The 57,671-nt window shown below is 46.3% G+C and carries 50 protein-coding genes and 1 other RNA gene (1 of these 51 running past the window's edge); 33 read left to right on the top strand and 18 right to left on the bottom strand.

The annotated features are described in order from the left end of the window. Positions 1-241: 241 nt before the first annotated feature. On the bottom strand, positions 242-1,969 hold the full coding sequence (locus QUA78_RS06115; protein ID WP_333301888.1) for a pseudouridine synthase: 1,728 nt from the start codon (positions 1,967-1,969) through the stop codon (positions 242-244). Positions 1,970-2,343: 374 nt separating this feature from the next. Here QUA78_RS06115 and QUA78_RS06120 point away from each other — a divergent pair, with 374 nt between their 5' ends. From QUA78_RS06120 to QUA78_RS06130, 3 genes are all read left to right on the top strand, one after another. Further along, positions 2,344-4,026, top strand: a complete 1,683-nt coding sequence (locus QUA78_RS06120) for a tetratricopeptide repeat protein (protein ID WP_333301889.1) — start codon at positions 2,344-2,346, stop codon at positions 4,024-4,026. A gap of 755 nt (positions 4,027-4,781) precedes the next feature. After that, a complete protein-coding gene (locus QUA78_RS06125) occupies positions 4,782-5,096 on the top strand; it encodes an RNA-binding protein (RefSeq protein WP_333301890.1) in 315 nt (104 codons plus the stop codon). A 412-nt stretch (positions 5,097-5,508) separates the two neighbouring features. Further along, complete coding sequence (locus QUA78_RS06130; RefSeq protein WP_333301891.1) at positions 5,509-6,120, top strand: hypothetical protein; 612 nt, start codon at positions 5,509-5,511, stop codon at positions 6,118-6,120. A gap of 192 nt (positions 6,121-6,312) precedes the next feature. Here the strand turns inward: QUA78_RS06130 and egtD are convergent, their stop codons facing one another. From egtD to egtC, 3 genes are all read right to left on the bottom strand, one after another. Then, positions 6,313-7,359, bottom strand: coding sequence for an L-histidine N(alpha)-methyltransferase (gene egtD / locus QUA78_RS06135; protein ID WP_333301892.1), 1,047 nt, complete (start codon positions 7,357-7,359; stop codon positions 6,313-6,315). Positions 7,360-7,755: 396 nt separating this feature from the next. After that, positions 7,756-9,072: an ergothioneine biosynthesis protein EgtB gene (locus tag QUA78_RS06140; RefSeq protein WP_333301893.1), complete on the bottom strand. Its 1,317-nt coding sequence runs from the start codon at positions 9,070-9,072 to the stop codon at positions 7,756-7,758. Continuing rightward, complete coding sequence (gene egtC, locus QUA78_RS06145; RefSeq protein ID WP_333301894.1) at positions 9,044-9,832, bottom strand: ergothioneine biosynthesis protein EgtC; 789 nt, start codon at positions 9,830-9,832, stop codon at positions 9,044-9,046. Before egtC ends, QUA78_RS06140 begins: the two co-directional genes overlap by 29 nt. A 164-nt stretch (positions 9,833-9,996) precedes the next feature. Between egtC and QUA78_RS06150 the strand changes: the two genes are divergently transcribed. Further along, complete coding sequence (locus tag QUA78_RS06150; RefSeq protein ID WP_333301895.1) at positions 9,997-10,215, top strand: hypothetical protein; 219 nt, start codon at positions 9,997-9,999, stop codon at positions 10,213-10,215. A gap of 144 nt (positions 10,216-10,359) precedes the next feature. Here the strand turns inward: QUA78_RS06150 and QUA78_RS06155 are convergent, their stop codons facing one another. The 3 genes from QUA78_RS06155 to QUA78_RS06165 form a co-directional block, all read right to left on the bottom strand. Beyond that, positions 10,360-10,617: a transposase gene (locus QUA78_RS06155; protein ID WP_333301896.1), complete on the bottom strand. Its 258-nt coding sequence runs from the start codon at positions 10,615-10,617 to the stop codon at positions 10,360-10,362. A gap of 84 nt (positions 10,618-10,701) precedes the next feature. After that, on the bottom strand, positions 10,702-10,824 hold the full coding sequence (locus tag QUA78_RS06160; protein WP_333301897.1) for a hypothetical protein: 123 nt from the start codon (positions 10,822-10,824) through the stop codon (positions 10,702-10,704). Between the two features lie 218 nt (positions 10,825-11,042). Further along, positions 11,043-11,366 carry a hypothetical protein gene (locus QUA78_RS06165; protein ID WP_333301898.1) on the bottom strand — a complete coding sequence of 108 codons (324 nt, stop codon included), beginning with the start codon at positions 11,364-11,366 and terminating at the stop codon, positions 11,043-11,045. Positions 11,367-11,730: 364 nt separating this feature from the next. Between QUA78_RS06165 and QUA78_RS06170 the strand changes: the two genes are divergently transcribed. Together QUA78_RS06170 and QUA78_RS06175 are read left to right on the top strand one after the other, a co-directional pair. Continuing rightward, a complete protein-coding gene (locus QUA78_RS06170; protein ID WP_333301899.1) occupies positions 11,731-13,296 on the top strand; it encodes a methyl-accepting chemotaxis protein in 1,566 nt (521 codons plus the stop codon). A 635-nt stretch (positions 13,297-13,931) separates the two neighbouring features. Continuing rightward, the gene (locus QUA78_RS06175; protein ID WP_172191775.1) at positions 13,932-14,219 is read left to right on the top strand and encodes an RNA recognition motif domain-containing protein; all 288 of its coding nucleotides are present in this window, start codon (positions 13,932-13,934) and stop codon (positions 14,217-14,219) included. Between the two features lie 269 nt (positions 14,220-14,488). Here the strand turns inward: QUA78_RS06175 and QUA78_RS06180 are convergent, their stop codons facing one another. Beyond that, positions 14,489-14,935 (bottom strand): hypothetical protein, encoded by a 447-nt coding sequence (locus QUA78_RS06180; RefSeq protein WP_333301900.1) that lies wholly within the window; start codon positions 14,933-14,935, stop codon positions 14,489-14,491. Positions 14,936-15,310: 375 nt separating this feature from the next. Next, positions 15,311-17,785, bottom strand: a complete 2,475-nt coding sequence (locus QUA78_RS06185) for a putative PEP-binding protein (RefSeq protein WP_333301901.1) — start codon at positions 17,783-17,785, stop codon at positions 15,311-15,313. A 72-nt stretch (positions 17,786-17,857) separates the two neighbouring features. Between QUA78_RS06185 and QUA78_RS06190 the strand changes: the two genes are divergently transcribed. After that, the gene (locus QUA78_RS06190) at positions 17,858-18,544 is read left to right on the top strand and encodes a ComF family protein (protein WP_333301902.1); all 687 of its coding nucleotides are present in this window, start codon (positions 17,858-17,860) and stop codon (positions 18,542-18,544) included. A gap of 132 nt (positions 18,545-18,676) precedes the next feature. Here QUA78_RS06190 and QUA78_RS06195 read toward each other — a convergent pair whose 3' ends face one another. Further along, positions 18,677-19,231: a 2'-5' RNA ligase family protein gene (locus tag QUA78_RS06195; protein WP_333301903.1), complete on the bottom strand. Its 555-nt coding sequence runs from the start codon at positions 19,229-19,231 to the stop codon at positions 18,677-18,679. Positions 19,232-19,351: 120 nt separating this feature from the next. Here QUA78_RS06195 and QUA78_RS06200 point away from each other — a divergent pair, with 120 nt between their 5' ends. The 15 genes from QUA78_RS06200 to QUA78_RS06270 all read left to right on the top strand — a co-directional run bounded on the left by QUA78_RS06200 (position 19,352) and on the right by QUA78_RS06270 (position 31,525). Beyond that, on the top strand, positions 19,352-19,618 hold the full coding sequence (locus QUA78_RS06200) for a YciI family protein (RefSeq protein ID WP_265234333.1): 267 nt from the start codon (positions 19,352-19,354) through the stop codon (positions 19,616-19,618). A 23-nt stretch (positions 19,619-19,641) separates the two neighbouring features. After that, positions 19,642-19,738: signal recognition particle sRNA small type (gene ffs, locus QUA78_RS06205), an RNA gene on the top strand. 23 nt (positions 19,739-19,761) lie between these two features. Then, positions 19,762-20,142, top strand: a complete 381-nt coding sequence (locus QUA78_RS06210) for a phasin-related domain-containing protein (protein WP_333301904.1) — start codon at positions 19,762-19,764, stop codon at positions 20,140-20,142. Positions 20,143-20,340: 198 nt separating this feature from the next. Beyond that, positions 20,341-20,784, top strand: coding sequence for a hypothetical protein (locus QUA78_RS06215; RefSeq protein WP_333293517.1), 444 nt, complete (start codon positions 20,341-20,343; stop codon positions 20,782-20,784). A gap of 34 nt (positions 20,785-20,818) precedes the next feature. After that, positions 20,819-21,394 (top strand): Uma2 family endonuclease, encoded by a 576-nt coding sequence (locus tag QUA78_RS06220; protein ID WP_333301905.1) that lies wholly within the window; start codon positions 20,819-20,821, stop codon positions 21,392-21,394. A 90-nt stretch (positions 21,395-21,484) separates the two neighbouring features. Beyond that, complete coding sequence (locus QUA78_RS06225; protein WP_333301923.1) at positions 21,485-22,855, top strand: DNA phosphorothioation system restriction enzyme; 1,371 nt, start codon at positions 21,485-21,487, stop codon at positions 22,853-22,855. A gap of 202 nt (positions 22,856-23,057) precedes the next feature. Beyond that, positions 23,058-23,333: a hypothetical protein gene (locus QUA78_RS06230; RefSeq protein WP_333213104.1), complete on the top strand. Its 276-nt coding sequence runs from the start codon at positions 23,058-23,060 to the stop codon at positions 23,331-23,333. Further along, positions 23,330-25,393, top strand: a complete 2,064-nt coding sequence (locus tag QUA78_RS06235) for an AAA family ATPase (protein ID WP_333301906.1) — start codon at positions 23,330-23,332, stop codon at positions 25,391-25,393. The genes QUA78_RS06230 and QUA78_RS06235 overlap by 4 nt, the downstream gene beginning before the upstream one ends. Next, positions 25,383-26,039 carry a Uma2 family endonuclease gene (locus tag QUA78_RS06240; protein ID WP_333301907.1) on the top strand — a complete coding sequence of 219 codons (657 nt, stop codon included), beginning with the start codon at positions 25,383-25,385 and terminating at the stop codon, positions 26,037-26,039. The genes QUA78_RS06235 and QUA78_RS06240 overlap by 11 nt, the downstream gene beginning before the upstream one ends. 49 nt (positions 26,040-26,088) lie before the next feature. Beyond that, the gene (locus QUA78_RS06245) at positions 26,089-26,742 is read left to right on the top strand and encodes a Uma2 family endonuclease (protein WP_333301908.1); all 654 of its coding nucleotides are present in this window, start codon (positions 26,089-26,091) and stop codon (positions 26,740-26,742) included. A gap of 12 nt (positions 26,743-26,754) precedes the next feature. Beyond that, complete coding sequence (locus QUA78_RS06250) at positions 26,755-27,075, top strand: nucleoside triphosphate pyrophosphohydrolase (protein WP_333301909.1); 321 nt, start codon at positions 26,755-26,757, stop codon at positions 27,073-27,075. Between the two features lie 92 nt (positions 27,076-27,167). Continuing rightward, complete coding sequence (locus QUA78_RS06255; protein ID WP_333301910.1) at positions 27,168-27,638, top strand: DNA phosphorothioation-associated protein 4; 471 nt, start codon at positions 27,168-27,170, stop codon at positions 27,636-27,638. Between the two features lie 10 nt (positions 27,639-27,648). Further along, on the top strand, positions 27,649-28,695 hold the full coding sequence (locus QUA78_RS06260) for an endonuclease/exonuclease/phosphatase family protein (RefSeq protein WP_333301911.1): 1,047 nt from the start codon (positions 27,649-27,651) through the stop codon (positions 28,693-28,695). Positions 28,696-29,157: 462 nt separating this feature from the next. Then, complete coding sequence (locus tag QUA78_RS06265; RefSeq protein WP_333398665.1) at positions 29,158-29,370, top strand: hypothetical protein; 213 nt, start codon at positions 29,158-29,160, stop codon at positions 29,368-29,370. 214 nt (positions 29,371-29,584) lie between these two features. Continuing rightward, positions 29,585-31,525 carry an alpha-amylase family glycosyl hydrolase gene (locus QUA78_RS06270; RefSeq protein ID WP_333301913.1) on the top strand — a complete coding sequence of 647 codons (1,941 nt, stop codon included), beginning with the start codon at positions 29,585-29,587 and terminating at the stop codon, positions 31,523-31,525. A 2-nt stretch (positions 31,526-31,527) separates the two neighbouring features. Here QUA78_RS06270 and QUA78_RS06275 read toward each other — a convergent pair whose 3' ends face one another. Beyond that, a complete protein-coding gene (locus QUA78_RS06275; RefSeq protein ID WP_333301914.1) occupies positions 31,528-31,821 on the bottom strand; it encodes a hypothetical protein in 294 nt (97 codons plus the stop codon). Between the two features lies 1 nt (position 31,822). Beyond that, positions 31,823-33,415: a DGQHR domain-containing protein gene (locus QUA78_RS06280; RefSeq protein WP_333301915.1), complete on the bottom strand. Its 1,593-nt coding sequence runs from the start codon at positions 33,413-33,415 to the stop codon at positions 31,823-31,825. A gap of 279 nt (positions 33,416-33,694) precedes the next feature. Here QUA78_RS06280 and dndB point away from each other — a divergent pair, with 279 nt between their 5' ends. Further along, complete coding sequence (gene dndB, locus QUA78_RS06285; RefSeq protein WP_333301916.1) at positions 33,695-34,831, top strand: DNA sulfur modification protein DndB; 1,137 nt, start codon at positions 33,695-33,697, stop codon at positions 34,829-34,831. An 8-nt stretch (positions 34,832-34,839) separates the two neighbouring features. On the opposite strand, the gene QUA78_RS06290 is transcribed toward dndB, so the two are convergent. Then, the gene (locus QUA78_RS06290) at positions 34,840-35,451 is read right to left on the bottom strand and encodes a hypothetical protein (protein WP_333301917.1); all 612 of its coding nucleotides are present in this window, start codon (positions 35,449-35,451) and stop codon (positions 34,840-34,842) included. Positions 35,452-35,672: 221 nt separating this feature from the next. Here QUA78_RS06290 and QUA78_RS06295 point away from each other — a divergent pair, with 221 nt between their 5' ends. The 3 genes from QUA78_RS06295 to QUA78_RS06305 all read left to right on the top strand — a co-directional run bounded on the left by QUA78_RS06295 (position 35,673) and on the right by QUA78_RS06305 (position 39,047). Continuing rightward, positions 35,673-36,551, top strand: coding sequence for an HNH endonuclease (locus tag QUA78_RS06295; protein ID WP_333301918.1), 879 nt, complete (start codon positions 35,673-35,675; stop codon positions 36,549-36,551). Between the two features lie 116 nt (positions 36,552-36,667). Beyond that, positions 36,668-38,353, top strand: coding sequence for a DNA phosphorothioation system sulfurtransferase DndC (gene dndC / locus QUA78_RS06300; protein ID WP_333301919.1), 1,686 nt, complete (start codon positions 36,668-36,670; stop codon positions 38,351-38,353). Between the two features lie 130 nt (positions 38,354-38,483). Continuing rightward, positions 38,484-39,047, top strand: coding sequence for a GxxExxY protein (locus QUA78_RS06305; RefSeq protein WP_333301920.1), 564 nt, complete (start codon positions 38,484-38,486; stop codon positions 39,045-39,047). A 49-nt stretch (positions 39,048-39,096) separates the two neighbouring features. On the opposite strand, the gene QUA78_RS06310 is transcribed toward QUA78_RS06305, so the two are convergent. Next, positions 39,097-39,288: a hypothetical protein gene (locus QUA78_RS06310; protein WP_333301921.1), complete on the bottom strand. Its 192-nt coding sequence runs from the start codon at positions 39,286-39,288 to the stop codon at positions 39,097-39,099. 11 nt (positions 39,289-39,299) lie between these two features. On the opposite strand from QUA78_RS06310, the gene dndD reads away from it, so the two are divergent. Beyond that, the gene (dndD, locus tag QUA78_RS06315; protein ID WP_333398667.1) at positions 39,300-41,297 is read left to right on the top strand and encodes a DNA sulfur modification protein DndD; all 1,998 of its coding nucleotides are present in this window, start codon (positions 39,300-39,302) and stop codon (positions 41,295-41,297) included. A 266-nt stretch (positions 41,298-41,563) separates the two neighbouring features. Then, on the top strand, positions 41,564-41,965 hold the full coding sequence (gene dndE / locus QUA78_RS06320) for a DNA sulfur modification protein DndE (protein ID WP_190660605.1): 402 nt from the start codon (positions 41,564-41,566) through the stop codon (positions 41,963-41,965). A 126-nt stretch (positions 41,966-42,091) separates the two neighbouring features. Here the strand turns inward: dndE and thiD are convergent, their stop codons facing one another. Continuing rightward, complete coding sequence (gene thiD / locus QUA78_RS06325) at positions 42,092-42,901, bottom strand: bifunctional hydroxymethylpyrimidine kinase/phosphomethylpyrimidine kinase (RefSeq protein WP_333398669.1); 810 nt, start codon at positions 42,899-42,901, stop codon at positions 42,092-42,094. Positions 42,902-43,053: 152 nt separating this feature from the next. On the opposite strand from thiD, the gene QUA78_RS06330 reads away from it, so the two are divergent. Beyond that, complete coding sequence (locus tag QUA78_RS06330) at positions 43,054-43,833, top strand: MBL fold metallo-hydrolase (protein ID WP_333304926.1); 780 nt, start codon at positions 43,054-43,056, stop codon at positions 43,831-43,833. Positions 43,834-43,969: 136 nt separating this feature from the next. Here the strand turns inward: QUA78_RS06330 and ftsZ are convergent, their stop codons facing one another. From ftsZ to QUA78_RS06345, 3 genes are all read right to left on the bottom strand, one after another. Continuing rightward, positions 43,970-45,244, bottom strand: coding sequence for a cell division protein FtsZ (gene ftsZ / locus QUA78_RS06335; RefSeq protein WP_333304928.1), 1,275 nt, complete (start codon positions 45,242-45,244; stop codon positions 43,970-43,972). Between the two features lie 120 nt (positions 45,245-45,364). Next, on the bottom strand, positions 45,365-46,561 hold the full coding sequence (locus QUA78_RS06340; protein WP_333304930.1) for a transposase: 1,197 nt from the start codon (positions 46,559-46,561) through the stop codon (positions 45,365-45,367). A gap of 522 nt (positions 46,562-47,083) precedes the next feature. Further along, the gene (locus tag QUA78_RS06345; protein WP_333304932.1) at positions 47,084-47,986 is read right to left on the bottom strand and encodes an FtsQ-type POTRA domain-containing protein; all 903 of its coding nucleotides are present in this window, start codon (positions 47,984-47,986) and stop codon (positions 47,084-47,086) included. 337 nt (positions 47,987-48,323) lie between these two features. On the opposite strand from QUA78_RS06345, the gene QUA78_RS06350 reads away from it, so the two are divergent. From QUA78_RS06350 to QUA78_RS06365, 4 genes are all read left to right on the top strand, one after another. Continuing rightward, on the top strand, positions 48,324-49,655 hold the full coding sequence (locus QUA78_RS06350) for an ATP-binding protein (RefSeq protein WP_333304934.1): 1,332 nt from the start codon (positions 48,324-48,326) through the stop codon (positions 49,653-49,655). A gap of 680 nt (positions 49,656-50,335) precedes the next feature. Then, the gene (locus tag QUA78_RS06355) at positions 50,336-55,807 is read left to right on the top strand and encodes a WD40 domain-containing protein (RefSeq protein WP_333304936.1); all 5,472 of its coding nucleotides are present in this window, start codon (positions 50,336-50,338) and stop codon (positions 55,805-55,807) included. 305 nt (positions 55,808-56,112) lie between these two features. Beyond that, positions 56,113-56,919, top strand: coding sequence for a TPM domain-containing protein (locus tag QUA78_RS06360; protein WP_333398671.1), 807 nt, complete (start codon positions 56,113-56,115; stop codon positions 56,917-56,919). 185 nt (positions 56,920-57,104) lie between these two features. Continuing rightward, positions 57,105-57,671: the 5' portion of a precorrin-8X methylmutase gene (locus tag QUA78_RS06365; RefSeq protein ID WP_172191877.1), read on the top strand. 57 nt of this gene lie beyond the right edge of the window; only the first 567 of its 624 coding nucleotides appear in the window; it begins with the start codon at positions 57,105-57,107; the stop codon falls past the right edge of the window.

Consider the following 57,671-nt stretch of genomic DNA (forward strand, 5'->3'; position numbering starts at 1 on the left):
ATAATTATGAGTTAGCTCTAGGGGGATTAAATTGAAAACCTTCTATTATAGCATAGATTTTTTTTGCAAGAGGTCTAATGTATTCGCTGGCGGGTTCCGTCTCCTGCAGCTTCAGAAACTCTTTTAGGGTAAGGGTTTTAGTGGGAGTCTGTACCATTTTAAGGTTTCCTGAAGAGAAGCGAGTTGAGATTCCTATACTGATTATTCTACAGATATCGATCGTTGCCCGATCGCCCTGAGTTCAAAATGGTGTTTCTGCCTTTAGGTATAGCGTTTCTCCCAACTGCGGATGCTCAAAGGAAAGTTCCCGCGCGTGCAAGTGTAGCCGGTTCGCAGCAGCCCGACATCCGTAAAGTCGATCGCCCAAAATCGGTATCCCCAACCCTCGGATATCCGCTGCATGAACTCTCAATTGATGGGTGCGTCCCGTCAGCGGCAAAAACTCGACGCGATCCCAATTTCCCTGTTTCGCCATTACCTGAAAGCGAGTAACGCTGGGCTTTCCGCACTCCCAATTGACTTGCTGGTAAGGGCGATTGTCTGGATCGCCCCAAAGTGGGAGATCGATCGTCCCCGCCTCAATTTTTACAGTACCCGAAAGCACCGCTTCATAAACTTTGTGAACCTGCTTTTGTGCAAATTGCTGCCTGAGTTGACTGCTAGTTTCTTTGTCCCGCGACAATAGCAAAATACCCGATGTTTCCCAATCTAAACGATGCAACGCCGTCAAATCCCAACTATCGGGCAACAAGTTACGCAAACGACTAAAAACACTATCTTGATGATCTAAATAACGACCTGGAACTGACAGCAACCCAGAAGGTTTATTGACGGCAATTAACCATTTGTCTTCATAGATAATCGGTAGCATTTGCGTAACGGGCAAGATGCCCGTTCCACAAGCAATAATATTGCTTGTGGGGTGGGCTTCTAGCCCGCCCGTCACACCCTCATTTATATTAAAAACAGTCCGATTGTGAGCCAATCCTGACAGCAAAAAACCCATCAACGGCTGACACCGATCGCCACAAGCGCCATAAAATTCTCCCTGTATCTTATCCCCCGATGGCGGCCCCCACCAAAACTCAGCCATTGCCAGCGGTTTCAGATTGTTTGCGGCCGCGCAGTGGAGCAATTTTGGCGCGCAGCAGTCGCCGGTGCCAGTGGGAATAGAATTAGTTGGCATCAATGAGGAGAGCGATCGCGATTTCCCCAAAAAATTCACCAGAGTGTAAGCCGCGTGCATTTGCGTCTGAAGTTCGCGGGAAAGTTCTTTTCGCCGCTGTTTCAGCGCCCGCATCCGCCGATCCGCAGCTTCAATTAATTGTTTTAGCGGCTGCAAAGTTTCATCCCGCTGCCGTTTCAATTGTCTGCGTTCAATTTTCTCCAAACGGCTTTCTTGATTCAGTTGTTGGAGGGCAATTTCTAGTGTTTCTGGGGCGAGAGTTTGACACAGTAACTGGCGTTTTTCGTCTCGCTGCTGCTTGCAATTGCGGTGCCGATCGCTCAAAACTTGCAATTGCAATTCAAACTCCCGAAATAAGGCTTCATACTCTTGTCGCTGCGGGAGTTGATTCAGTGCAATCAGTTCCTGTTTCATCGCCTCCAATTGAGTTAAGGTGCGGGCTTCCTCGAAAGCAACTCGATCTCGTCCCGGAATCGGTGGCACCCAGCCTTCAACAATGCTGCAACCGTTCAGCAGCCCGGAAAATGCTTTGAGCATCCGCTGTTCCCCCGAAGGCATCTCCACCAGCAATATGCCGTACATCTTGCCCTCGCGATCGTAGGCACCGTCAGCAGCAAGGTACTGCATCAAACCCCGGGCGAGATCCTCGGACATTCGAGTGCGCGGCAGTCTCACCAGCTCGCCGCTTTGAGGACAACGACCTTCGTACCAATAATTGGGGTGTGAGTCGATCGACTCCCGATCGCAGTCCGTGAAATCTAAAAGCGCGTCCAACTCTAGCATCTTAAATTTGGTTTTAAACCTGAATGAGGAAATTATGTGCTTGTGTCCTGACCCCGCCCAAAAACGGATACAAGTTTCCGACACTCGTTGTGGAGAGATCAAAATTTTAGACTCTGGTTCAAGCTCCCAGATTCATCTGTCGAGTCAATCGAAAATCGAAAATCGAAAATCGACTGACCGTATGTTACAGCGGTGTACGGAAAGTGGGAAGGGTGCATAATTTTATACCTACTCGAATTAAGTAAAAATGATTTGTCGCACCAAGCCTGATATGCTAAATTTGTTTCAAAACAGCAGCGAGATTAAGAAAAGCATAAGTTAATATATAAGACCGCAAGCTTGTTATCCCACTAAATTTTTTATGTGCAAGGCGTATGCCAGACCTCTCGACTTCGGCTACAGAAAACTCCTCCAACCCCCAACCCGCCCTGCTGCCGCCGATTTTTAGAACTTTTGCAGCATTTCCCGATTACGATCGGGGCAATAGATTGTACGCATCGGGAAGGTACGAAGCGGCAATCATTTGCTACGCAAAAGCGGTTCAAATTAACCCGGACGGGGCGCGGGCGTGGCTAAATCTGGGCAAAGCTTACAAGCAACTGCACTCCTACGCAGAAACCGTAGTCTGCTGCGATCGAGTTATTGCAATTAATCCCGAAGAATATTGGGCTTGGATGCTGCGCGGGACAGCGCTGTTAAGTTTGCAGAATCACTCAGAAGCGATCGTAGCTTTAGACACAGCAATTCAAATCAATCCAGAAAAGCACGAAGCTTGGTATCAGCGGGGCAGAGTATTAGAAGAATTGCAGCAGTGGGATACAGCAGCAAGCTGTTACAAAAGAGCGACCCAAATTCATCCGAATTTGCCCGCGATGTGGTGCCGGCAAGGCAACGCGTTGCTGCAAGCGGAGCGCTACCCTGATGCGGTGGCGGCTTACGAGCGCGCCCTGAAACTCGTCTCGACCAATGGGGAAGCTTGGCTGAACCGAGGTTTGGCTTTGATGAAGGCGGAACGCTACGCTGAAGCTGTAACTTCTTACGATCGCGCCATTCAACTGAAACCGCAAAATAGTCTGGCTTGGTTCAATCGGGGTATTGCTTCAGCAAAATTGCACAAATATGCAGAAGCGGTGACAGCTTACGATCGCGTACTGCAAATGCAGCCCAACGACTGCGAAGCTTGGTTCTATAAAGGAATGGCCCTCCAATACCAGTGGCCCGATGCAGCAATTGCTTGTTTCGATCGGGCAATTCAAATTAATCCTTTTTATCCCGAAGCATGGATCGGGCGCGGTCAAACACTGTCAGAATCGAGAGATTTTGAAGGGGCGATCGCTGCTTTTGACAAAGCCATTCAAATTAATCCGAATTTCCCCGAAGCTTGGCTGGGTAGAGGCATCGCCCTGGCAGGATTGGAACGCTACAAAGAGGCTATTATCGCTTACAGCAATGCCTTACAAATTGAAGGTAATTTTCTAGAAGCTTGGAATTTGCGAGGCGAAGCTCTGGAAAAATTGCAGCAATACGAAGAGGCGATCGCCTGTTTTGATAAAGTAATCTCTCTGAGTTCGGAAGCAGAAATTACATCAAAAGTAGGTTTGCAGCAAGGCGCGGCGCTGGAAAAATTGCAGCGTTACGAAGAAGCCGTCGCAGCTTACAACCGCGTAATTAAAATTGTGCCCGACAATTTTGAAGCGTGGTTGAAACGCGGCAACGTTTTCTCAAATTTGCAGCAGTACGAACAAGCTCTAGCATCATACGATCGAGCAATTACTATCTGGCCCGACAGCTATCAAGGCTGGGTGCAGCGAGGTTTAATCCTGGAGAAAATGCAGCGCTATTCCGAAGCACTCGTCGCTTTTGACCAAGTGATTCAACTCAAGCCCGACAACTGGGAAGCTTGGGCGCAGCGCGGCGACGTTTTGCAAAAATTGCAGCGGACTCAAGATGCCATTACCTCTTACGGAGTCGCCCTGGAAATCAAACCAGATTACTACGAAGCTCTAGTCAATCGAGAAGAATTGAGACTGAAGGGCGCGATGTCAGGAAAGTGGTAATGGCAGCATCCCAATGATAGCTTTCTTTCGTAGTGTTCGCTGTCAGAGCACGAAGCGAGATATATCTTGTTCGCTAGCGGGACACTCGCTGTGAGATATAAGCTGTGCTGTTCTCTGACAGCGAACACTCATAAAACTTTCCCTCTTTTCTCTTCCTCTGCGTACTCTGCGCCCTCTGCGGTGCATAAAAAAATCTAATTGACAAATTAAATAGTATTGTTATATCCAGATGAAATTCGATCGACGAAGTAATAATATCGTGTCCGGTAAAATAACCCTGATATTTGTAGTGAGGTTTTTCGATAGGAAATAATATGAATTATCGGTAAACATTAACTAATCAGAAGATGAATCTGCGACTAAAAATATTGATATCTGGTGGAACAGGCAGGATACCTGCCTGTTCCAGAAAAATGCGTGATGTCAGTTATAACTGAGATCGCGCACTGTTCTCAATAATACCGAATCAACCGGGTAACAGCGACAAAAAATCTTTGCTCTGCGATCGATCCTGCAGCAAGAAACCAAGCTGATGATACCAAAAGTGTCAGATGTCAATTATCACGAATACTTTCTGTTGCCGATTGCCCGACGGCACCCCAAATTGAAAATTCTGACAGCCAATTGCTGATTCTGCTGGCTTCATGTTATAGTGGTTTTCCAAGAATTAAATTCGGTTGCGTAGTTTGTTGGTGTTTATTTACAAGCGTCTCTCCGAATCTAAATCTCTGCACCCTAATGATTCTGGAGATTTTATGTCGATTTACGTGGGTAATCTTTCATATGATGTAACACAAGAGGACCTCAGCGAAGTATTTGCCGAATACGGTACTGTAAGCCGCGTCCAAGTGCCAATGGACCGGGAAACAGGCAAGATGCGGGGTTTTGCTTTTGTGGAAATGGCAAGCGAGGCTGAAGAAGCAGCAGCCATCGCAGCTTTAGACGGTGCTGAGTGGATGGGCCGCGACTTGAAAGTCAACAAAGCCAAACCTCGCGAAGACAACAAACGCTCCTCGGGCGGCGGCGGTGGCTGGGGCGACAAAGATCGCTCTTCACGCGGACGCTACTAAGCTTTGAGACTGAAAATTTTTTGAGTTTTGGTAGTTGATGGCAGTTGCGAATGCTGCTTTTTTTTGGGGTTGTTCTCTCGACTCGCCAAATAAAACTCGCAAACCTCTAAGTCAGTTTTGCCCCCTCAAAGGAGGGGGCTTTGTTTTTGGCAAAAAATCGCGCGAGGTACGTCTGCGGTGGAGTTTTTAGTCTAGTTCGCGATTCGGTATCCTCTTAACTTCTGTTTTTAAGAGGCTGTCGGGATTTCTGCGATCGACTCCTGTAAATTATCAAACTAGAATTAAGCACAAAGAAAAGTTAGAATAACGGCAAAACTGAATATTGTCCCGAACAACCAAACTATCTTTACCGAAGATTAGTTGAGAAAACCAGCCGAATATCAGCAAATATCTTGATTTTGCCTGAATAAAGATGTCCAAGGTCTACAGCACGGCGGAACTCATTAAAATCCTCGAAGAAGAGCGCCAAGCCTGCTTGCATGGGCGGCGCCTCAACTTGACTCAAACCCCTGCTACAGGCAACCCCGTGATTGACCGCTTTCTCAAATCTGAGGGCGTTCAGAAGTTCACTGCCTATCAAAATTTTAAGGCTGCCGTGCACGAATACCAGCGGGAACATCAAGTTTCTGGGATTGTCTGGCGGGAAATGGCGGTTAAAGGCAATACTCTACGCTATCCGGCAGTGGATGACGAATTAATAGCTCTACCGGTTGATTTGATAACGCTGAAGGCAGCTAAGATTTCTATGTTGGAATTCTGGCAGGATGTAACGGCGGGGATGGATTTGTATTTAAGCATTAACAGCGGGAAGGATTTTCGATCGATAGAGCCGGTTGATGTAGAGGCTCTAGCCCAGCGCACAGAATGGGCCAGTCTCTCGAACTGGGAAAAGTTGGATTTTCTGGAAATTTTGTTGCAGTTGGGCTGGGGGAAGCCGGAAGAAGCCTATTACAAGCGGGGATGGCCGACCTCGGGCAGCGAGTACATTCACGCCGTAAAACCCGGACAGCGGCCGATTTGTTAATTGGTAATGAGGAATTGGTAATTGCTAAGAGGATAGGCTGAATTCAGAACCATCGACAACACAGAAATAGAGGACACGGCAGTGCCGTGTCCCTACCCCAAAACCTCCTAGCTTGCGCGGTTCGCCCGCCATCGCCCGATTTGTAGGGACACCGCACTGCCGTGTCCTGACTGTGGGTAATATCTGAAGAACTCATTTATTACCATCTGACATCTGACAAAGCATCAAGCCAAACCACTGATTTGGATCTGTCCAAACTTGCACCGGCATTAAACCGCGCTGCGAAAGTTCTTGCTTTACAATACTCAAATTAAACTTGCGCGATATTTCGCTGCGGATAGTTTCTCCCGCTGCAAATTCAACGGTTAAATTGAGAGCACGCAACTGCACTGTTTGCGCTTTTTTACTTTTTAAGTGCATTTCAATTTGACATTCCTCTTGATTGTAAAAAGCCCAATGCTCGAACTGTGATAAATCAAAATTCCCCTCATACCTCCGATTTAAATGCCGCAGCATATTCAAGTTAAATGCCGCCGTTACTCCTTGGCTGTCATCGTAGGCAGGCTCTAAAATATCCTTAGATTTGTCCAAGTCAATTCCCAGCAAAAAATACTCTCCCGGCTGCAATGCACCGACAATTTGCGAGAAGAATACATCGCATTCTCGAGCGTTGAGATTGCCGAGGGTACTGCCTAGAAAGCAAATCATTCGGGTTGGCAACGGCGAGGGTGCCATTTTAGCTAAGGCTAATTCGTAAGTGCTGACAAGTCCGTGAATCTGGAGCGACGGATAATCTGCCAACAGTTGACAAGCGCTGCTTTCTAGGATACTAGGACTGATGTCGATCGGCAAATAGTGCAGGGGATATTCCAGTTGACTGTAAGCATCAAGGAGAATCCGAGTTTTGGTGGAACTGCCGCTGCCGAGTTCCACAATTTGGCAGGAACCCGTTAAATTGGCGATCGCCCCCGCGCACCCCTGCAAAATCGCCGTCTCAGTGCGTGTCAGGTAGTATTCTGGCAACTGGCAAATCAACTCGAACAGGTTTGAGCCGCGATCGTCGTAGAAATACTTTGGAGGCAGGGATTTGGGGTTTTGAGTCAACCCGCTAACTGCATCGCTGCCAGCATTAATTTCTGCGGGTGTCGGTGCCGCAGCGCTCACCAATCGATCTAAGTGCAGCCGCTTTTCTTTCGTTGAGGCTGAGTTTTTCGTGTCGGGCAGTCTTGGGGATTTCATAAAGTAATTTTTAGATGCACATATGGGTATAGCACGCAGTCGCGTTGCCAAATATCGCGCTCAAGTCGGATTTTTCATGAGGCTCTGCGTTCTGTATTGTCTCACCGGATGGCGATCGCATCCACAATTACAACTTAAAAATTATCAACTCAAATTCTCAAATAATTTACAAAACTTTTTTTATTTAATGTTTTTACCTGGTAAAAACTTTTGTATTTAGCAAACAATCTCGTCCCTGATTGCCCATCAATTATTTTATATGCTATGCGTAAAAAAAACGTGATAAGTTAGTCGTGAGGACTAAAGTCCGAGCAAGTTTATTGAGGACTTTCGTCCTCACTACGAATCAAGGAGCGCACGGAGCCGTGCACTCGATCATTCTAATGAAATAGCGAACTACTTAGCGCACCGAAAACCAGCAATAATTTGCCGCACGCCCGGATAGTACCAATTGCGAAAGGTCGATCGCAGTGCCTGCGGAAAAGTCGCCCAACTCCCGCCTTTTAAAACCCGGTGTTCTCCATCAAAATAAACTTGAGAATATCCCCTGTAAGGATAACTTTCAAATCCCGGATAGGCGTCAAAGCTTGAAGCAGTCCACTCCCAAACATTGCCCAACATATCCCAGCAGCCGATCGCACTTGCTCCTTTGGGAAAGGCATCAACTGGCGAGGTATTTGCAATATTATTTCCGTGATTGCACAGACTGCCATTTGGCTGTTCTTCTCCCCAAGGATAGATGCGATACGTTTGATTTCTGGCATCCCAACTCGCAGCTTTTTCCCATTCGGCTTCCGATGGCAAACGCTTGCCAGTGAAGTTGCAGTAAGCTTCGGCTTCGTACCAACTCACGCCGCAAACTGGATGGTTGTTGAAAGCTGGATTTTCTGACCAGTAAAGCGGTCGATCGACTAAATGAGATTGCAGCCATTTCCAGCCGTCCGCTGACCACCAATCAGGGTTTTGATAGCCGCCGGATTCCATGAAATCTCGGTATTGACGGCAAGTGACGGGATAGCGATCGATCGAGTATGCTTCTAAATAACATAGGTGGCGCGATCGCTCATTATCCAAAGCCTCAGCAGCATCGCTTCCCATGTAAAATTCCCCGCCCGGAATTTCAATCACCGGGGAATCGGTAATTGGGCATGGGGCATGGGGCATGGGGAACGGGGCATGGGGCATTAATATTCCTTCTTCCTTCTTCTTTCTTCCTTCTTCCTTCTTCCTTCTTCCTTCTTCCTTCTTCCTTCTTCCTTCTTCCTTCTTCCTTTGCATTTGCAACACAAAAGCAACAGTTTCGCAGTGCTGGCTTTCGTGCTGAATAATAAACCGCCAGAGACGTTCTTGCTCGTCGATCGGCGCTACTTCCAAATAATCTAACACCTTTTTTCTCACCGCGTCCAGATATAATTCAACTTCAGGTAACGTCGGCAGAAAAACCCGTTGTTTTTTCGGCAAAATATCAGCAGCAAACAGTTGGTGATACTCAGGAAAGACTGGCTTCAACCCAGCACACCGCTGCAACAGCCACAAATCCTCAGTATAAGCAATGTGACCTAAGTGCCAGCCAACCGGACTGAAATCAGGATGAGCTTGGCTGCAGAAAGTATCATAATCGATGCCTGTAAATAGCTTGAAAGTGCCGCTGCGACACTGCTGCAAATCGCTATAAATTGCCTCTCTACAAGATTGGATAGATTTGGATATCACGATCTACTCCGGTACTGATAATGCTCTGGACTGGACACTCGTGCCAATTACCAGCAAATAAAGGTTCAGAAGCAATGATGACAGAATCCGGGAAATTTAAATCGTCTCGCACCCAATAGAGGGAAGGAGGGGCTTTTTGGGAAGCAAAGCGAGAGGCAACGAGCTGGTGTCCGTCGCTGATAATTATATTAGCTGAAAATTCTACTTGGTGAAAGTTTGCTAACTCTGCCAAAGTTTTCAGCGAGTTTTGCAAAGCAGCTTCTAGAGTTAGATTTGCGGCTGTCAATTCATTGACAAACAAGGCGAAGATATGCTCTGAATCAGTAGTGCCGTTAATTGATTGATAAAGCGTATCGCTGAGCCGATCGCGAATTGGTCTGTAAAGAGTTTGCCGAAAATTCTTCACGAAGCCGTTGTGTACGAACAGCAGGCGATCGTTCTGAAACGGCTGACAGTTGCTCAAATCTAGAGCTTGTCCTGAAGTTGCACTGCGAACATATCCGATCGCGCATCCGGATTCAACGTACCGACTGATACTCGGAAGGTTAATGTCGCTCCAAATTGGCTGTACATTTTTATAGGTAAACGGGTCACTATCTAGGTGCGGGTGATACCAACCAATACCAAAACCGTCAGCATTGAGTACGCCAGAAGTCATTTCGCGGGGCTCGTAACTCTGTACAATTAGGGAATGTTCCGGCTTGTACAGAATAGTATCGAGTAAAATCGGCCCGCCGAGGTAGCCAAGCAAACGGCACATAAAATTTTTGCAGCAATTTGATTAGCATTGTAGGCCATTAGCCGGCTTCTTAGCCATCGCGCATCTTCAGCGCTGGGAACAGGGTTTTTTGTAGACCGCTGCCAGCATCGCAGTACAAACGGTACAGTTAAGGTAGAACCCCAGCAGCACAAGGAGACTCTTGAATGTTCCTCGATGAACTCATCCCAATGGCCAAAGAATTGATCCAACAGCCGATCGCCTTCACTGGCGGATTTTTTTCTGGCCTGCTTCGACTCAACCTTCACGAAGAGCCCGTTAAAAGTTGGATCGACGGGCAAGCCGGTTCAACTTCCTACACTACTCCCCCAGCCGAAGCCACCAACGGTAAAAGCACGGGGCCTCAGTCAATCTCGATCGACTAAGGAAAAGCATTGACAACCTCCCACCGCTAATTCGGGGTACCGAATATAGCGGGGGATTCCAAAGATCGCTCTTTGGGCTTCCTGTTTCTACGAGTTGACTTGCTGAAAAAAGTTTCCTCACCCAAGTATTGGTCAGTCTCACGCCTAGGCGTTAATTCCGATGTGACCCACCGGACTTAATGCTTTTTCTAAAAAGTTTCGTGCAGCGTTCCAATCTCTGTCCTGAGTGTGTCCACAATGGTAGCAAGTATGTGTTCTGGTGCTTAAAGACTTTTTGACGACCTCCCCACAATTCGAGCAATTTTGTGAAGTGTCGTGGGGTGGTACAGCAACTGTTACCACCCCACTACTCTTCACAAAATACTCAACCAACTCAACTACGGAACTGAGTCCACGCTGCATCAGAAATGGATTTAGAAAGATATCGATTTTTCACCATATTTCGCACCTTCAATTCCTCATACGCCACTATGTCGTTGGACATCACTACGCACCTTGCCGTTTTGATAGCAAAGTCTTAACGAAACGGCGACTTACCTTGAGGTGTTTTCGAGCCAGTTTGTTTCTAAACTTAGCTCTATTTATGGAACCTTTTTTGGTCTTAGACATACGACGTTGAAGTCGCCTCAAAGACTTTTCATATTTACGAAGATGACGCGGATTGGCTACTATTTACCCGCCGTAATCAGTGTATAAGTGATTTAATCCTCGATCGATACCGACATTATGGGCACTTGGTTCACGTTTATCCAAGCGTTCTTGGTCAAGACAAAATTGAGCGTAGTATCCATCTGCACGACGCACAACGCGGACACGCTTAATCTGCTTCAATTGATAGAAATGCAAATCGCTGGTTCCCCACATTTTAAAGGTTTCCCCTTTAAAATCGCCAGAGAAAGTGATATATCGCCGCTCTTCGGAAAGCTTCCATCCACTGGTTTCGGACTCAACAGAACCATGTATTTGTTATTTTTTGAACCGAGGATACCCATTTTTCCCTGGTTTGTTCTTCTTGCAGTTTTCATAAAAGTGAGAAATGGCATACCATGCTCTTTCAGCGCTAGCTTGACGTACCATAGAATTGAGGTTTTTAACAAACTCAAGTTGGCTTGCCAGTACAGCGCAATATACACTTCACTCGTATTTACCAATGTCCTTGTTGTCCATCCAGTATCTCAGGCAACTGTTCCGAACAAAACGACCAGTGCGAATAGCTTCATTCAGCTTTTCGTACTGCTCTTTCGTTCCTTCCAGTTTTGCTTCCAATACCAACATTTTTACACTCAACTCCTTGACTTAAGTCTAGCTCATTGGCTAGTTGGGTGTCTACAGAAATTGTCAAAAAGGAGACTGCACCCCGCCCTTTTTATAGCGCGATTGAAAATTAATTGGAGTGCGTATCCTTTTTGACGGGCAATTCATCTACATGAGAAAGACTATACTATACAATATGTGTTCATGACTCCAGCGAGGATCACTGTAGTAGAAAGAAGCAAAAATATTATGTTGAGAAAAATGAATTTACAAACCAGACTGATCGGTGCGTTTATGATTATGGGACTTTTAGTATTTTTAGTTGCCTGGATAGGATGGATCTCAACATCTAATCTCAGTCAACACATAGATACTATAGGTAAAAATAACTTACCGAGTATTGAAGGATTATTTAAAATTAACGAGGGACAAACCCAAATTGAGTCATCCGAGAGAGCGCTAATTAATCCGGCACTCAGTCAAGCAGAAAGGCAAGATGCCTTAAACAGAATGGACAAGGCTTGGCAGCAGATTCAAGATGGGTTTAAAGCATACGAAGCCACTCCACGTACCTCAGAGGAAGATGCACTATATCAACAAATGCTTAAGTATTGGGAGGATTGGAAGCAGGAAGATCAAGAACTTCTACGAATTAATCAAGAATTTGAAACACAGGGAATTTTGAATCCTTTGGCTTTGCAAATAGAATTAATTAAGCTAGGTAAAAGTAAGTCACCAGAAATGACAAGAGCAAACACAGCGAGTAACCTCTTGAATAAACTTAGTCAGCAAGCTAAGGTAATTCGCATTAAATTTATTCAAGCCGAAAAATCAACCTTAGCAGTTGCTACTTCTAACAAAAAACAAGCTGACAACGCTTATAAAAGCGCAGAAAATGCTATTAGTAAAACTCAAGTATCTGTATTACTGGGTATGACAGTTGGACCGCTAACGGCGATTATTTTAGGAATAGCTTTAAGTATAGCGATCGCCAAACCTTTAGATAAGGCCCTGAAAGGTATTATTAATATGATTGTCAGTTCTTCCACCGAGATCGCTGCTACCATAGAGCAACAGGAACGTATTGCTGTACAACAAGCTGCTTCTGTCAATCAAACAACTAGCACAATGGATGAATTGGGCGCATCATCGAGGCAATCAGCTATGCAAGCCGAATCAGCCCTTGAGAATGCCAGTCATGTCTTAAACATGGCAGCAGAAGGCAGTAAAGTAGTGCAGACAACGCAGCAGGGAATGTTGACTTTGACGGAAAAAGTCGGAGGGATCGCCGAGCAAGTTTTACATTTGAGCCAGCAAACCAATCAGATTGCTAATATTACTAATTTAGTGAGCGATTTGGCTAATCAAACTAATATGCTGGCAATTAACGCTACAGTGGAAGCAGTACGCGCCGGAGAACAAGGAAAGGGGTTTGGGGTGGTGGCGAGGGAAATTCGCAGACTGGCAGATCAAAGCAAGAAATCGGCGGCTCAGATTAATGATTTGGTAAACGATATTCAGAATGCCATTAATAAGACAGTGATTGTAACAGATGAGGGTAATAAAACTTTAGATAAGAGCCTGAAGTTGACTGAAGGTACGGCGGAGACTTTTAATAATGTTGCTAATGCAATTAACAGTGTTGTTGTCTGCAGTCAGCAAATTTATTTGAATACCAAACAGCAGGCGAGCGCTATTGAGCAAGTGGTAGATGCGATGAATGTTCTGAATAAAGGAGCAGCGGAAACAGCCAGCGGTATTACCCAAAGTCGAGTTGGCACTCAAACACTTAACAAAGCGGCTTTAAAGCTCAAATCTGTAGTTTAATTGAGAAAAGTAATATCCTCAACTGGGGATTAAGGAGATGGGGAGAAAATTTTCCCAATTCCCCATTTCCAATTTCCAATTTCCAATTTTGTCAAAGGATTGAAAGTGACATCTGCCGTCTATGGAAGGGCTGGGGAGATGTCAAGTAGGCTTCCTCAAAGGGCTGTATAGATGTGTATAGCAATTCTCAAGTGAGTGAGGTACAAATTTAGATTTTAGATTAAAGAATTGAAGAAGTGGGAAATTGGTAATTAACTAGCCAGTACCCCACGAAAGTTGAGAACCGCTATATCAACGATCGTGGCGGGGACTAACCCCATATATTATACCTTGTTAGTCGCTTTGTTTCCGAAGATACTTGACGATTCGTCGCCCACAAATCACTCATCTGATTAAAATCAAATATTGTTCCGAGGTGGGATTCCTCACCGCCTCAAAATTCATCTAATCACTCACTCGAACGGTGAGTGAGAGCTTGTTTTTAATCGAACTAACTATTGCAGCCAGTACAAAGGGTTTGTGAATGTGGCAAACCCTTTTAGTCAGATTCGATTGTCCAGTCGTATGCTAGATAGCACTTAAGAGTTAAATTAACCGGTTATTATGTATAGCACAACAAGTTCAGTTCGATCGACATGACTATCTATATTGGAAATCTGTCTTACCGCGCCACCGAAGAAGACCTGAAAGCAGTATTTGCAGAGTACGGTACGGTCAAGCGAGTTGTCTTGCCTACCGACAGGGAAACCGGTCGGATGCGCGGTTTTGCATTTGTTGAGATGATGGAGGATGCCCAAGAAGACGCTGCAATTGCCGCATTAGACGGTGCAGAGTGGATGGGGCGCCCCTTGCGAGTGAACAAAGCTAAACCGAAAGAAGAGGGAAATCGAGGCGCAGGTATCAAGAGAAACGACGGATATTAGTCTGCGATGCGGCGGTTGACATCCTCTCGAAACCCACCTGATGCACCAGTGCGCCACTAGCGCCGAATTGCAAGCAGCAGTTGATTTTGGGGATGAAATGTCAAATCCGCTGCACAAAAATATCGCTTCTTGATGGGCTGCACTTGATTCATAACTTTTTGAGAAAGACAGAATTTATGCACGCTAGTCTAGAAACCCGATTTCTGCCGCGATACCTCGCTGCTAAAAGCAAAATTTATCATGAGAAACCGGGTTGATGAGCGTTAGTCTTAGAAAGAGTAAACTCGCCCTTTTTCATCAATATAAACTGATCGGTCTTGCCTAGTGCGGGGGTCTGATCTGGTGATGCGAATCGTCACAATGTTTGTCTGCGAGTCAACGTTATAGTCGTATTTCAAAGTTGCGGTTCCTCCGGTGGCATTAATCGGAATATTGGCAATGTCACCGGTGCGATTGCTGATGCGAACAATGATGTTTTTGCTGGCTCCGACGGGCAAGGATGACAAGCTGGCACCTGATTGACCGTATTCTAGGTTTAATCCAGTTTCATTTAACAGTCTGAGGGTAATGTTGCGAGTATTGTCAACCTGCGCTTGAGGTTGCCAGAATCCGGGTTTTGTGCCACCGTCAGTTGCAGGTTGAGATAATGCTGGATGGGGATGAAGAAAGCCCAGGGCGGCAAGTATTGCTACGGTTGCAATAATTTTTGATTTCACTGTTTGTACCTCCAGGTCAAGTGTTGGTTATATTTCTATCCTAGCTTTAAAATCAGATATTGTGATAGCGGAAGGAAAAAGAAGTAAGAAGTTCGGCAACGGATTCGCTCGACGGATGTAACGGATGTAACGGATGTCAGTCCGATGGAAGAAGGAAGAAGGCAGAAGCAATAAAAGCAAGGGTTTCACCAATTAAAAATGTCCTCACCGTCTGGGCGGTTGCTATATCTAATTTAAAACCTGGTTTCTGTAGTTGTTAATAGTCCTGGACGCACGGGTTGTCTAGAAACCCGGTTTCTGAGCGGGTGGCTGCTTGCCAAAGCTATGATTTAGAGTAGAAACGGGATTTCTGAGGTAAAGTGCGTCGGGGACTGGTTAATTGTTAATTATCGATCGAGCGACTTCTAGAAGCAGGCGCTGTTCGGCGCGGACGATCGCCCTGCAAGTTTGTTCTACAGCATCGGCATTGACCGAAATAGACGAAATCCCCCACCGCACGAAGGATTCAACTGTATCGGGATACAAAGCTGGAGCGTCGCCGCAGATCGAGCAAGGAATACCGGCGGCCCGGGCCTGAAGGATTAATTGTTCGATCGCCCTCATCAGTGCTCGATCGCGCCCGTTGAAAGCACCTGCTACCTGTTCGGAGTTGCGGTGAATGCCTAACAGCAATTGGGTTAAATCGTTGGTGCCGATGGAAATTCCTTGAACTCCTGCTTTTACGTAATCTGGCAATAGAAATAACACTGAAGGAACTTCCGCCATAATCCACATTTGAAATTCGGATGAGCGGTTTTTCCAAATAGTTTCTAAGCGCTGGCGGCAGTAGATAAACTCCTCAACCGAGCGCACGAAAGGCAAAATTAAATTAACATTTGTATGGCCAGACTCGCAGAGTTTTTGAAGTACGCACAGTTCCCAATCAAATAACTCCGGTTCAAAGGTATAACTGAAACTGCCGTGGGCGCCTGACTCGCGCAAATCGAGAGATCGATAAAATATCGGCCGCGGCGAAACGGCAGCAGCAAATAAACTGAGGCAATCCGCCATGCGATCGACAAATTCCGATTTGCGCCCGTTTTGCAACCAAAGTTTGGGGTTTTGACAGTCCAAAGCTTCCAATGCCATTAATTCCGATCGCAGCAATCCGATGCCGTCTATTGGCAGATTTTTGAGGCGGTCGATCGAACTTGTTTGGCTGACATTAACTAGCAGTTGAGTCGCCGTTGGTGGGCCCCAAACATATTCGGCAGACTCAGATTGTCGAGATTTATGCCCGGAATTGGACGATCGATCTGAGGTTGAAGATTGGTGCTTGGCTATTGACATTTTGGCTGCTGTACTGTATGTATCTGCATTTGTTGCTCTGTCCAGAAGTCGGCGGCTGTCTGCTATCTCGATCGCATCCTGTTGGGCGAGGGCAAAAACTTCTCCGCTATCGCCGTCTACCAACACGGAATCGCCCGAGGCGATCGCCCGAGTGGCCCCGACCACTCCCACAACGGCGGGAATCCCCAATTCTCTCGCTAAAATGGCGCCGTGGCCTGTCATGCCTCCTTGTTCCGCAACCACCCCAGCAGCAACTTTCAGCCAAGGCAGCCAATTCGGATCGATTGCCCGGGCTACCAAAATGCCTCCGGCTAAGAATTCCGCGTTTTCTGGGTGAGAATTAGTCATAACTTGGGCAATTGCTTCGGCTTTTCCTGATGCTGCTGCCAAACCTCTGAGTATCGCAGGAGTTCTGGCTGGCGCGATCGAGTTTGGGTGCGGGAGGGCGATCGGATTTACCTCTACCGGCGCGACTTTTTCCCCTTTCACAAGACGAACTTGAGTGAAATAAAACTGCGGTTCGCTGCTGTTTGCTGTCTGGTTTAGCGTCCACTCCAAAATTAAATCCGAGTCAAATTCTGCGATCGCTTTTTTGCTCAATTCAATGATTTTTTCGAGTTGCGATTCCTCTAAAACGTATTCAGTTTGTGCTTCTTCTCCCAGCGCTAAAACTTCCACGCAACTGTCAGCAAAATCAGGAATTAGAAATGCAGGCTCGGGGATTGGGAAAGCAGCCCAATTGTCAGTCGGCAGTTTTTTTGTCGGTTCTTCCTCACCAGCTTTGAGATTGTACGCTAATGTTTTGTAACCGAGCCGCTGGAATTTAACCGCGCCTGTTTCCGGCTGCACTTGATAGTAATCGGGGATGGTTTCTCCCCTAGCGAGGGACATTCCCAAACCGCAGGTGGCTTGGATTTCCCACGCTGCACCCGCGTTAGTTTTCACCTCGCCCGCAGCCATCGCGCCTTGAAGTGGCTGCACCAAAACTGCGGGATTGATTTGCTGTACCAGCAGGCCGCACCGCTGCCAGTAAAATAGACTTCGGGCTCTGAACAGTTCTGCCCAAGCTTGTTTGAGTCCGGTCCCAATGGCTTCTGGTTCTGCCCGTACTGCGTGAGCTTCCAGGATTCCGGTTGTTTTCGGGTTCCAGGAAGCCAGGGCAGGGCGAAAAATTAAGGCTTTGGAGTTTGAGTTGAGTTGAGAAACAGCAGACTCTAGGGTGGAGAGCAGTGAATCTGGCAGTTTGCCGGCGAGGATTTGGTGGCGGATGCTGCGGGCGATCGATTGCAGTTGTCTGGGTTCATCGACATTCAAGTGCAGGGAAGAGTGTGGCCAGTCAGCAAACAGCGGTTCTAGGCAGTCGATCGACTCTAAAAACTGCCAGAATGTTGTAGCCGGCACGACAAAACCCGGTACAACCGGATGCTTTTTCTGGAGCAAACAGCTCAAGTAAAATGCTTTTTCTCCCACTGCATCTCGGTCTGAATGTTGAATTTTGTCTAACCAGTAGAGGTTTTTCACGCTGCGAGCCTGTCCGTGGAAACAGATTGAATTTGATAGTTTTTCCCATTAATCACTTACCCCAATTTTAGGATGAACCAGCGAAAATGGACGGGATTAGTCAAATCTTTTCTCAATCTATTTCTTAAGTCTAACTGTCCTCTTTGTCAGCGACCGGCCGCCGGAGAGTTTTGTCCCTACTGTCACAAGCAACTTCAGCGATGTCAGTTAACCGATCCCGGCCGATTTTGGCATTCAGAGCAGCGTGTTTTTGTATGGGGTGAGTACCGCGGGGCTCTCAAACGGGCGATCGCAGCTTTGAAATATGACGGCAATCCGCAATTAGCTAAACCTCTAGGCGGCTGGCTGGCAGAAGCTTGGCTGAGTTTTCCCGAATTAGCTATAGAAAATTTAACAGTTGTACCGATTCCCCTGCATCAAGAAAAGCTCAAGGAGCGCGGTTTTAACCAGGCGGAACTTTTGGCTGAAAGTTTTTGCGAGCTGACTGGTTTGCCTTTGCAGCGGCACGGTTTGGAGCGGGTGAAAAATACTCAGGCTTTATTCGATCTGACGCCACAGCAGCGGCAAGCGGAAATGAAAAATGCTTTAAGTTTGGGGAAAGATTTTCGTCGCCGGCGCCCGCGCGCTGGCGTGCTGTTAGTTGATGATATTTACACTAGCGGTACTACGGTTAAGTCGGCAATTAAAATATTAGAAGAGTCGGGAATTTCGGTTTACGGAACTGTGGCACTTGCAACTCCGAATAAGGTTAATCGGTAAGTTGTGAATGGCTTTAATTTTAAACAGGTTTGTAGTGAGGGAATGATATTTATCAGGATTTGCTAATAAGATTTTTTTGGGAAAACGAACCGCGAAGACGCTAAGGACACGAAGAAAGAGAAGGGAGAGGGTTTAGGCGGAAAGCGGGAATTGGTTGCTGATGTTCCACCGGCTGCCGTCGTGAAGCAGTAAAGTTAACGCCGAAGCGGTAAACTCAAAGTTGAGCGATCGCCCTGTAAATTCTAACCAAGCCGTTTGAAAATTCTCCTTAGTTAAATCGCGAAAAGCCACTGTCATGTGCGGTACAAATGCGCGAGTCTGAGAAACTCGATCGACTATTCCCAAAGTTGCCTCGATATAACTCATCAAATCTTTGTGAATCTCCAGCAATTCGGGTGATTTGACAACATTAGCGTAAATGACGCGGGGCGCGAAAGCAGCAAAACCGGATAGAGTAACGGGAATGGGCCGCCGGTTTACAGAAAACTGGTTCAAACTTTCCTCTAATTTGGGAACATCCTCCGCTAACGAGTGAAAAGGAGGTTGCAGCGTGATGTGCGGCGGCGAATTCAAAGCACCGCGGCTGTTGTAATGTTCCGCAAAATACTGTTGAATCTCAGTAATGTGCTGTTCAATATCGGGAGGCGGCACTAGGGCAATAAAAAATCGCTGTTTTGACTGGTTCATCGGATAACATCGCAGTTAAGAAAGGATGGTGCAAAATGGAATATAGAGCATTTGCCCTAGATCCCATTGCCGATCACCCATTCCCAATCTAAAATATAAAATCTAAAATCCCAAATAAAAATGCCTTGGTTTGTCAAAATTGAGCAAGGAATTGTCGAAAAGCCTGTATTTGACCAATACGTGCCAGCTCACAGAGCTTATGTCCGAGAGTTGATTTCTAAAGGACACCGAGCGAAAACTGGCTACTGGGCGCGGCGCGGCGGCGGTATGTTGATGTTTGAGGCGGGTTCGATGGATGAGGCGAAGGCGATCGTCGCTGAAGACCCCCTGGTGAAGAACGGTTGCGTTATTTATGAAATTTATCACTGGTGTGTGGTTGAAGAATAAATAACTGTGTTATACTGGTAAATGAACTGGATCCACGCGATTCCAACGCCCAAATCTTGTCAGGACCGGAAGGTAGCAGCAACACGGGATGCTTGTAATAGGCGTGGTCTCCGGTTCACCCAGTTTTATGAGGTGTAGCTCCTATGCCTGGTTTCGGAGATATTTTACAAAAAGCAGTTTACCTTGGTGTCGGGCTAGCTTCCTACGCTGGTGAAAAAGCTGGCAGCAAGTTAACTGAATTACGCACTGAAGCCCAAAAGCTGGCAGACGAATTGGTGAAGCGGGGCGAGATGTCAACGGAAGAAGCTCGCCGCTTTGTTGATGATATGGTGCAACAGGCTCAGCAGCAGCCTCCCGTAGAATCGGCCCGGGAGCCAAAATCGGCTGAACCTCGGCGGATTGAAATTATTTCTGAGGAAGAAGATGTTTCGGCAAAAGATGTTAAAGAGACAGGTGGAGTAGACAAGCTCCGCGAACAGGTGCAGAATTTACAAGAGGAATTGCGGCGGCTAAAGCGGGATTAAGCAAAAAAAAGCTCGCTCAGCAAAGCAGGAAGGGAACTCAGGATTATACTCTTGAGTTCCCTTTTTGAATATCTCCCCTGTCAGATGTGGACGGATATCAGGCAATAGGTAATAGAATTGAAAGTAGGTGCGATCGCTTCGCATGAGGCTGGCTGCACCTGTCTGTAAAATATTTTGTAATAGCAAGCTCTCAAATTCATGGAAGATTGGTCTAAAGATTTTTTTGGAGTAATGGAAAATGCTGTTTCTGAAGTAGAGCATTTTTTCAGCGAAATGGGCGAAGAGTTTGTCGAAATGCTGGACGTTTTGGCAAAAATGTCGGAAGAGTTTACAGAACAAGTACAAAATAATCTGATTAATGACATTGACGGTTATTTCAATGAATTTGACGGTTTATTTAATGAATTTATCGAACCGATAATTGAAATTTGCCGCGACTTCGACCCGCAATTTGATGAGATAGATTTGTCGATGGTGACTTATGTAGACCCTTCGCCGACGCAGCAGCCGGCTTGTCGCGGTTGTCGCAACTATCACGGTCAAGTTTACGGGGGAAATTTGTTGGTTTGTGCGATGCACCCTACCGGTGTGGAATCGGAGAGTTGTGCGGATTGGGAAACTGACAGCGATATGAATTTTTAAGACGGCAGTTAAGTTGTTGAGGGGTTAATGGCTTATGGTAACGTCAATTCAGTCTCCGTCAAAGATTTCTCTGGAAGAGTTTCTGCTATTGCCAGAGACTAAGCCGGCTAGCGAGTATGTTGACGGTCAAATTTATCAAAAAGATATGCCGCAAGGAAAACACAGTACGTTACAATTCGAGTTTCCATCTGTTATTAATCGAGTTGGCAAACCGCAGAAGTTAGCTTATGCTTTTCCAGAATTGCGCTGCACTTTTGGGGGACGTTCTCTTGTTCCAGATATAGCAGTGTTTGAGTGGTCGCGCATTCCTCTCAATGCTAAGGGAGAAGTAGAAAACAGGTTTGAAATTGTGCCGGATTGGACAATTGAGATTTTATCGCCGGATCAAAATCCAACTCGGGTCATTAATAATATTTTGTTTTGCTTAAATCACAATGCTAAACTGGGTTGGTTGATTGACCCGGAAGAAAAATTAGTTCTTGTTTTTAAACCGCAGCAGCAACCAGAGGCGAAGGAGAATCAGGATATTTTACCTGTGATCGATGTGCTGTCGGATTTGCAAATGTCGGCGGATGATTTGTTTGGGCTGTTAAGTTTCGATCGCCCGTGAGTTACAGTTGAGTATAGGGAATATTGCATCTAACGGCATTTAAAGGTGAATCGCTCAACGGCTAATAATTCGCAATTTGGATTTCCGAAAATGCCGCCATCGCTGCAATTGCGACAGTATCAGCGAGTGGCGGTTGCTAATTGGTTTGCGAATCAGGGACGCGGTACGCTGAAGATGGCGACGGGTAGCGGCAAGACGATTACTGCGCTGGCGATCGCCACTGAATTATACAATAAAATTAACCTGCAAGTCCTGCTCGTAATTTGCCCTTACTGCCACCTGGTGAATCAGTGGGCGCGCGAATCGGAGAAATTTGGTTTAAAACCTATTTTGGCTTTTGATAGCGCCCGCAGTTGGCAAAATAAGCTGGCTGCGGGTTTGTATGAAGTGCGATCTGGCGATTCCCTACGGGATAGCTGCGCTTCACGGGCATTTCTTACAATCATCACTACTAATGCTACCTTAATGGGAGATAGTTTGCAATCGCAACTGCGCTATTTCCCAGAAAAAACCCTGATTATTGGAGACGAAGTTCACAATTTAGGCGCGCCCCGTTTAGGAGAAAGTTTGCCTCGCAATATTGGACTGCGACTTGCCCTTTCCGCCACCCCAGAAAGGCATTTCGACGAACAAGGAACCGAAGCTATTTTAGATTATTTCGGTCCTGTTTTGCAGCCAGAACTTACCTTAGCCGACGCCATCCGCCAAAAAGCATTAGTACATTATTTATACTATCCAATTTTAGTAGAATTGACCGAATCCGAAACCCGCAAATATTCCCGCTTAACTCAAAAGATTGGCTGGGCGCTTTGGGGCGATGAAAAAGTAGAAGAAAATGATGCTTTAACGACTTTATTAATGCAGCGAGCTAGGTTAATTGGAGCGGCGGCTAATAAATTAACAGCTTTGCGAGAACTAATGATTCACCGTCTCGACACAGCCCACACTTTATTTTACTGCGGCGACGGTGCGATCGAAGGAGGTGCGCGCCGAAATAACCACCGCCAACTAACAGAAACCGCGAAGTTATTGGGTTCCGAATTAGGCTACCGAGTTAACACTTATACGGCGGCGACTCCTTTAGCAGAAAGAGAACGCTTGCGCCAGCAATTTGAGAGTGGAGAATTGCAAGGTTTGGTAGCGATTCGGTGTTTGGATGAAGGCGTTGATATTCCAGCAATTCGCAATGCTGTAATTTTAGCAAGCAGCAGCAATCCGCGCCAGTTTATTCAGCGCCGAGGACGGATTTTGCGGCCGCATCCGGGGAAGGAAAGGGCAACTTTATTTGACATGATAGTTTTGCCTCCAGATTTGGGCAGGGAAACCTTAGAAGTCGAGCGCAATTTGCTGCGAAAAGAGTTGAAGCGGTTCTTGGAATTTGCCGATTTAGCCGACAATGCTGGGGAAGCTAGAGTGAAATTGCTGCAACTTCAGAGGCGTTACGGACTATTAGACATTTGACATTTATTAAGGTTCGGTTTATGTTTGAGAATATAGAATTATTTGATCGCAGTTTTAGTTGCTAGTTTAGTTCGCGATCGCACCCAGACTTCAGAAACCAGGTTTCTTTGTAGATTTCTCGTGACTGTTCGCAAAACTCGTAGAAACTGGGTTTCTCGCCCATGAGCCTAGGCCCTGTATATTTTAATCTTTGCAAAAAAATATGACTGAAAATCTGAATGAAAATTTGATTATGGCATTTAGATATGAAGATAGTGCGATCGCAGCCGTACCGACAAGTATTTTAGCAGAAAATCGTTCTTCTTATCAAACTCATCAGGAATTGAGCGACGTACAGGAACCAATTACTAGCGCGCCGCCCGAAGTCAGACAAATTATCGAACGGGTATTAGAAATTGAAAAAGATAAACTGTACATGAGGGCTCCCCGCTATATTAGCGATGACATTTTGAAAGTTATTAAGGAAGCAATTGTATGAAGCTGATTTCAATTAGTCTGTGCAATTTCCGGCAGTTTTTCGGCCAAACACCCGAAATTAAGCTAGCCTGGGGCGCGCAAAACATTACAGTGATTCACGGCAATAACGGTGCTGGAAAAACAGCTTTGATGAATGCCTTTACTTGGGGACTTTACGGAAATCTGAGCGCGGGTTTTACGGAAGAACAATCAGTAAATAAACGCGCTATTGCGGAAGCAAAACTGGGCAAACGAGTACCTTGTTGGGTGGAAATCGTGTTTGAACACGACAGCAAGCGCTACCAAGTAAGGCGCAGTTGCCATGCTTACAAAAGTCAAAATAGTGTCGAACACAGCAAAGGCGAATTGTTTATGCAGGTAGCAAAAGATGACGGCCGCTGGATGCTACCGCCCCAGCATCCTGATGATATTATCGGACGAATTTTGCCGGAAAGTTTGCATCAATATTTCTTTTTTGACGGGGAGCGAATCGAGCAAATTGTCCGCCACGATAAGAAAGCAGAAATTGCTGAAGCTACTAAGGAATTGCTGGGAGTAGAGGTGCTGAATCGCTCGATTAGACATTTGGGAGATGCCAGAAAGTCTCTAGAAACAGATTTAAGAATGATTGGCAGTTCCGAAATTAAAAAACTTTTGAAAGAGAAGCAAAAATCTCAAAAAGAGGCAGAACAATTTTCGCAAACAAAATTAGAACTTGAGCAAGAATTGATTCATCAAGGCGAGTTAAGAAAAGCAGTTAACGGTGATTTGCTGCTACTGGGCGGTGCCGCCGAATTGCAAAATTTGCGAGACGAATTGGAAAAGCAGCGCCATTTATTTAAGCAACAAATTTCACAAGCTACAGATGCTCTAAAACGCTCAATATCTATGCGCGGTTACGCGGTATTTCTGTCAGATGCGGCGGCTGAATTTGAAGTGATTGTCGGGGGTTTACGAGAAAAAGGCGAGTTGCTTTCGGGGATTCAGCGACCGTTTTTGGAAGAGTTATTAGCGCAGCAGCGGTGTATCTGCGGTGCGGAATTAGTGGAGGGTTCTGAATCTCACCAACAGGTTAGCGGTTGGATGGATAAGGCAGGTGTTGGCGATGTGGAAGAAACAACTATTCGGATTAGCGATCGGGTAAATGAAATTGACAGGCAAGTGGCTGATTTTTGGGAGGAAATTGACCGACAGCAAGGCAATATCAGCCGTGACAGAACCGAACTTTCTCGGGTGGAAAATCAGCTAGACGATATTCACAACAAGCTGCGAAATTTTCCTGACGGCGATGTCAGCCGCTTGCAAAAGCGCTTGGATGAAATTGAGGCAAAAATTGGCGATTTGCACCGGGAAACAGGCTCTAATCAGCAGCAGATTGAGAGTTTGAATGCGTCGATCGCGAATCTGGACAAGCAAATCGACAAGCAGCAACTGAACGAGCAAAGGCAAGTATTAGCTCAGCGCCGGATTGCTGCGACTCAGGATGCGATCGATCGCCTAACTGAAGTGCGATCGCGCTTAGAAAAACAGTTTTGTTCTCAGTTGGAAAAGCGGGTGCAAGATATTTTCAGTCAAATTTCTTTTACTCCTTATATCCCTAAGTTGAGCGATAAATACGAACTAACGCTAGTAGAAAATACGTCGGGTAAAGAATCTTTGGTTGCCGCTTCTACAGGAGAAAATCAAATTCTCAGTTTATCGTTTATCGGCGGAATTATTGAGGGTGTGCGTGAGTGGAGTCAAAAGAATACTTTGATGGGCCCGGATAGCAGTACGTTTCCAATTGTGATGGATTCTCCCTTTGGGAGTTTGGACGAGATTTATCGCAAGCAAATCGCGAATAAGCTGCCAAAGTTGGCGAATCAATTGGTAGTTTTGGTAACGAAAACTCAGTGGCGCGGAGAAGTTGCTCAAGAAATGGAAAGTTGCACCGGTAGGGAATACGTGCTGGTATACAATTCTCCGAAAGCTGATTGTGAAGAAGATGCGATCGAACTGGGCGGGACGCGCTATCCTTTAGTTAGGCGCAGTCCGAATGAATTTGAATATACAGAAATTGTAGAGGTGGATTATGGCTTCTAATTCGGCAATTACGCAGGTTTTGGAAACGGATATTTGGGTGAAGGCGACGTGGGAAGAGTTTCTGAATTTTGCTGAGGATTCAGCATGGGAAAAGGGCAAGTTTTATTACTATCAAGGAAACATGAGGGTAGAAATGTCACCAGTAGGGCCATTGCACGCGCGTCATAATTCAATCATCCCGTATGTAGTTATTCTGTTTGCTACATTGAGAAATATCCGAGTAGTTCAATTTGCTAATGCCAGTTTTAGGAAAGCAGGTATTCGCGAGTTTCAACCTGATTTAGCTTACTACATCGGTTCAGATTTGAGAGTTCCTCCTAATGACAGCAATTCACCTGTTGATTTGGATGAATACGATCCGCCTAATTTGGTAATAGAAATTGGTGCATCTTCTTTTAACGATGATTTAGGCAGTAAGCGGTTGCTTTACGAAAATGCAGGAATTAGTGAATATTGGGTTGAACGTGCAAACACGCGGGAGGTTTTTGCGTTTGCGATTAATGGCGGAGGTAGCGGGAGAATTCAAGAGTCGCGGGTTTTACCGGGGCTGGAAATCGCCTTAGTTGAGGAAGCTTTGAATCGGAGTCAAACGCAAGATGATGGGGAAATTAATCGCTGGTTGATTCAAACTTTTAGTCAAGGTTGAATGGAGTTTGACGTGGAATTTGAATATACAGAAATTGTAGAGGTGGATTATGACTTCTAATTCGGCAATTACGCAGGTTTTGGAAACGGATATTTGGGTGAAAGCGACGTGGGAAGAATTTCTGAATTTTGCTGAGGATTCAGCATGGGAAAAGGGCAATTTTTATTACTATCAAGAACACATGAGGGTAGAAATGTCACCAGTAGGGCCATTGCACAGTCGTCATAATTCAGTAGTTTCGAGAGTTGTAAATTTTTATACTGCTTGTAGAAATATCCGAATAGTGGAGTTAATTAATGCCATTTTTCGCAAAACAGGTATTCGGGAATTTCAACCTGATTTGTCTTATTATATAGGTGCAGATTTTGAATTACCTCCTCGCACGAATACGCCCATTAATTTGAATGGGTTTGCACCTCCAGCTTTAGTGGTGGAAATAGGAGCATCTTCTAGTGCAGATGATTTGGGAGTAAAGCGTTTAATTTACGAACATTCGGAAGTCCAAGAATATTGGGCAGCTAATGCAAATACGAATGCAGTATTTGCCTTTGCTATTAGTGCGGGAGGGAGTGGGACAATTCAAAATTCACTGGTTTTACCTGGCTTAGAAATAGCGTTAATTGAGGAAGCTTTGAACCGGAGTCAAACAGAAGATGATGGGGAAATTAATCGCTGGTTGATTCAAACTTTTAGTCAAGGTTGAAGGGAGTTTGACGTGGAAAAAGAGTATCATAAGTTGGTGCGCGATCGCATTCCTGAAATTATTCGCCAAAGTGGGAATGAATGCGAGGTTGTAATTTTGTCGGATGCAGAATACCGTCAAGCTTTGCGGCAGAAATTGATTGAAGAAGCGGGGGAAGCGGCCTCCGCCCACGAGCAAGATTTGGTGGCGGAATTGGCGGATTTGTATGAGGTAATAGATGCGGTGATGGCGAGTTTTGGCATTTCGGGCGATCGACTTTTGGCGGAACAAATGAAGCGGCGGGAAGCAAGAGGAGGTTTTGCACAAAAAATTATGTTGTTGCGGACATTCTGAAAATTATCTGCGTTAATCTGTGTTTATCTGCCTCTAATCTGCGGTTACTCTATCAATCAAATTACTCAGTTAAAAATTACATATTAATCCCAATGGCTGCTAACAAAATTAGAATTGCTAAAGATAAAGCGGAGTTAGTCAAATCCTTAACTTTATCGGATAACAACTCCGCGCCATTTCAGACTTACGCCGATGTCATCGCTTTCGCCGCATCCTTGGGAAAACAGCGAAAAAAACGATCGCCTTTGGGGGAAATTTCTAAACGAGAACCGGGTGCGATAGATGTTGATATTTTTGTATCGAGGGGTTACGATATGGCGATTAAATTAATTGCGATCGCCGAAACCAAAAATCCTCAAATTCTCTCCCATCTCGACGAACAATTGGAAGCAGAACGCTTGCAAATTTTTGAAGAATATGCTAATGGCGGACTGGAAATTTTGCGCGAAGAGTTGCGGGGCGCGGCGGATTATACCGATCGCCTGTTGTTGGTTTTGATTTCTGAAAGAGACAACCAACATCGGTCAAATGAAGAATTCGATTTAAGCAAATTTTTATTTTAATAGATTCCAAATGAAGCACATCCCAAAAGATATAATCAAGAGATGCTTAAAGGAATCTGCAAAATTTCTTGCTTACAGTTACTCAGCATTTATTATCTGCTATTTCCTTCTCAAACTAATCTTTTGGGATCGAATAGGAATTATTGCCTTAATTAGCACTTTTATCCCCTTAATTTTCTTCCCTACTTTCCTGCTTCCCATCATCGGATTGTTAATTATCAAAAAAAGATGGTTCACTATTATTTCTGCGATCGCCTGCCTTCTCCTAATAAGTTGGCTGCACGTCAAATACTTTTCTCCCGCACGCATTAACATCACAGACTCGCAGCCCAGCATCAAAGTTTTATCCCATAACCTCAGTTGGCATAAAACTCAGTCACCTACTTTATTTAAACTGATTCAGCAGCAAAAACCCGATATTATCTTTTTACAAGAAATCGTTAGGAAACATACCGAAAGAGCTTTCACCTGGTTAAAAGCAGACTACCCCTATCAAATTGGCACTCCCCCTGTAGGGATTCTCAGTAAATATCCGATTGTATCTAGCGAAATACTGCACTTAGCCAGCCATCCAGAAACGCAGCAGCGGGCAATTATTAAATTTAACGGACAAGAAGTAGTGATTTACAATATGCAAGCTACCGGGCCATGGTTGAAGATATCTAAAAAATTGCGTTTTCTCAAAATTCCCGTTTACAAATATGACAAACGATCGCCTGAAATTCAAGACTTAGTGCAGCGAGTTGAGCGAGAAACTCTGCCAGTAATTGTCGCGGGCGATTTTAATATGACAGACGAAACTCAAGACTATGACAGGGTGCAGAAAGTCATGCAAGATGCTTTCCGAAAATCGGGATGGGGGTTTGGTTTTACCTGGCCTCACGGTTGGGAACTTAAATTCTTGGTAAAAAGGTCGAATTGGAGATTAAATTATCCGGTTTTCCGGATTGATTATATTTGGTATTCAAAGCATTGGGGTGCTAAATCGAGTTCGGTGTTTGAGGCAACCGAGTCCGATCATTTGCCTGTAGCAGCAGAATTAATTTTGTTAAAATGAAGCGGTATAAGCAACAGCATCAACCAAACTTAAGATCGATCGCCCGCTCTCGGAAAACTCCACTAATCAGGGTAATACCCACAGTACATAATGGTATAATTTAAATCTACCAGTGCAGAATTTGGTAACGAGTATTATAGACCCCTACTCGCAGAAGACCCCCTACGCAGTGAAACAAAGCGCGGGTTTCCTGGGAGGTTTAGATGAAGAAGTTGAGTAGGAAACGATCGATGGCGTCACCCGCCATCGATCGTTTCCTACCGAAGTGTAGCTATTGATTGAAGTCAAATTTTGGCTCAAATCTATCTATGTTGAACAACTTTCAACTCAGAGGCAGAATGCTACTTGGCTACGAGCGGGCCATTCGCATTAATTGCAGGACTAGCGCTCGGTGTCTATAGTACATCGCAAACAGTTCGTAAGAACTTGGAGGAAGCATTGCAAGCAGTAGAAGCTGCGAGGATGTCAGACTACATTGAATTGAGAGTGTCAGAAATGGGCAGACAGTCAAGGGGCTATGCTCTGACCATTGAAAAAGAATCGCTCGATCGCTACGAAGCGGGTGTCAAGAAGCTGAATGAAACTGAAAAACAAGCCTTAACTCTGATTCGCACAGACCTCAGCAATAAAGAAAAAGAACGGATGACCCATTATTTTATAGCAACGTTATTATAAAGCTTCAACCTATCGTGTAAGATGGGGCGATCGCTTCTTTGGAGGACAAAACACGATCGCCAGAACCACACAGGAGGCTCAATGACATTGAGCCGATCGACTTTGCCAGGAGGCGACCGCCCGCCAACGGGGACTGGATGACAAAGTAGTCTTCGTTGGAAAATAGAGAAGTTTCACGCCCGCAATAGCATTCATCAATCTTGAGGAAATTCCTATGACATTTGCGGATCAGAATCTCACCAAGAAGCGCCCAGATAGTTTAAAAGACTTTTTTTTACCCCGACGTGAGAGTTACTTTCCATCCTCTGCCGATTGGAGAAATGAAGTCCTCTATTTTCTCTTACCCGATCGCTTTAGCGATGGTCAGGAAGACACACGCCCTCTACTTAATCGGCAGCAACTCAATCAGGCCCGACCTAATCTGCCAAATGGACAGTCTTGGCAATTTGACAAGTGGGCAGAATCCGGAGGCGATCGCTGGCAGGGCGGGACGCTCAAAGGATTAGAGTCAAAACTGGATTATCTCAAGCAACTAGGCGTGACGACAATCTGGGTAGGGCCAATCTTTCAGCAACGGGGTCACTTGGATAGCTATCACGGTTACGGCATTCAAGATTTTCTAGAAGTCGATCCTCGCTTTGGGACTCGCCAAGATTTGCTCAGTTTGGTCGCCCAAGCGCACGAAAAGGGGCTACGCATTATCCTGGATATCATTTTTAACCATTCAGGATCTAACTGGTTTTATGCTCCTGGTACCCCTGGGGGAGAATGGGAACCACCCTATACACCTGGTTGGTATCAGTTTGGGTCGTGGGTAGGCGATCGTGGACAACCCATTGCGGGGCAACCTCAAACGGACGCGGAAGGAGTTTGGCCGATCGAACTCCAGGAACCAGATTGCTATACTCGTGCCGGAAAGGGCGATTTAGGGCGGGGGGATCTCGATGATCCCAATGCCGAATTCCGGCGTTCGGATTTCATTACGCTGCGAGATTTTCAGTTGGACTATCCCCATCTCTTAGATAACTTAGCCCGATGTTATAAATATTGGATTGCACTGACAGACTGCGATGGCTTTCGGATTGATACGCTCAAGCACGTTACCTACGAGCAAGCCCGAAATTTCTGCGGGGCGATTAAGGAGTTTGCGGCCAATCTGGGTAAGAGTGACTTCTTTTTGGTAGGAGAAGTCGCAGGCGGAGACTATAACGAAGACCGTTATCTGGATGTAGTAGGGCAAAACTTAAATGCTGCGTTGGATATCGGCGAGATGCGGGGAAATCTTAACCAGGTTGCCAAAGGGCTGATGGACCCAAGAGCCTACTTTAACGGGTTTGAGCCAGGGAACGCTGTAATGGGGTCGCACCGGAATCTCGGGCGGCGTCATGTTTCAATTTTGGACGATCACGATCATGTCTTCGGTGAAAAAATCCGCTTTTCCAGCGAAGCTGCATCGGATCATCAGGTGATTGCGGGAGTGGCATTGCAACTGTTCACGTTGGGGATTCCCTGCATTTACGCGGGAACCGAGCAGGCATTGGCGGGGCCAGAACCATCTGAACGCAAGTGGTTGCCCGACTGGAAAAAATCCGATCGCTATTTGCGGGAAGCAATGTTTGGCCCCTCGCATCCCCGGCAATCGGGAGTAGCAGGACTGCAAGCCTTCGATCAAAACTTACCCGGCTTTGGGCCGTTTGGGACAGCGGGTGCTCACTGTTTCGATCCGAATCACCCTGCCTATGTTCGGATTGCGGCAATGGTGGCACTCCGCAAAAAGTTCCCTGTGCTGCGGTTAGGACGACAGTATTTGCGGCCAACCGCGATTCCCTTCTTGAACTTGCCCTTTGGCGATCGCGGACTCAGTGGAGAAATTATTGGTTGGTCACGGGTTTTAGACGATGAAGAAGCGGTTTGCGTGCTAAACAGTCATGGAACGGATAATCGAGGAGCGAGAGTGTTAGTGGATGCCTATCTCAACCCGATCGGGAGTTCAATGACAGTAATTCTGAATACGGCCCAAGTAGGGAATCCGGGTTACACGGGTCCTCATCAGGTGGGCCGGGCGGTGTCAGTGCAGCGACAAGATGGGACTGCCTATGTCGAAATCCAACCGATTCCAGCATCCGAATTTTTGATTTTGACGAATCATCCCTAAAGTCAAGCTGAGGTAGTGCGATCGCCGGCATCAACCAGTCGGTGACATGACCTTGAGCAAATCAACTTTGCAACGCCGTGCGATCGCATATCTTGAATGGGCGAAAGGAGCGATCGAGTCAGTGCAGTTTCTAGTCCACTGACTCGATTAACTTTGTCAGAGTGCGATCGCAAATCTAGAGTACGAGAAAAACAATAAATTGGCGCAGCTATGTGCAGTCGATCGCCGATCGTGAAAAAACATCTGCGTGCATCGTGGCACGGGCGTCCCGCCTGTAGTTCCGAAGCGGTGACCAAATCAACTCAGCACCGGCGGCAATCCTACTTCTTGCGGCTGCACAAATCGGCCATTAAAACTAACAGCTTTATCCTCAAAAGTCCTCGCTTGGGCAACCGCTTGCCGCAAATGAGCCCGATCCATATCGTCCTCAATTCCCGCGACCAAATAGACCATTAACTTCGCCGCTAAATCCTTTCCAGAAACTAGCATTCGCTTTTTGTTCGGATCGTACAAAATCCCGTACCACGCAGACTCAGGATTGTCCATGCGGCTAAATCCTTCATCGACATCGAATCTGCGGAGTTTGTCGAAAATAGATTTCAGGGAAAGTTTCTTTCTAAATACTAGAATTCCCAAAGCATTAGCTAAAGCAACTTGACCGACTGGACGGAACAAAAGATTTCCCTCACCCCCTGGCTTTTCAAAACTAAATCGGCGCAATTCGGCGGTTTCTTCGCCGCTTTCAATTCTTTGATAGCTGGGTAAAGTTGCTAAATGATCGAACAATTTTTTAAACTCTTCAATTCCCTCTTTTAGTTCTTCATCTTCGGGACGCATGGGAATTAAACCTTTTCGTTCCGGCTTCCAATGAGGGAATTTGTATTCTAAATACCGTTCAGACATATCTTGCAGCGCTTGCAATGTGGTTAAGACAGTTGATTTTGCTGCGACTGTCGCGCTGTCCCAATTGACGCGGGGGTTTCTGTCTTCTTGTTCTTTTAATAAGGGATGGGTGACGGCAATTTTTCGGGCTGCGATCGCAAATCCGTTGTCCTCGTTCAATAATGCTAGCTGACCCTGACTCAGCGTTACCGCCATTAGGTTAACGTGCACAAAGATCGATCGCACGCGCCGTTGTGCTTGCTGTCGCGTTTCCCCCGCTACCGCCGCCGGGATAAACTCAATCCCGATTTTTTCGTGAGCTAATTTATACACTGTTTCGGGGTCGATTTGATACTCTTCTGCTAAATCTTCGAGAGTAATTGCAGCCCCGACAGGTTTTTTATTTTTGTTGTATCTTTGCAGGATTCCGGTTTTAATCAAACTCATTAAACCTTGAACTCCCATCAGCCGATGCTGGCCGTCTAAGGCAAAAATTGAGACTTTTTGAGAGACATTCAAAAGCCCTAAGTTCTCGTTTTTATCAAACGATGTAAATTCAGCAGCAGATTTAGTTGCTACGCCATTTTTATCCCATTCCTCGGCTAGGGGATTGTCTACCCACGGAGGACTGACGACTACTAAAACTGCGGGGAATTTGTGCGATTTTCGGGCTGCTAAATATTGAGTTAGGGCGGCTTGGCGCGACCAATCTAAGGGACGCTGGATAATTTCGTCAATGGTTTCGTCGTCGCGGACGATGTTGTTGGTTTGGAGGTCAAATTTTTGGCGGAAAAGCGGCATTTGCGAGGCGAAACGGACGCGAGAGTCTAACCATTCTAGGGTTACTGAACCGATGTATGCTTCGCTGTTTCCCATCTGGGTTTTTTGTACGAAAATGCGATCGTCCTTTCCTAAATAATTATCTAATAAAAGTGCGATTTCCTGTCTGTCGCTATTTTCTTTTTCTAATATTTTGCTAGCGAGGTCATCCGCTGGGTGGGTAGTCATTGGCGGTTTTTATATAATTAGGCTATTTTTTCAAAAAATATCATATATTAAAGTTTATGTCAACACTTGTTTTTAAAAAAACATTGTGAAATACTTAACTTATTCCCTAATAGCCCACCGTAATACCATAAAATTTGCAAAAAGTCAATAGCTATTAATGCCCCATGCCCCATGCCCCATGCCCCATGCCCCATTCCCAATGCCCCATGCCCCATTCCCAATGCCCCATGCCCCATTCCCAATGCCCCATGCCCCATGCCCCATGCCCCATTCTAAAATATGTCTACTCCTTCCTTTGAATACATTTTGCCGGTAATTCGGGGCATTCAAGCGGGCCGCGAATATTACGTGTCGATGTGTCCGGTGCGTTTTTTGCCGAAATTGTTTCCCTTTGAATCTGAAGATTTGCCGCCGTCTATGCGGGCGAAACGCGGGCTTAACAAAGCTAGGATTCCCGAAATTGCTGAGTATTTTGTTAAGAATCCTACAAATTATACTTGTGGGGCAATTGCTGCTTCGATTGATGCGGATATTACTTTTGAAGCAGTGGGAAATGAGGCCGAAGAACGGAAAATCGGTCGCTTGCGAGTGCCGATGGATGCTAAGTTTACTATTAATGACGGACAGCATCGGCGGGCGGCTTTTGAGATGGCTTTGAGGGAAAATCCGCAGTTGGGATATGAGACGGTGGCGCTGATTTTGTTTCTCGATATTGGGTTGGAAAAATCGCAGCAGATGTTTGCTGATTTGAACGGTTTTCAAGTTCCTTTGGAGGCGTCACTCAGTCTACTTTACAACCACCGGGACGATGGCGCTTTTGTGGTGAAGGCTGTTGTTAAGCAGGTTGAGGTTTTCCGGTGTTTGATGGAGATGGAGAGGGGGAGTTTGAACGGGCGATCGCACAAATTGTTTACGCTGAGTGCGATCGATCGTGCGATCGTGGCTTTGCTGTCTAATATTCACGGCAGCGAACAGGCAAAACCCTCCGGTTCTCGCACCAAAAAAGAACAGAAAGAGGAAGAACTTGCTCAAAAAATACAACTGGCGGTTAGTTATTGGAATGCAGTTAGCAGTTTTATTCCCGATTGGCAATTAGTTCTGCACAAGCAAGTTGCGGCGGCGGAAATGCGCCGGGATTGCGTACACTGTCACAGTGTTGTGCTTGAGAGTTTGGGAGAAGTTGGGGCGGCTTTGCGATCGGTTTTTCCTGAGAGTTGGGAGGAACGTTTGAGCTTTTTGCGGCAGGTTGATTGGTCGATTTCTAATCCTGATTGGGAGGGTGGGATTTTGTTGAAAGGGGGGATTTCGCGATCGAGGGCGAGTGTTAGTTGGATGACTGATTATTTGAAAAATCGGTTGGGTTTGGAAACCGCAGATGCAGCACAGGCGGGACGCCCGTGCCACACTAAAAACTAGCTGTGAGTTTAATTTAAATAGCGTCGAAACGGTTCTGCAAGAATGCCCAAGATTTGGTCTAGCTGAGTAATAAAATATTCAGTCAAATCAATTTTTAACAACTGATTTTCTAGAATTAGGAATTTCCAGTTTGTACCAGTTGAAACTGCTCCATAAATTGCGGATTGTTCTTGCCCTTTGCGGGCATTAAATATTTGAGCTGCTGCCATCTGAGCCGCACACTGTCCCAAGCCTATTCTAATATCGTTGTCTTTTGCTTCCACCAATGTCAAAACTGGGGCAGTCACCAATGATTGATTGCTCGATGCGCTGAGGAGAAAGTCACAAGCCCCGGTTAATCCTTTGCTCTCTTCTACGTTAAATATGTTGCCAGAAAAGTAGCCAATTTTATTATTAAAAGTGCGCCGTATTTCGAGTAGAATGGGAGTGAGGATTAATTCCGAGCGAGCTTTTTCCGTGCTGATACTTGAGGCTAAGTCTAAAGCTTCGTCTAGAGTTTGTTTGAGGCGTTCTGAAGGTGCGATCGGGGTAATTTGGCTGAATAAGTGGGGAATGTCTTCAACGGTTAGATCCAGGGTTGAGACGGCTTGGTCGATGGTTTTGAAGTCGCTGTAGGACATATTTGATTTGGGTGAGAAATATGATTTTTTTAACCGCAGATGCACGCGGACAGTGATATAATTATCTCCTGTTTAGGCTAGAAAATTAATTTTTAGTCTGCTGACACTGCTTAAATTGTCTAGTTTCTGCATTATGGTTTTGCCTTGTGGCGCTTAACCCTCTGTTGACAATAGTGTAAAATTTCATATCCGATTTTATTTAATCCTAGCGGGAGGAGAAAATGACTACAGGAGAAGAGTCCGAAAATAAAAATCTAGCGTACTATCGCAATTGTTTTTCTCAGATTAAGGTAGGCAAGAATAAACAAGGAGGTAACGCTCTAAATCAGCCAATACTCCTACTGTCTGTAATTGATTTAATTACACAAGGCTTACTTGATGAGAACAATATTACTGTTTCCGATCAATTAGTTAACACCTTCAAAAGATACTGGTCTGTATTGAGTTCTGACAGTTTTGAGGAGATTGATTTTGCTATTCCGTTTTTTCATTTAAAAAACAAGAAACCTAAATTTTGGCACGTTGAATTTAGCGAACAATACACGGGAGGACGCCCTCAAACCATCAACTCTTTAAGAAGAGATGTTGAAAGAGCGAAAATAGATGGTGAATTATTTGATTTATTGCGAGACTATAATGCCAAAAAAGAATTAATAGATATACTGATATCTGCCTGGTTTTCCTCAAGCCAAAAACAGATAGAAGATGTTTTAACAATAAATCAGTCTCTCCAAGATTCTACCTGGAATGAATTAGAGAGTATTGAATCTAGTGATACAGAGGTACAACCAAAGGTGTATTTACGAAAATCTTTGTTTAGAGAGGCTATTTTCCGTAAATCCGTCGTGCATTTGTATGATTACCGATGTGCTTTTTGTCGATTGAAAGTTACACGTTCGCTTAGTCAAAGTATTGTAGATGGCGCACATATCAAGCCATTCTCTGAGTTTTATGATAATAGACCAGATAATGGGCTCTCACTCTGTAAAAATCATCATTGGGCATTCGACCGAGGATGGTTTGCTGTTGACGATCGTTATCAAATTATAGTGGCTAGCGATCTACAAGAGGACTCACCATACCCTAGATTAATGAGATAGTTTCACGGAGAACAGATTCTTTTGCCAAGTTTAGAGCAATATTATCCGAGAAAAGATGCGCTTCAGTGGCATCGCCAAAATGTGTTTACTTTAAAATCAAAACGGAGTTCTAGAAAATGAATGATTTACAACAAATGTCACTATTTCCGCCCCGCAATATTAGCGATTTAATGGCAGACATAGAAATTTTGAAAAAGGAAATTCAAGAGCTTTATTGTCAAGATGAACTCCCACTTGTAATCGGTTGGAGTGGCGGCAAAGATAGTTCCGCAGTCCTACAGCTTGTCTGGTATGCGATTGCAGAGTTGCCAATTGAGAAACGCCACAAAAAAATTCATGTTTTAACAAATGATACACTGGTAGAAAACCCTATAGTAGCTGCTGGAGTACATAATTCTCTAAAACGGATGAAAGTTGCAGCCCAAGAACAGGGAATGCCAATAGAAACTCATTTAACTTATCCAGCCGTTCAAGATACCTTTTGGGCGTGCTTAATAGGTAAAGGATACCCAGCACCGAGAAACCGATTTAGATGGTGTACGGAACGATTAAAAATACAACCAACAGGTTCTTTTATTCGTGAAATAATTAGAACTAGCGGCGAGGTAATTCTTGTTCTAGGTACTCGCAAGGCTGAAAGTGTTAAACGCGCCGCAAATATGGCTAAACATAGGGAGTGGCGGGTAAGCGAACGCCTTAATGCTAATCCCACTCGCCCTAACTCTTATATTTACCTTCCCATTGAAGACTGGCGAACAGATGAAGTGTGGCTTTACTTGATGCAGTGGGATAATCCTTGGGGAAATAACAATAAAGATTTGCTAACTATGTATCGAGGTGCAACAGCCGACAATGAATGTCCTTTAGTTGTTGATACTTCTACTCCTAGTTGTGGAAATTCTCGCTTTGGCTGCTGGGTTTGCACAATGGTAAGCCAAGATAAATCAATGGAGGCAATGATTCAAAACGATGAGGAAAAAGAATGGATGCAGCCTCTCCTTGATATTCGCAACGAATTAGACATTCCAGACGATCACCCAAAAAGAGACTTCCGCCGCATCTACGGTAGAGTAGAACTGTTTGAACGCAACATGGGCGACGACACAACCTCCGTCGAACCCATCCCAGGGCCCTACACCAAATTCTGGCGAGAACACTGGCTGAGACGAGTCTTGGAAGCACAAACCCACATCCGCAAAACCGCACCCCTAGAAATGCGCGATATCACCTTAATTACCCCAGAAGAACTTAGCGAAATCCGCCGCATTTGGCTGGAAGAAAAGCACGAATTTGACGACAGTTTGCCCCGGATTTACGAAGAAGTTACGGGCGAACCTTTTGAAGATTCCCGTCCCGCCGCTGAAAGAAAACTCCTCGGTAGCGACGAATGGGCTGCGATCGAAGAGATTTGCAGCGAGGACAAAATGCACCTCGAATTGATGGCAAAACTCCTTGATACAGAACGCCAATACTACACCAAGCCCCGCCGTACAGGCATTTACGCCGATTTGGACAAATGCTTTGAAACCAGTTCGCGATCGAAGGAAGAAGCGATTGGCAACGCCCACTATCAACGCAATTTAAAAAAAGCGGTGGAAGATATTAAAGCAAATCCGACGGAAAACATTCAGCAATTCAAAGATGCGATCGCCCAAACCAACAGTTCCGCCAAAAACGATACCGTTGATATTGCTAAACTTAAAGAAGAACTCGAAAGCAATAGCAATCAAAGCAGACAGCTATCTTGGGCGGACATCAAATTTTCACCGCCAAATTCAGGAGAGGAAAAACCTAGCGATTAGCACGCGCTAGCCTGCGGTTAAACCCAAACTTGTTGACAGCCACCCCGCCGAGCTATCGGATACAATAGGCTGTCAACTAACCTCATTATTACCCAACCCTCATCGTTTAAATTACAAAATTTTTACGACCATGATTAATCCTAATATTCCCCATCAGGAGCTTACATACAGCATCATCTGCTGTGCAATGAGAGTACACCGGAGGACGCAAAAAGGTTTAAGAGAAAAACATTACCAAAGAGCCTTTGATGCAGAAATGATAGAAGCCGGTTTAACAACAGAAATGGAGTATCCCAGACAACTTTACGACGGTGAAGTTTGGATGGGAATCCTCTATCTAGACCATTGGGTGAATGAAGGTATTGTAGTAGAGGACAAAGCCGTAAATTATCCAATGACCGATAAAGATAAAGCTCAAATAATAGCTTACGTAGCAGCTACAGGAGCGCAAGTAGGTTTATTTATAAACTTTGGACGCAGCAAATTAGAATATCACCGCATCCTCCCACCAAAATCTGTACAAGGTTGGCAGAAACACATTCAACCATACTTGTGGACGCCGAAAACAAGTGGCAGGGGTTGGACAAGAGGAAGTTCAGGAACCTATGAAGAAACAGATGCGGAACTCCCCTTACCTCCCAGCATTAGACCCCAGAAGCAGGAGGAAGATTCAACCGATGTGATTGATTGGTAGCAAGGGGGGGGCGGTTAGCCACGGATTTTGTAACGGATGTAACGGATGATTAGTGGGTGATTACCAAATCCGCTGCTAATCGCCCCCCACCAACCACCCAGCCGTTAAATCCGCTGCTAATCGCCCCCCCACCAACCACCCAGCCGTTAAATCCGCTGCTAACCGTCCCCCCACCAACCACCCAGCCGTTAAATCCGCTACCAAATCCGTGGCTAACCGCCCCCCCACCAACCAACAACATCTACATCTACAATGCAATTCCTCGAACTCGTCCTCAAAAACTTCGGCCCCTATGCAGGCACCCAAACCATCAATCTCCGCCCCGAAAAAGACGGAAATCCCTGCCCAGTCATTTTATTTGGCGGCATGAATGGCGGCGGCAAAACCACCCTCATGGACGCCATTCGCCTCGCCCTCTACGGCGGCCGCGCCCAATGTTCTACCAGAGGCAATTTAAGCTATAGCGACTTTCTCAATCAATGCCTCAACCGCCACACTCCCCCATTAGAAGATACCCGCGTCGAACTAACATTTGAACAAGTCCAAGACGACAAATTAACTCAATTCAAAATAGTTAGATACTGGAAAAAATTAGACATCAAAGACACCTTAAGCATTCTCATATACAGCGAGATTGTCAGCGATTGGTGGTCGGACAAAGCAATTACTAACACCTGGGACGAATACATCGAAACCCTTTTGCCCGTCGGAATATCTAACCTATTTTTGTTTGACGGCGAACAAGTAAAAGAACTTGCAGAACTCGAAACACCGCCAGAGTTTGTCGTCGGGGCGATTAAATCTCTTTTAGGTTTAGAATTAGCAGAACGCCTCGCCGTCGATTTAGAAATATTAGCCGGCCGCAAGCGGAAAGAAATTGCTGGCAAAAAAGACTTGGCTGCTTTAGAGAAAATTGAACAAACTTTTAAGAAAATTACTGATGAAATAGAGTTAGCTAAGCAAGAACAAGCCAGCTTTAAAAACGAAGTAGATAAAGCTCAAAAAAATCAGCAACAAGCATCAGAAAAGTTTATTTATGAAGGGGGAAAAATTGCCGCCGATCGCAGTCAGCTAGACAGCAAGCTAAACGACTACAGAAATCAGGCAGACAAAACCCGTCAAGCCATGATGGAATTGGCGTCAAATACGCTACCACTCGCCCTAATTTCGCCCTTGCTAAGTGAAGCCAAAATTCAAGCAGAAACCGAAGCCAGCCAGCAGCAAGCAAAGATTGCCCAAAATGTTATCAAACAAAGAAGCGATCGCCTTCTCAACTATATCGCGGAAATCTCGTTAAATCCCCAACAGCTAGATAAAATTCAAGACTTCATCCGCCAAGAAAACCAAGAACTCGAACAGCAAGCCGGAACAGACGCCCCGCCCTGGATGAACGCCGACAACAACAGCATCCAGCAACTAGAAAACCTTCTTAGCTACCAAATCAAAGCCCAGCAAATTCTAGCCCGCGACCAAATAGAAGAAATCAAAAGCATCGAAGCAGAAATCGACTTTACAGACAGACAACTCGCAGCCGCAGCTTCCCCCGAAGCCTACGAAAAACTAGAAGAAGAAGTCAGGAAAGCCCAAAAAGCAGTCGCTATCGCAGCCGCCGCCTTGGAATCAGCCAACCGCCGCGTCGATGAATTAGAGAGAGAATTAGCCAAAAACCAAAAAGAACTAGAAAACTACAGCAGCGAATACATCACTATCAGAAACAGCCAACACGTCATCGCTTCTATCGCCAAAGCCCAAGCCACCCTGAAACTCTTTAAAGAAAAACTCACCCTCAAAAAACTCAACAAACTCGAAATAGAAATTACCGACTGTTTTCGCTACCTGTTGCACAAAACCGACCTCGTACACAGAGTTGCGATCGACACTCAAACATTTAGCCTCTCCATTTACGATCCAGAAGGCAAACCGGTACCCAAACACCGACTTTCAGCCGGGGAAAAACAATTGCTGGCGATCGCCTTTTTGTGGGGATTGGCTAGAGTATCCGGGAGACAATTGCCAGTTGCGATCGACACTCCCTTGGGCCGCCTCGACTCCTCCCACAGAAACAACCTAGTCGAACGCTATTTCCCCTCGGCCAGCCACCAAGTCATCCTGCTTTCTACCGACACGGAAATTAGAAAAGTAGAATACGAAAAACTCCAAGAATTAGAGGCGATCGCCCACAGCTACCTCCTCAAATACGACTCTGCCAAACACCAAACTACCGTCGAAAAAGGTTACTTCTGGGAATAAAAATTCGCTCCAAAAAATAGCCGCAACCCCCTTGACTTTGCTGGGGAGTTGCGGTAGTATATATAGGATAATGGGATGGTTGCGAAAATTTTATTTTTGCCACCATCCCATTATTAAGGATAAATCCTACTACAATCACAATACCAAAAAACAACCTTTTTATCAAGTCGCGCCGTGTAAAAATTTGTTAATTTTTTCTAGTTATCTAGAGGCTTTGCTTCCCGAATATTAACACTTTTTACAATATACCAAACACTCTCAAACTCATGGAACCACCAGTCGATCGCATCCGCCTCTCCCAAACAGGCAAAGACCAACTATCAAAACTGAAACGATCGACCAAAATCGATCAATGGAATATTTTATGCAGGTGGGGATTTTGCCGATCGCTCGCGGAGCCCAGCATCCCATCCCCAGTACCAATTCCCAGCGACAGCAACGTCGAATTAAGCTGGGATGTCTTCGGCGGCGACATGGCCGATATCTTGATAATTGCCCTCAAGCAGCGGTGTCACCAAGACAATTTAGGCACAGAAAAAGAAACTCTAGCGAAACAGTTTCGCCTGCACTTGCACCGAGGGATTGGTTATTTGGCCGGCGATCCGAATATTAAGAAAATCGAAGACTTGGTGGCGATCGCCCTATCGCCAGAGAAATTAAGAAATTAACTGATTGTTGACAGTTGACAGTTGACAGTTGACAGTTGACAGTTGTTATTGGTTATTAGCAGGCCCAAGCGAGCAACAAATAAATAACAAATAACCAATAACCAATAACCAATAACCAATGACTTCTTACTTCAGTAAAAGCGGGAAAAAATGACCTACTGGCCCTTGACCTTCCCCAATATCCAAAGCATATTTGAGAGCAGTAGTAACATAATCCTTAGCCAATGTCACCGCCGTAAACAAATCTTTCCCCAAAGCCAAATTAGCAGCGATCGCAGCACTCAAAGTACAACCAGTCCCGTGAGTATTCCCAGTATCAACATTTTCAGTCTTCAACACATCCAACCGCGTACCGTCAAACCAAACATCAATTCCCCGCAAATCTCCCTTCATCCCGCCGCCTTTCACCAAAACAGCCTTTGCGCCCAAACGGTAAATCTGCTGCGCCGCCGATCGCATATCATCTACAGAATCAATCTCTAAACCGCTCAAAATAGTCGCTTCAAAGCGATTTGGAGTCACAACAGCAGCCATTGTAATCAAAACATCCTGCAAAAAGGCGATCGCCCCCTCATCAATCAATCGATCGCCCGATCGTGAAACCATCACCGGATCGACAACCAAATTCCCCATCTTTAAACTCTCCATCTGCGAAGCCACCGCCACCATAATTTCCCGGTTCAACAGCATCCCAGTCTTCACAGCATCCACCCCAATATCCCCAACCACCGCCTCAATTTGAGCCGCCACAGCCTCCGCAGACAAAGCATCAACTCGCATCACCCCCAAAGTATTTTGAGCCGTCACGCAAGTCAAAGCACTCGTACCGTGCACGCAGTGAAACGCAAAAGTCCGCAAATCCGCCTGAATCCCGGCCCCGCCGCCACTGTCAGATCCAGCCACAGTCAAAGCCACAGGAATCTTCGATTTAATCATCTTTTTTCAACCGCAGATAAACACAGACACATCCCAATAATATCTGGGTTCATCGTGGCACGGGCGTCCCGCCTGTGCTTCCGAAGGGGTTAAAATTCCCAAACAAAATTAGCTATGATTAAACCAAATGTAAAGAATTATTGCAAACAACTGTGAAACTCACCCGAATCGACCTCAACTCTTGGATCTTTCACATCGCCGGTCAAACCATCCTCGTCGATCCCTGGCTGGTCGATCCCCTTGTATTTTACGGTCAACCCTGGCTGTTCACCGCCTACCACAACACCCCCGTCGCCTTCACTCCTAGTACCTTACCGCCGATCGACCTCATCCTGATTTCCCAAGGATTAGACGACCACTGCCACAGACCAACACTCGAACAGCTCGATCGCACAATTCCCGCGATCGCCTCACCCACCGCAGCCAAAGTCCTCAGCAGTTTAGGCTACACTAATATCACATCTTTAGCCAATTGGCAAGAATTTAATTATCAAGAAAAGTTACAAATTACCGCCGTACCCGGAGCCGAAATCCAGCCGGGACAGGAAGAAAACGGCTACTTGCTCAAAGACTTAACCAGCGGCGAGACACTTTATTACGAACCGCACTTACCGCCATTAGAAAAAGTCAAACAGAAAATAGACACAGTAGACGTAGCCATCGCCCCAGTCATCGGTCAAATCTTCCCATTCCTCGGACAAGTCATCATCGGCCCTTCGCAAGCCCTCAGCCTCGCCCAAACACTCAAACCTAGGTTTTTTCTGCCTACAGCGGCGGGAGACATCCGAGCCACAGGCATTTTACCAATGTTAGTGCGATCGGTCGGCAGCATCCCCGAATTTCGCGATTTACTAGCAAAATCGGGACTCTCCACCCAACTCCTCGAACCCGATCCCGGTCAAACCCTAGAAATTTTAGATTTTAGATTTTAGATTTTCGATTGGAGATGTTCGATTTGAGATTTTCGCTTTTCTAGATTGGAGATTTTCGATTTTTTAGATTGGAGATTGGAGATTGGAGATTCAATCCAAAATCCAAAATCCAAAATCTAAAATCTAAAATCTAAAATCATCTTGGCGGGCGACGGTTGCGTAAAAACTCAGGAATATCCAATCCCAAATCCTGCGGCGGTTTCGTTTTCGGATCGGGCGTCTGTTGAGCAGGAGTCGTCGGCACAGTTGCAGCCCGCCAAGGAGCATTAACATTTTGCGTCCGCCCCGGAGTCGGAGGCGACGGAACTTCCCCCGAAAAACCAGTAGCGATCACAGTAATCTTAATTTCGCCCTGAAGCCGCTCGTCAATCACCGCTCCAAAAATAATATTGGCATTCGGATCGACAACCTCGTAAATCGTCTCCGCCGCTGCATTCACCTCGTGCAGCGTCATGTCAGTACCGCCAGTGATGTTAAACACCACACCTCTAGCGCCCTCAATAGACGAAGCTTCCAGCAGAGGCGAAGAAATAGCCTGCATCGCAGCCTCCCTAGCCCGCGACTTGCCAGAACCCACGCCGATGCCCATCAAAGCCGAACCCGCATCCGCCATTACTGCCCGCACGTCAGCAAAGTCAACATTCACCAAACCGGGAATAGTAATAATGTCAGAAATACCCTGAACCCCTTGGCGCAGGATATCGTCAGCAACTCGGAAAGCTTCTTGTACCGGCATTTGTTCCGAAATCACAGACAGCAGCTTGTCGTTAGGAATCACGATCAGCGTATCCACCCGGGTTTGCAAAGCCGCAATCCCTTCCTCAGCTTGGCTGGTGCGCCGCCGTCCCTCAAACGTAAAAGGCCGCGTCACTATGCCCACAGTCAAGGCGCCCATTTCCTTAGCGACCTCAGCCACGATCGGAGCCGCGCCTGTGCCCGTACCGCCGCCCATGCCGGCCGTGATAAATACCAAATCCGCGTGATTCAGAGCATTAGCAACTTCGTCCCGAGATTCCTCAGCAGCCTTTTGGCCGATCGCCGGATTGCCCCCCGCGCCTAAACCGCGCGTCAACTTCTGTCCGACTTGCAAGCGTTTCGGAGCATTTGAGAGAACCAGAGCTTGGGAATCTGTATTCACGCACCAAAACTCGACACCAGAAACCTCGCTAGCAATCATCCGGTTAACGGCGTTGCCCCCACCACCGCCGACGCCAATTACTTTGATTTTGGCAGCACTGCTGGGCATTATGTCTTTGGGATTGACCATAGGATCGATATCAATACTATCTACATTTACATAACCAGACTTGCGTCTAAAGGGATTGGCGGAATCTGCCGCCACCGGAAAATTTTTTACTTCTTCCGAAGGGGGACTGTCTTGGTCAGACCCCTGTCTATTATTAAGCTTCATTACAGTTGGGGATAGTAGATTACAGCTTGGTGACATCCTCCATACACCGATTTGGAGTACCAAATGAGCGTGTAGGCTTCCCAAATTCACAGATGGGCATTCCTGCTTCATTGGTCGTATCTAGACCGAAGTCCCCGATAACGATACCTCCACAGGCAACTTGACTGCGAGTCCCGCAGCGGCAAGACCCCTTTGTTCTACTACCATTGCAGCAGCAACATCGCGGTCTGTTGTGTATCCACACTCATGACAAGCATGAATGCGATCGGACAGCTTTTTCTTTCCTGTATGAGTGGAACACTGAGGACAAGTTTGGCTAGTGCCATTCGGGTCAACTTTAGCAAAGTACACGCCACGTTTCCAGCAAACCCAAGATAGGATATCGAGGAATCCGCCCCAACTAGCATCAAGACAGTGTTTTGCTAGCATCCCGCGACTCATCATTTTGAGATTCAACTCCTCAGCAAAAATCATTCCAACTCCCAAATCGCATAAAGCATGAGCTGTTTTGAAATGAAACTCTTTACGGATATCATGAATGCGCTCGTGCAGAAGGCAGACTTTGTGTTGGATCTTGCGGTAGTTAGCAGACCCCTTAGTTTTGTTTCTCAGCTTGCGTTGCAGCCATTTAAGCTTGCTTTCCAAGTCTACAAAGAAACGTGGTCTTGAGAGTAACTTACCGTTAGATACAGCCAAGAATTTCTCCAATCCCAGATCGATGCCAATAGACAAACCATGAGGCATGAGCTCGGGAACAGAGACATCACACTGCAAAATCAATTGAGTGTACCATCCTGATGCTTTGTTGATTACCCTCACTTGTTTAATGACAAACCCATCTGGGATGGGGCGGTGCAAATTAATTGGCACTGCTCCAATCTTAGGCAGCTTTATTTGTACTCCTATCAATGGATAGTCTTTGAACTGAGGGAAAGTAAACGACCGATACGAACCTAACTTTTTGAATCTAGGAAACCCAAAACCACGTTCTTTCATAAACTTGAAAGCCCGATCGAGTCGCTTCAAGGCATCTTGTAAAACTTGCGATTGAACCTCTTTGAGTTCGGGATTTACTTTTTTCGCTCTTGTCAGGGCGTTCTGTTGTTTGTAATAGTCAGGATACGCTGCGTCAGATGGAATGATGTACTCAGAATGAATACTGCAAGCGTCGAACGCACACTTACGCGATGCTATCGAGTCTTTTCGCTCTCGCAAAGCGTAATTATAAACTTTGCGACAAATCTCCATCCAAGCAAGCATTCTGGCTTCTTGACTGGCATCTGGATAAATTCGATATGTGTACGTCAAACTGAGCATTGTGCAACCTCCCATCGAATTCTAACAGAATTTACAATTTTCTTAGAATACTGGAGAAATTGTGATATACTTAACAGCCTTATTCCCTCACTTGCTTGTAGTAAATATCGATCGCAGGGCGTTTCGTTTATAACTACCTTATATCCCGCCACCGATAGGGAGTACCAAATTAGTGTGAGGGACGAGGGCGCGAAATTGTTAACTAAACGCCAATTCACGATCAACTATAGGCTATGTTGCGCGAAAAACTCACACAGATCGATGCTCAATGTTAGCAATCTCGGATTTTGCCGGCTTTGCAAAGCTGAGACCTCGATTGACCCCAATCCGGGCGCTTGTACGCTGCGTCAGAAGGAAAAAAAGTTGATACTAGCCTCCCCCATCCGGATGGAAAGAAAAATCAGATTTTTTTTCCCGACTCGATATCAAAAAAGTGTCCTTATTTCCAGCCGTGCGTATTGATCCTGATGGCTAAAAATTCTGCCGTCCGATCGATACCTTCTACCTTCTGTTGACAGACGATCAATTCTGGGCGCGAGTGGGTGCGGGAGTGGAACTCTCCAAACTGGGGGGGGGTTCTGGCAAATGGACGATCGGCGAAGCAGGATTTTTCAAGTCAATGTAGGCTATTTTGCTTGAATCTAGCTGTTTTGGCAATTGTCGCATTCGGTCTAAAACCTTAAGTTGCGAAGCAGTCCTGGAAGTATACGGCCCTAAGTGTACGGTACCGATCTCTGTTTTCAAGATCAAGTTGTTCGGGTCTTGCCAATTAATCTCAAACACTTTCACCGTCAAGCCGCTGAGTCCTTGGTAAAACTGCGGCCAAGAGGCACGATACTGTTCCAAAGGTCCGATGACTTTTAAAGTTGGCAAAGAACGCTGAGGCTGCGTTCCCTGAGCGCTGCCGGGCCCGATCGAACTATTCTGCGATCGCACAGCAGTATAGCTCTCCGACGGCATCCAACCTCCGCGAGCGTCCAGCCACCCCACTTTTTCCTTGTCGCTGTTCGATCTCAACACCGCAGTCGGCTGAGCTACGGCCACCGGCAGCCGTTCTGCCACTTCTACAGTCAAACTCGGCGGAAACAAGTTACGAGTCACCTTCGCTTTGGCGATCGGCCCCGTTGACTCCAGCTTTTGGGCCAGCGCCTGCGGTTGAATCCCCCACAGCGACTGCGGGTAAGACAGCGGCACCAAAGACCGCACCGCCTTGTCCGAGAGCCAGTGATTGCCCTCCACCTTCACTTGTTCCGATCGGGCAATCAACCAAGCCGGCTGCGCAATCCACCAGAGCAAACCCCCTGCCATTGAGCTCGCTGCCAACATTTGCCACACCACAGCCACCAATCGACCGCGACGAAGCCGCCGCAACTCTTGGCGCCTGCGCCCTAACTCTGTTTGAGAAACCGCTCCAAAACTAGCCATCTACCTCTTGAGAATTTAATAATTAAGGATTAGCACAAATTCAAAACTTTTTAAGCTCTCTCCTGCAGCCCCGTTCTCCCCTACCATTTAACCAGATCCCCGCAAATTTACCTTGACTCCTGCCAAGATCGGTAATATCACTGATCTCCCTATGTAATTAAAAATTATTAATTAATAATTAACAATTCCAGCGCCGGGAAAGTCGCTTAGCAAACAAAGGTTCTTTGGGTATTTAGGGCATTACCCCACAGGGCAAAAGGTTACAAATCAAACTAAACTCAAGCAAAGAAAGTTTAGACTTTCGATTAACTTTTTTAACTTTTAGTCGGCCTCAATTGTGATCGCACTCGAATTAGACAGATTCTATAAAGCCTGCAACCCGAGCAAGACCCTTGTTGCGGGAGACCCAGGAGATTATCAATACTACATAGATTTTGGTTCCGTGCGCGGCGGCAAAATCATTGAATCTTTACAGCGAACAATTACCCGCATCTCCCCCAACGAGCCAACCTGTCAGCTATTTACAGGACATATCGGGTGTGGCAAATCTACGGAATTGTTTCGACTGAAAGCTGAGCTAGAGCAAGAGGGTTTTTGCGTCGTCTACTTCGAGTCTTCCCAAGACTTAGACATGGGTGATGTAGACATCAGCGATATTTTGCTGAGCATTGCGCGCCAAGTTAGCGAAACTATGGAATTAGCTAAAATCAAACTCAGACCGAGCTATTTTACAAATCTGTTTGCAGAAGTGGCAGAATTTTTGCAGACTCCCATAGATTTGTCAGCGGAAGCCGAGTTATCTGTAGGCATTGCTAGAGTTACTGCTAAAACTAAAGACTCTCCCAAACTGCGATCGCAACTCAGGCAATATCTCGAACCCCGCACCAACAGCATCTTGCAGTCCATCAACGAAGAACTCCTCAACAGAGCTAACGCCGAACTCAAGCACCAAGGGAAAAAAGGGCTCGCAGTCATCGTTGACAACCTTGACCGCCTCGACGCCTCCCTCAAACCCAGCGGACGCACCCAGCCAGAATACCTGTTTTTAGACCGCGGCGAACAGTTAAAAAAACTCAATTGCCATGTCGTCTACACGATTCCCTTGACTTTGATTTTTTCCAACGACTTCGGCCGCCTCGCCAGTCGATTTGGAGTCAAGCCCAAGGTGATGCCGATGGTACCGGTGCAAATGCGATCGGGCGACGACCACATTGAAGGAATGGCACTGCTGCGGCAGCTAGTATTAGCTAGAGCTTTCCCCGCAGTTGCTCCCCATCAACGCATCGATTTGATTTCCCAGGTCTTTGACTCTCCCGAAACTTTAGATCGGCTTTGCCGGATTAGCGGCGGTCACGTTCGCAATCTACTGATGCTTTTGTATAGCTGTTTGCAGCACGAAGACCCTCCCTTCTCTCGCGAATGTCTCGAAAGCGTCATTCAAGAATATCGCGATGACCTTTTGGGAGCCATCAATGACATGGAATGGGAATTGCTGTTTCAAGTCGTCAACCGACAAAGTGTAACCGGCGAAGAAGAGTCTCAAATCTTGTTGCGAAGTATGTTTGTCTTTGAATACCGCGATCAAGAAGGTCGCTGGTTTGGCATCAATCCAGCCCTAGCAGAAACCAGAAAATATAAGGAGTGGCTGCAGCGCATTGAGCCAAAATAGTTGGAATTTTTGAGATTGCTTCGCGACTCTAAGAACCCTTAGCCACGAGTGACTTAGAAACTCTTTAACTTAACATTCACCGCTCAAAACTCCGAACTCCTAAAATCCAATAGAGAAATCAGCCAGCGGTTTTTGCCGCTGGCTGATTTGTGTTGAATGCTAGCTATATGCCACGAATTTTATTGTCGCGTAAAACTTTGCCGCCACCAAGGACTTGCCCCAGTCTCAACTCTCATATCTGCAATGCCAGACCCCCTATTTCTATTTTTACCTGTTGAGCTTATTTCAACTACTCCCATCCCGGAGGACATTTTTCTGCTGTTGTGCTAAATGCCTGCTACAGATAGCTCGGAGCTGTTTACTAATAGCTAGTCGTCGGTATTATAATAAGTTGAGCGGTTAGCTATTTATAGCCTGCAGTCATTTATCTGTAGCTGAGTAAAAATTTCTTAGGCGGGCTTAAATTTTTATTGGGAAGTCTCGCATTCTCTGAGATTGAGAGGTATGATATCTTTACATTGGCTCTAATAACTATGTAAGTATTGATAAGAGAAGTACGGAAAACTACGTATTTATACAGAGATAAAGCGGCTGGCAGAGACGCTTATCTCTGTATAAATACGCTTTCTGTCACGATTGGCGAGGGTTAGGTAATTGATTTAGGCAAAAGAGGTGCACGCATGACGGATCTAATTAAGGTACAAGAAACTGCCAACTACAACGAGCGATCGCTCAAAACTCTGGTAAGGTCCATCACAATGTCTCAACAGCAATTCTCGCTAATTTTGGTGCGCTGCAACTACCAGCAGTTACGGCAGCAAATAGCGCAGCGGCTGCGAGAAGTGTCCCCAGTTCCAATTCAAGATTTCGTCCTGCCAGCTTCAGTTAAAACCCTCTACACTACCCTGCTGGCAAGCACTTTTCAGGAGGGGTTTTCCCCTGTCGGTTCCGCCTCGGCTTTGATGGTATTCGGTTTAGAAACAGTAGTAGCGATCGACGAACTGATGGCCTCTACCAATCAAGTGCGAGACGAATTCCGCAAAAATTTTTCCTGCCCGGTAATTTTGTGGGTAACAGATGACATCGTGACCAAAATGATTCGTCTGGCCCCGGATTTTAAAAGTTGGGCCGCCGCCACAATTAAATTTGAAATGGCCGTTGACGAATTAATTAATTTCCTTGCTGGGCGGGCCGATACTATATTTAAGGTAGGCGAACTCAATCAAGAAATCGGAAGCAGCAACGTCGGCGCCCTGGCTAGTTTTGGAACCTGGGAAACGCAGTGCGAAAAACGCGCCCTAGAGCGCGAAATTAGTCCCGGAGAACGCTTTCTGACCTTTCACTCTCAACCCCAAAACGCACGACAATCAGATCTCCGCTCGTATTCGCCCTTGAGTCCGGGCAATACCCTTGATTTGGCAATCGGCTCTTTGCCGCGCCGAGAACTAGAATTAGCTTTAAGAGATTTACAAAATCGCGGTGAAGAATTAGAACCCGCCCTCAAAGCCAGCCTGCAATTCGTTCTCGGTCGAGATTACTATGTCAGCGACCAAACCGAAACTGCCTTAATTCACTACCAAGAAAGTTTAGCCTTTTGGCAGCAGCAAACCGGCAACTGGGAACTCGCAAACTCGGAAGATTCCGAAAACCCAGAAACCTTCTCTTCCTTGTCGAATCCTGTCCCCAACATTTTATATTTAGAGAGAGAAGGCATAGTGCTGTTTCACATAGCCCTGTGTCATCGGTTGCAAGCAGCCAGAAATCCGGTAGCCAACCGCCAGCACTGGGAACAAGCTTGGATTAGCCTCGAACAATCTAGAAACGCTTTCTCCCTTGCCTCACGTCCGGAATTGGTAGCTGAGGTGACAGCACACCTCGGAGAAGTGCTGCAGCGCCTGAAAGCTTGGGGAGAGTTGCAAGCATTAGCTGAAAATTCTTTGCAGTTGCACTTTACTTACGGTACTCCCAGCCAACTAGCTCAAGATTACGGCTTTTTAGCTGAAGTTGCCCTGCAACAGTCGAGGTGGAGTCAAGCCCGCCAGCTAGCCGAGTTGGCTTTGGCAATTTTGGATCAAACCCCTAATGATTTGAGATTGCTGATTGAAGATTTGAGATTGGGGTTTGAGGGAAATTATCCAGAAATTGTGGGCACTAACGAGTCAAGTAACGATCCAAAATCTAAAATCCAACATCCCAAATCCGACAGAAGTTCGTATCTTTTACTGCTAGCCCGAAGTTTGCGGCAGCTAAGTCAGTGGGAAGCCGCGGTTCATTCTTTGGAGTTGGCTCAATCTCAAAGCGAGCCGAAGTACGACCCCCGACTTTACATCGATATTTTGACCGAACTGCAAGCGGTTTATTTCGAGCAGGGAGAGTATCTTAAAGCGTTTCGGATTAAAAAAACCCAGCGGTCGATCGAATATCAATACGGATTTAGAGCTTTTATCGGAGCCAGCCAATTGCAACAGCAGCGACAAGCCGTCAATCCTTCGGGTCCATCAGCTCAAAATCAAGCCGCCATCGCAGCGGAAATGACAGCTTACTCGCGCCAAACAGATATCAATAGCTTGCTAGAAAGAATTAGCAGGGACGACCATAAATTAACTATTATTCACGGGCCCAGCGGAGTCGGGAAAAGTTCTCTAGTCAATGCCGGCTTAGTACCAGCTTTGAAAAATATTACTCCGGGCGCGCGCGATACATTGCCCGTAGTAGTCAAAGTTTACACTGACTGGCTGGTGGAGTTAGAAAATGCTTTGAACGGCGCATTGTACGACAAACAAGCCGAAGAGGAAAGTAAATTAATCTCCAAAGGAGTACAGGAAATCCACAAAAGAAGTTGCTTGGTTATTCCTGATCGCAGCTCGGAAGTCTCTTCTTTTATTATAGATAAGTTGCGTGAGAATGCCACCAATAATTTGTTGACTGTTCTGATTTTCGATCAATTTGAAGAGTTTTTCTTTGTTTCGACCTCTGTGGCACAAAGACAACTTTTTTATAATTTTTTGCGCTTATTTTTGAATTTGCCTTATGTCAAGGTAATTCTCTGCTTGCGCGAAGATTATTTGCACTACTTATTAGATTGCGATCGCTTCCCAAATCTTGACGCTATTAACAATAATATTCTCGACAAAAGCATCCGCTACCAACTGCGGAGTTTTTCTATCAAAGACGCGCGGGCTGTCATCGGACACTTAACGGAACGGGCGGAATTTTATTTAGAGCCGGCACTGATCGATGCCTTCGTGGAAGATTTAGCAGACGAACTGCAAGAAGTGCGACCGATCGAATTGCAGGTAGTGGGAGCGCAACTACAAGAAGAAGGTATTACCAGTTTAGCACAATACCAGCAATTGGGGGACAATCCCAAAGCGGAATTAGTGAAGCGATCGCTCGAAAGAGTCATCTCTGACTGCGGGCCCGTTAACGAAGACGCAGCTTGGAAAATATTGTTTTCCCTGACAGATGAAAGAGGCGTTCGGCTGATAAAAACCAAACACGAACTCTCGTTAGTTACAAACCAGCAGCCAGCAGATGCCCGCGAAACCGAATTATCGGCGATCGGCAGAAACCGAATTTCCCTACAGCGACAGTTCGCAAAAGATCCAGAAAGCCGACAAAAGAAAACCGACAACCTCGACTTAATTTTAGACATTTTAGTCGGTCACGGTTTGCTATTTCTGCTGCGGGAAGCCCCAGAAGACCGCTATCAATTGGTACACGACTATTTAGTGCGACCGATCCGCCAAAGATTCGGCTTAGAAGCCAGACTGCACAAAGCAGAAGCCGACAAAAACATGAGTCAAGCACAGCTCTACCGAGCCAATACTTTTCTCAAACAACTGCTGGGATTAGCAGTGATCGGCGTCATGCTGCTAACAAGTTCCACCATCGCCGCCGTAAACTTTTGGTGGCGGGCAGTGGGTCAAAAACAGCTAGCTGTCGCTCAAACTCAACGAGCCGAAATCAGTACCCTCACAGCAGCCTCTGAAGCACTTTATTTCTCAAACAACAAATTTGACGCCATGATGGAAAGTTTGAGAGCTGGTAAAAAGTGGAGACACATCGAACACTCCCAAGAAATGTATACTCTCAAAGACACCGAAATTCTAATTTCTGCTGCCCTCCAGCAGGCTGTTTATGGAGTCAAAGAACGCAACCGCTTGGAGGGACACGGCGATGTAGTTTGGGGTCTTAGTTTCAGTCCAGACGGCGAAACAATAGCTTCTTCCAGTGTAGATAAAACCGTCAAACTTTGGCGGCGCGACGGCAGTTTGCTGGCAACTTTTAAAGGTCACACTAACAGCGTCTCCTCTGTCGCGTTCAGTCCAGACAACAAAACCATAGCCTCGGCAAGTTTAGATAAAACTGTCAAAATTTGGCAAACTGACGGCAGTTTGCTGGCAACTTTCAAAGGGCATACTAATAGCGTTACCAGCGTTGCTTTTAGCCCTGACGGTCAAACGATCGCCAGTGCATCTACAGACAAAACAATCAAACTTTGGAAAACCGACGGCACGCTGCTGCGAACGATCGAACAATTTGCTCCCGTAAATTGGCTCAGCTTCAGCCGCGACGGCCAAATAATCGCTGTGGCGAGCGATGACGGTAGTGTGAAACTGTGGAGTTCTGACGGCAGGTTGCTCGCTAATTTGTGGCACAGCGACAACAGACAACCCTCGAAAATTTACACCGTCAGTTTCTCCCCCGACGGTGAAACGATCGCCAGTGCGGGTGAAGACAAAACGGTGAAAATCTGGAGCATCGCTGCACTAAAACACCCAGCAACACAAAATTCAACACAAGCAAATAAAGGTGAACTACTAACAACTTTGCGGGGACACAGCAAATGGGTATTTGGTGTCAGTTTCTCCCCTGACGGTCAAACACTTGCTTCTGGAAGTGCAGACGGGACTGTCAAACTCTGGAGTCTTGCTGGTGTTGGCGACAAACGCCCAACAGATGCTAGCAATATTAAACCGGAGAGTCGCCTGCTGAGAACTTTTGAGGGACACGCCGATCGGGTTACTCAGGTGAGTTTTAGCCCGGAAGGCAAAACCTTGGCTTCGGCAAGTTTTGACAAAACTGTCAGGCTGTGGCGGCTCGATGACGTGCCGCTCAAAACCCTCGACGGACACCAAAACCGGGTGCAAAGCGTTACTTTCAGCCCCGACGGCCAAAGGCTGGCTTCTGCTTCTACGGACAAAACTATCAAACTCTGGAGCCGCACGGGAGTTTTGCTGGAAACCTTGGAAGGACACACTCAGAGAGTGGCCAGCGTCAGTTTCAGCCCCGACGGCCAGGTACTTGCTTCTGGGAGTTACGACAAAACGGTGAAAGTCTGGAGTTTGAAAGAAGATGGCATGAGTAATATTCTGCCTTGTCCTTCGGCTCCGCTGTTCCCGTGTTCGCCTTCTGTGCTGTTGACTCTCGACGGCCACGCCGACAGCGTGATGAGCGTGAGTTTTAGCCCCGACAGCGAGATTCTCGCTTCGGCGAGCAAGGACAAGACTGTGAAACTGTGGACGAGAAACGGCAGGTTGATTAAGACTTTGACGGGACACACAGGCTGGGTGACTGGGGTGACTTTCAGTCCCGACGGCTCGATGCTGGCTTCTGCAAGCGATGACGGTACTGTCAAACTCTGGAATCGGGACGGTCGTTTGCTGAGAACTTTTGAAGGAGCTCACAACAGTTTTGTGTTGGGGGTTGCTTTTAGCCCTGATGGCAAAATGCTCGCTTCGGCTGGTTACGACAATTCGGTCAAATTGTGGAAGGTAGACGGGACTTTGGTGGCGACGCTGCTGAAGGGTTCTAGCGACAGCGTGACTAGCGTTGCTTTTAGCCCGGATGGTTTGTTGGTTGCTTCGGGCAGTTATGACCATAAGGTGAAACTGTGGAGTCGCAGCGGGACTTTGCTCAAAACTCTGAATGGACATAAAGACAGCGTGATGAGCGTCAGTTTTAGCCCGGATGGCAAGGTTCTCGCTTCTGCTGGCAGAGATAATCGGGTGATTTTGTGGAATTTGGATCTTGACGATTTGCTGGTGAGGGGCTGCGACTGGGTGGGCGATTATCTGAGAACTAATCCGAATGTCAGCGATCGCGATCGGCGCCTCTGTGAGGGGGTGGCGGCAAAAGCTCAATTTTAGGTAATGGATAATCGGTAGTGGGTAATTGGTTCAGTGTTCCCGCTAGAAATCTTGTTTATGAGACTCGGCGGTTGACACCGCTGCATAGAGTCAAACTTTCGTCCTAGCTGAGAGGGGCTTAAGACTCAAGGGGCTAAAAAGCCTGGGTTTGGTATCAAAACTCAAAACTCAAAACTATTTTCCTCTTCCCCTTGCTCTCGCCTTCCTGTAAAGTAAATAATTGTAAAGAAATATGAGTTTTCTCTTATCCTTTGGTTAAGACCGCCAGCTAGCATTCACAATTAAGACCCGGATTATAAGTTCCTATGTCACAGCTTTTCCCGCGAAAATTTCTAGCCTTTGCTGCCGCATTTTTTCTGGCTTTGTCGGTGTGGACGATCGCACCTGCGGCCCACGCTTTCAATAATCCCGATTTGTTGCCGTCAACTCAGACGCCGATCATTGATTTAGCTAAAGCCCTCACGGATATTGAAGAAGAGGGTTTGGCAAAAAATTTAAAGGCTTTTGAAGCCGAAACCGGCTGGAAACTGCGAGTGCTGACTCAGTACGATCGCACGCCCGGTTTGGCTGTCAAAAGTTATTGGGGACTAGATAACAAGAGTGTGTTGCTAGTTGCTGACCCCCGAGGGGGAAATTTGCTCAATTTTAATGTGGGCGACTCGCTGTATCCGCTGCTGCCCCGCACTTTTTGGGTGGAACTGCAAACCCGCTACGGTAATCAATTTTTTGTGCGGGACAATGGCGAAGATCGAGCGATTATTGAATCTTTGGAGTCGATAGAAGGCTGTTTGCGTCAGGGCGGGTGCCGCGTGGTTCCGGGTTTGCCGAGGGAACAGTGGGTTCTGACGTTAATTACGTCGGTGGTTGGCGGCGTCATCTGCGGGTTTGCGGCTCAGCCTCGGAAGCCGGGACAGGTTGTGGCTTGGCAGTGGGCGCTGATTTTTTCGCCGCTGTGGGGCATTCTGTTTTTTGCTTTCGGACTTGGGCCGGTGGTGACTCGGACTTCTGACTGGTTGCCAGTGGTTCGCAATGTGTCCGGTTTTGCGATCGGAGCTTTGGTGGCATTCCTGACTCCGGTGCTGGGTAAGTCTTCTTCGTCGTCGGAAACTTAGTTGTCACTTGTCAGTTGCCAGTCATCAGTCAAAAGTCATCAGTCATCAGTCAACAGTCAACAGTCAACAGTCAACAGTCATCAGTCAACAGTCATCAGTCAACAGTCAACAGTCATCAGTCAACGAATTGACTAAAAGCTGGTAAGCTGATACCTGACAACTCACAGGCGACAGCTATCCAACAAATGGAATGGCACGTAAGCGATGCCCAGAGTCTGGGATTAATCGATAACGAAATTGGCGACCACGGTTTTTCAGCGGCGGAGTACGAAATAGTCCGCCGTGTGATTTATGCGACTGCTGATTTTGAGTACAAGTCTTTAATTAGTTTTTCCGATCAGGCTTTGCAAGCCGGGGCGGCAGCTTTGGCTGCTCGGACTACGATCGTGGTAGATGTGCCGATGGTGCAGGTGGGCATTACGCCCTTGATCCAAAGTACCTTTGCGAATCCGGTTTACTGTTCGATGGAGGCTTTGACGCGCCCCCAAAAGGAAAGGACGCGGGCGGCTTGGGGGATTGAAACTTTGGCAAGACGCTATCCTGAAGGGATTTTTGTGGTGGGCCAGGCTCAAACTGCTTTGTCGGCGATCGTAGATTTGATTGAATCTGAGGAAATTCGACCGGCTTTGGTAATTGGAACTCCTTCTGGGTTTGTGGGGGTTGACGTGGCGAAGTCGCGGCTGCACGATTCCATGGTTCCTCACATTCGGATTGAGGGCCGCAAGGGCTCTGCGGTGGTGGCTGTGGCTATT

It is taken from the genome of Microcoleus sp. K4-B3 (assembly GCF_036704615.1).
Taxonomy (GTDB): domain Bacteria; phylum Cyanobacteriota; class Cyanobacteriia; order Cyanobacteriales; family Microcoleaceae; genus Microcoleus.

Coding starts and splice junctions, on each gene's coding strand:
- QUA78_RS06115 (WP_333301888.1), bottom strand. CDS start 1,969: ATGCTAGAGTTGGACGCGCTTTTAGATTTCACGGACTGCGATCGGGAG.
- QUA78_RS06120 (WP_333301889.1), top strand. CDS start 2,344: ATGCCAGACCTCTCGACTTCGGCTACAGAAAACTCCTCCAACCCCCAA.
- QUA78_RS06125 (WP_333301890.1), top strand. CDS start 4,782: ATGTCGATTTACGTGGGTAATCTTTCATATGATGTAACACAAGAGGAC.
- QUA78_RS06130 (WP_333301891.1), top strand. CDS start 5,509: ATGTCCAAGGTCTACAGCACGGCGGAACTCATTAAAATCCTCGAAGAA.
- egtD (WP_333301892.1), bottom strand. CDS start 7,359: ATGAAATCCCCAAGACTGCCCGACACGAAAAACTCAGCCTCAACGAAA.
- egtC (WP_333301894.1), bottom strand. CDS start 9,832: ATGTGCCGTTTGCTTGGCTACCTCGGCGGGCCGATTTTACTCGATACT.
- QUA78_RS06150 (WP_333301895.1), top strand. CDS start 9,997: ATGTTCCTCGATGAACTCATCCCAATGGCCAAAGAATTGATCCAACAG.
- QUA78_RS06155 (WP_333301896.1), bottom strand. CDS start 10,617: ATGCAGCGTGGACTCAGTTCCGTAGTTGAGTTGGTTGAGTATTTTGTG.
- QUA78_RS06160 (WP_333301897.1), bottom strand. CDS start 10,824: ATGTCTAAGACCAAAAAAGGTTCCATAAATAGAGCTAAGTTTAGAAAC.
- QUA78_RS06170 (WP_333301899.1), top strand. CDS start 11,731: ATGAATTTACAAACCAGACTGATCGGTGCGTTTATGATTATGGGACTT.
- QUA78_RS06175 (WP_172191775.1), top strand. CDS start 13,932: ATGACTATCTATATTGGAAATCTGTCTTACCGCGCCACCGAAGAAGAC.
- QUA78_RS06190 (WP_333301902.1), top strand. CDS start 17,858: ATGAACCAGCGAAAATGGACGGGATTAGTCAAATCTTTTCTCAATCTA.
- QUA78_RS06195 (WP_333301903.1), bottom strand. CDS start 19,231: ATGAACCAGTCAAAACAGCGATTTTTTATTGCCCTAGTGCCGCCTCCC.
- QUA78_RS06200 (WP_265234333.1), top strand. CDS start 19,352: ATGCCTTGGTTTGTCAAAATTGAGCAAGGAATTGTCGAAAAGCCTGTA.
- QUA78_RS06210 (WP_333301904.1), top strand. CDS start 19,762: ATGCCTGGTTTCGGAGATATTTTACAAAAAGCAGTTTACCTTGGTGTC.
- QUA78_RS06215 (WP_333293517.1), top strand. CDS start 20,341: ATGGAAGATTGGTCTAAAGATTTTTTTGGAGTAATGGAAAATGCTGTT.
- QUA78_RS06220 (WP_333301905.1), top strand. CDS start 20,819: ATGGTAACGTCAATTCAGTCTCCGTCAAAGATTTCTCTGGAAGAGTTT.
- QUA78_RS06225 (WP_333301923.1), top strand. CDS start 21,485: ATGCCGCCATCGCTGCAATTGCGACAGTATCAGCGAGTGGCGGTTGCT.
- QUA78_RS06230 (WP_333213104.1), top strand. CDS start 23,058: ATGACTGAAAATCTGAATGAAAATTTGATTATGGCATTTAGATATGAA.
- QUA78_RS06235 (WP_333301906.1), top strand. CDS start 23,330: ATGAAGCTGATTTCAATTAGTCTGTGCAATTTCCGGCAGTTTTTCGGC.
- QUA78_RS06240 (WP_333301907.1), top strand. CDS start 25,383: ATGGCTTCTAATTCGGCAATTACGCAGGTTTTGGAAACGGATATTTGG.
- QUA78_RS06245 (WP_333301908.1), top strand. CDS start 26,089: ATGACTTCTAATTCGGCAATTACGCAGGTTTTGGAAACGGATATTTGG.
- QUA78_RS06255 (WP_333301910.1), top strand. CDS start 27,168: ATGGCTGCTAACAAAATTAGAATTGCTAAAGATAAAGCGGAGTTAGTC.
- QUA78_RS06260 (WP_333301911.1), top strand. CDS start 27,649: ATGAAGCACATCCCAAAAGATATAATCAAGAGATGCTTAAAGGAATCT.
- QUA78_RS06265 (WP_333398665.1), top strand. CDS start 29,158: ATGTCAGACTACATTGAATTGAGAGTGTCAGAAATGGGCAGACAGTCA.
- QUA78_RS06270 (WP_333301913.1), top strand. CDS start 29,585: ATGACATTTGCGGATCAGAATCTCACCAAGAAGCGCCCAGATAGTTTA.
- QUA78_RS06280 (WP_333301915.1), bottom strand. CDS start 33,415: ATGACTACCCACCCAGCGGATGACCTCGCTAGCAAAATATTAGAAAAA.
- dndB (WP_333301916.1), top strand. CDS start 33,695: ATGTCTACTCCTTCCTTTGAATACATTTTGCCGGTAATTCGGGGCATT.
- QUA78_RS06290 (WP_333301917.1), bottom strand. CDS start 35,451: ATGTCCTACAGCGACTTCAAAACCATCGACCAAGCCGTCTCAACCCTG.
- QUA78_RS06295 (WP_333301918.1), top strand. CDS start 35,673: ATGACTACAGGAGAAGAGTCCGAAAATAAAAATCTAGCGTACTATCGC.
- dndC (WP_333301919.1), top strand. CDS start 36,668: ATGAATGATTTACAACAAATGTCACTATTTCCGCCCCGCAATATTAGC.
- QUA78_RS06305 (WP_333301920.1), top strand. CDS start 38,484: ATGATTAATCCTAATATTCCCCATCAGGAGCTTACATACAGCATCATC.
- QUA78_RS06310 (WP_333301921.1), bottom strand. CDS start 39,288: ATGTTGTTGGTTGGTGGGGGGGCGGTTAGCCACGGATTTGGTAGCGGA.
- dndD (WP_333398667.1), top strand. CDS start 39,300: ATGCAATTCCTCGAACTCGTCCTCAAAAACTTCGGCCCCTATGCAGGC.
- dndE (WP_190660605.1), top strand. CDS start 41,564: ATGGAACCACCAGTCGATCGCATCCGCCTCTCCCAAACAGGCAAAGAC.
- thiD (WP_333398669.1), bottom strand. CDS start 42,901: ATGATTAAATCGAAGATTCCTGTGGCTTTGACTGTGGCTGGATCTGAC.
- ftsZ (WP_333304928.1), bottom strand. CDS start 45,244: ATGAAGCTTAATAATAGACAGGGGTCTGACCAAGACAGTCCCCCTTCG.
- QUA78_RS06340 (WP_333304930.1), bottom strand. CDS start 46,561: ATGCTCAGTTTGACGTACACATATCGAATTTATCCAGATGCCAGTCAA.
- QUA78_RS06345 (WP_333304932.1), bottom strand. CDS start 47,986: ATGGCTAGTTTTGGAGCGGTTTCTCAAACAGAGTTAGGGCGCAGGCGC.
- QUA78_RS06355 (WP_333304936.1), top strand. CDS start 50,336: ATGACGGATCTAATTAAGGTACAAGAAACTGCCAACTACAACGAGCGA.
- QUA78_RS06360 (WP_333398671.1), top strand. CDS start 56,113: ATGTCACAGCTTTTCCCGCGAAAATTTCTAGCCTTTGCTGCCGCATTT.